At 57.4% G+C, this 57,671-nt stretch carries 34 protein-coding genes (1 of these 34 running past the window's edge); 7 read left to right on the forward strand and 27 right to left on the reverse strand.

Annotated elements, in window-relative coordinates; all coding sequences use genetic code 11:
• Positions 1-12: 12 nt before the first annotated feature.
• The 5 genes from rlmD to corA form a co-directional block, all read right to left on the reverse strand.
• The gene (rlmD, locus tag WKI47_RS14065; RefSeq protein ID WP_340227779.1) at positions 13-1,539 is read right to left on the reverse strand and encodes a 23S rRNA (uracil(1939)-C(5))-methyltransferase RlmD; all 1,527 of its coding nucleotides are present in this window, start codon (positions 1,537-1,539) and stop codon (positions 13-15) included.
• Between the two features lie 285 nt (positions 1,540-1,824).
• The gene (locus WKI47_RS14070) at positions 1,825-2,706 is read right to left on the reverse strand and encodes a diacylglycerol kinase (protein ID WP_340227780.1); all 882 of its coding nucleotides are present in this window, start codon (positions 2,704-2,706) and stop codon (positions 1,825-1,827) included.
• Between the two features lie 223 nt (positions 2,707-2,929).
• The gene (locus tag WKI47_RS14075) at positions 2,930-3,697 is read right to left on the reverse strand and encodes a sirohydrochlorin chelatase (protein ID WP_340227781.1); all 768 of its coding nucleotides are present in this window, start codon (positions 3,695-3,697) and stop codon (positions 2,930-2,932) included.
• 6 nt (positions 3,698-3,703) lie between these two features.
• Positions 3,704-3,994: a YerC/YecD family TrpR-related protein gene (locus WKI47_RS14080; RefSeq protein ID WP_037284734.1), complete on the reverse strand. Its 291-nt coding sequence runs from the start codon at positions 3,992-3,994 to the stop codon at positions 3,704-3,706.
• Between the two features lie 308 nt (positions 3,995-4,302).
• The gene (gene corA / locus WKI47_RS14085) at positions 4,303-5,259 is read right to left on the reverse strand and encodes a magnesium/cobalt transporter CorA (protein ID WP_340227782.1); all 957 of its coding nucleotides are present in this window, start codon (positions 5,257-5,259) and stop codon (positions 4,303-4,305) included.
• Between the two features lie 249 nt (positions 5,260-5,508).
• Between corA and WKI47_RS14090 the strand changes: the two genes are divergently transcribed.
• On the forward strand, positions 5,509-6,612 hold the full coding sequence (locus WKI47_RS14090; protein WP_340227783.1) for a LacI family DNA-binding transcriptional regulator: 1,104 nt from the start codon (positions 5,509-5,511) through the stop codon (positions 6,610-6,612).
• A gap of 568 nt (positions 6,613-7,180) precedes the next feature.
• On the opposite strand, the gene WKI47_RS14095 is transcribed toward WKI47_RS14090, so the two are convergent.
• The 5 genes from WKI47_RS14095 to WKI47_RS14115 form a co-directional block, all read right to left on the reverse strand.
• A complete protein-coding gene (locus WKI47_RS14095) occupies positions 7,181-8,410 on the reverse strand; it encodes an AGE family epimerase/isomerase (RefSeq protein ID WP_340227784.1) in 1,230 nt (409 codons plus the stop codon).
• A 213-nt stretch (positions 8,411-8,623) separates the two neighbouring features.
• Complete coding sequence (locus WKI47_RS14100; RefSeq protein WP_340227785.1) at positions 8,624-9,553, reverse strand: hypothetical protein; 930 nt, start codon at positions 9,551-9,553, stop codon at positions 8,624-8,626.
• Between the two features lie 203 nt (positions 9,554-9,756).
• The gene (locus tag WKI47_RS14105; protein WP_340227786.1) at positions 9,757-10,746 is read right to left on the reverse strand and encodes an inorganic phosphate transporter; all 990 of its coding nucleotides are present in this window, start codon (positions 10,744-10,746) and stop codon (positions 9,757-9,759) included.
• A 175-nt stretch (positions 10,747-10,921) separates the two neighbouring features.
• Entirely contained in the window at positions 10,922-11,536 is a 615-nt protein-coding gene (locus WKI47_RS14110) for a DUF47 domain-containing protein (protein ID WP_340227787.1), read from the reverse strand.
• A 1,054-nt stretch (positions 11,537-12,590) separates the two neighbouring features.
• Complete coding sequence (locus tag WKI47_RS14115; protein WP_340227788.1) at positions 12,591-13,406, reverse strand: alpha/beta hydrolase; 816 nt, start codon at positions 13,404-13,406, stop codon at positions 12,591-12,593.
• Between the two features lie 297 nt (positions 13,407-13,703).
• Here WKI47_RS14115 and WKI47_RS14120 point away from each other — a divergent pair, with 297 nt between their 5' ends.
• Positions 13,704-14,351, forward strand: coding sequence for a YukJ family protein (locus WKI47_RS14120; RefSeq protein WP_340227789.1), 648 nt, complete (start codon positions 13,704-13,706; stop codon positions 14,349-14,351).
• Between the two features lie 67 nt (positions 14,352-14,418).
• Positions 14,419-15,060: a DUF1129 family protein gene (locus WKI47_RS14125; RefSeq protein WP_340227790.1), complete on the forward strand. Its 642-nt coding sequence runs from the start codon at positions 14,419-14,421 to the stop codon at positions 15,058-15,060.
• A 100-nt stretch (positions 15,061-15,160) separates the two neighbouring features.
• Here the strand turns inward: WKI47_RS14125 and WKI47_RS14130 are convergent, their stop codons facing one another.
• The 13 genes from WKI47_RS14130 to WKI47_RS14190 form a co-directional block, all read right to left on the reverse strand.
• Positions 15,161-17,854, reverse strand: coding sequence for a GH36-type glycosyl hydrolase domain-containing protein (locus WKI47_RS14130; RefSeq protein WP_340227791.1), 2,694 nt, complete (start codon positions 17,852-17,854; stop codon positions 15,161-15,163).
• A 549-nt stretch (positions 17,855-18,403) separates the two neighbouring features.
• Positions 18,404-22,948 carry a glycoside hydrolase family 2 protein gene (locus WKI47_RS14135; RefSeq protein ID WP_340227793.1) on the reverse strand — a complete coding sequence of 1,515 codons (4,545 nt, stop codon included), beginning with the start codon at positions 22,946-22,948 and terminating at the stop codon, positions 18,404-18,406.
• 4 nt (positions 22,949-22,952) lie between these two features.
• Complete coding sequence (locus tag WKI47_RS14140) at positions 22,953-23,750, reverse strand: hypothetical protein (RefSeq protein WP_340227794.1); 798 nt, start codon at positions 23,748-23,750, stop codon at positions 22,953-22,955.
• Between the two features lie 12 nt (positions 23,751-23,762).
• Positions 23,763-26,039, reverse strand: coding sequence for a helix-turn-helix transcriptional regulator (locus tag WKI47_RS14145; protein WP_340227795.1), 2,277 nt, complete (start codon positions 26,037-26,039; stop codon positions 23,763-23,765).
• 102 nt (positions 26,040-26,141) lie between these two features.
• A complete protein-coding gene (locus WKI47_RS14150; RefSeq protein WP_340227796.1) occupies positions 26,142-30,497 on the reverse strand; it encodes an Ig-like domain-containing protein in 4,356 nt (1,451 codons plus the stop codon).
• A 121-nt stretch (positions 30,498-30,618) separates the two neighbouring features.
• Positions 30,619-32,559 carry a hypothetical protein gene (locus tag WKI47_RS14155; RefSeq protein ID WP_340227797.1) on the reverse strand — a complete coding sequence of 647 codons (1,941 nt, stop codon included), beginning with the start codon at positions 32,557-32,559 and terminating at the stop codon, positions 30,619-30,621.
• A 141-nt stretch (positions 32,560-32,700) separates the two neighbouring features.
• A complete protein-coding gene (locus WKI47_RS14160; RefSeq protein WP_340227798.1) occupies positions 32,701-34,392 on the reverse strand; it encodes an extracellular solute-binding protein in 1,692 nt (563 codons plus the stop codon).
• Between the two features lie 79 nt (positions 34,393-34,471).
• Positions 34,472-35,347: a carbohydrate ABC transporter permease gene (locus WKI47_RS14165; protein ID WP_340227799.1), complete on the reverse strand. Its 876-nt coding sequence runs from the start codon at positions 35,345-35,347 to the stop codon at positions 34,472-34,474.
• Between the two features lie 27 nt (positions 35,348-35,374).
• A complete protein-coding gene (locus WKI47_RS14170; protein WP_425355464.1) occupies positions 35,375-36,346 on the reverse strand; it encodes an ABC transporter permease in 972 nt (323 codons plus the stop codon).
• Between the two features lie 370 nt (positions 36,347-36,716).
• Positions 36,717-37,919: a GDSL-type esterase/lipase family protein gene (locus tag WKI47_RS14175; protein WP_340227800.1), complete on the reverse strand. Its 1,203-nt coding sequence runs from the start codon at positions 37,917-37,919 to the stop codon at positions 36,717-36,719.
• Positions 37,912-39,045 carry a glycoside hydrolase family 88/105 protein gene (locus WKI47_RS14180; RefSeq protein WP_340227801.1) on the reverse strand — a complete coding sequence of 378 codons (1,134 nt, stop codon included), beginning with the start codon at positions 39,043-39,045 and terminating at the stop codon, positions 37,912-37,914. The genes WKI47_RS14175 and WKI47_RS14180 overlap by 8 nt, the downstream gene beginning before the upstream one ends.
• Positions 39,046-39,360: 315 nt before the next feature.
• The gene (locus WKI47_RS14185) at positions 39,361-40,131 is read right to left on the reverse strand and encodes a DeoR/GlpR family DNA-binding transcription regulator (RefSeq protein WP_340227802.1); all 771 of its coding nucleotides are present in this window, start codon (positions 40,129-40,131) and stop codon (positions 39,361-39,363) included.
• A 182-nt stretch (positions 40,132-40,313) separates the two neighbouring features.
• Positions 40,314-46,505 carry a X2-like carbohydrate binding domain-containing protein gene (locus tag WKI47_RS14190; RefSeq protein WP_340227803.1) on the reverse strand — a complete coding sequence of 2,064 codons (6,192 nt, stop codon included), beginning with the start codon at positions 46,503-46,505 and terminating at the stop codon, positions 40,314-40,316.
• Between the two features lie 404 nt (positions 46,506-46,909).
• On the opposite strand from WKI47_RS14190, the gene WKI47_RS14195 reads away from it, so the two are divergent.
• From WKI47_RS14195 to fucU, 4 genes are all read left to right on the forward strand, one after another.
• On the forward strand, positions 46,910-48,688 hold the full coding sequence (locus tag WKI47_RS14195; protein ID WP_340227804.1) for an L-fucose isomerase: 1,779 nt from the start codon (positions 46,910-46,912) through the stop codon (positions 48,686-48,688).
• Positions 48,689-48,712: 24 nt separating this feature from the next.
• Positions 48,713-50,380: a rhamnulokinase family protein gene (locus WKI47_RS14200; protein ID WP_340227805.1), complete on the forward strand. Its 1,668-nt coding sequence runs from the start codon at positions 48,713-48,715 to the stop codon at positions 50,378-50,380.
• A 396-nt stretch (positions 50,381-50,776) separates the two neighbouring features.
• Positions 50,777-51,454 (forward strand): class II aldolase/adducin family protein, encoded by a 678-nt coding sequence (locus WKI47_RS14205; RefSeq protein ID WP_340227806.1) that lies wholly within the window; start codon positions 50,777-50,779, stop codon positions 51,452-51,454.
• A gap of 22 nt (positions 51,455-51,476) precedes the next feature.
• Entirely contained in the window at positions 51,477-51,899 is a 423-nt protein-coding gene (gene fucU / locus WKI47_RS14210) for an L-fucose mutarotase (RefSeq protein ID WP_340227807.1), read from the forward strand.
• Between the two features lie 388 nt (positions 51,900-52,287).
• Here fucU and WKI47_RS14215 read toward each other — a convergent pair whose 3' ends face one another.
• The 4 genes in view from WKI47_RS14215 to WKI47_RS14230 are tightly spaced (at most 44 nt apart) and all read right to left on the reverse strand, a layout consistent with a single transcriptional unit that may run on beyond the window.
• A complete protein-coding gene (locus WKI47_RS14215; protein ID WP_340227808.1) occupies positions 52,288-54,216 on the reverse strand; it encodes a hypothetical protein in 1,929 nt (642 codons plus the stop codon).
• A 5-nt stretch (positions 54,217-54,221) separates the two neighbouring features.
• A complete protein-coding gene (locus WKI47_RS14220; protein ID WP_340227809.1) occupies positions 54,222-55,166 on the reverse strand; it encodes a carbohydrate ABC transporter permease in 945 nt (314 codons plus the stop codon).
• A 42-nt stretch (positions 55,167-55,208) separates the two neighbouring features.
• Entirely contained in the window at positions 55,209-56,156 is a 948-nt protein-coding gene (locus WKI47_RS14225; RefSeq protein ID WP_340227810.1) for an ABC transporter permease, read from the reverse strand.
• A gap of 44 nt (positions 56,157-56,200) precedes the next feature.
• Positions 56,201-57,671, reverse strand: partial view of an extracellular solute-binding protein gene (locus tag WKI47_RS14230; RefSeq protein WP_340227811.1) — the 3' portion only. It continues 179 nt past the right edge of the window; only the last 1,471 of its 1,650 coding nucleotides appear in the window; its start codon lies off the right edge, out of view — the gene reads right to left on this strand; it ends in the stop codon at positions 56,201-56,203.

Raw genomic sequence — 57,671 nt, forward strand, 5'->3', positions numbered from 1 at the left:
CTCCTTATTAATTTACTTTTGAAGCAATGCCACAGCCTCCACATGCACCGTCTGCGGGAACATATCCACCGGCTGCACCTTCACCGTTTTAAACCCGCCGTCCTCCAACACCCGCAAATCGCGTGCCAGCGTAGCCGGGTTACACGACACATATACCACCCGTTCCGGCTTCATCTCCAGAATCGTCTCCAGCAAGCGAGGATCGCAGCCTTTGCGCGGCGGATCGACGACGATCACGTCCGGCGTGATGCCTTGCTCTTTCCAGCGCGGAATGACGTCTTCGGATGCGCCGACTTCGAACTCCGCGTTCTCGATCCCGTTCAGCTTCGCATTTTTGCGCGCATCTTCGATCGCTTCTTTCACGATCTCGACGCCGTAGACGCGCTTCGCTTTCTGCGCCAGGAACAGCGAGATCGTGCCGATGCCGCAATAGGCGTCAATGACCGTCTCGTTCCCCGTCAGTCCCGCGTATTCCAGCGTTTTACCGTACAACACTTCCGTCTGCGCCGGGTTGACCTGGTAAAAGGAACGGGCCGAGATCGCGAACTTCACGTCACCGATGTAATCGTGAATAACCTCGTCTCCCCACAGTACGGTCGTGACGTCGCCGAAGATCACGTTCGTTTGCCGCGTATTCACGTTCTGGCAGATGCTTTTCACGCCCGGAATGCGATTGCGAATCTCTTCGACCCAATCGTCGACTTTCGGCAAGCGATCGCCGTTCGTCACCAGCACGACCATCTTTTCTCCCGTCGCGAAAGCCACTTTCACCACGACATGCCGCAGCAATCCGCGTCCGCTTTCTTCGTCGTAGGCGCTGATGCCCAGTTCGCGGCCGATACTTTTCACCGTTTCCACCATCTCGTCGTTGGCTTCATGCTGGATGATGCACGTCTCCATATCGACGATGCGGTGACTGCCGCGCGCGTAGAATCCGCCGATCAGGCGGCCGTTCTCTTGTCCCATCGGCACCTGCGCTTTGTTGCGGTACCGCCACGGTTCGCTCATGCCGAGCGTTTGCGGAACGAGCACGCCGCCTTCTTCCGCATCGAAAGGACGCACGTCCAGCTTTCCGATCCGCTGCAAGCTGTCCGCGACCTGCTGCCGCTTCCAGTTCAATTGCGCCGCGTAATCCATATGCTGGATCTGGCAACCGCCGCAGCGATCGTAGATCTCGCATGGCGCTTCGACGCGGGCGGGACTGGCTTCGACCAACATCTGCATTTTCGCGTATCCGTATTGCTTTTTCGTTTTCAGCACTTTGGCCGAGATCTTTTCTCCGGGTAAGGCGCCGGGGACGAACAACGTGTAGCCGTCCGCGCGACCGACTCCTTCGCCGTCATGGTTCATGCCGATGATGTCGATCGTGACTTCATCGTTTTTGGACACCGGAAGGCCGGTAATCTCTACGGCTGCCGGTCTGGAAGATCCGCGTCCGCGCGATCCGTTTCGTCCGCCGTTACCGGAAGCCGCGCCAGGAGCCGAACTCCGTTTGCCGCCGTTTCTCGCCGATCCGCCACGGTTATTGTTGTTCTTCATTATATCTATTCACTTCTTTCGCTCATATTGATCGGTAATTGAGTAGATCAGGCAAGGTTCTGTTCGTCGTACATGTTGTAAAAACTACCACGTTAGCGCCTATGATCTCTTTTCCAGGCACGCAAAAAAGGAGGATTTCCGCCGCCAGACTGCTTGTCGCTGTCTATGCGCGGTCCTTCCTCCCGTATTGTAACACGTTCTTTCCGGCAGAAGCACGTATTTCCTCCATGCTTCCTGCCGAAAATCGTTTCATTCTATTATTGCATACCCACAGGCAAATAATTCTTACGTAAACACACGCAGATGATGCGGCAAAACCTCGAACACGCCCGGCAGCCGTCCGCCGAGTTCGCCGTCCAGATTGAGCAGCACGTTATTCGGCGAAGTCACTTCCAGCCGCGGCGTACGGAAGTACAGCACGTTGGGATCGTTGAAATGATCGCCGCGCTGCGCCATCGAGACGACGCGGATAAATTCGGCCAGATTGCATTTTTTCAAAGCGATCACGTCGAGTAATCCGTCGTCGATCCGCGCGTCCGGCATCAGCTTCTCGAAACCGCCGACCGAATTCGTGTTGCCGATCAGGAAGATCATGAATTCGCCTTCGATCGGCTCTTGGCCTTCGGCGGTGATTTTGAGCTGCATCGGCGACAGGTTGACCATCTTCTCGACGCCTTTGAAATAATAGGCAAGCTGGCCGATCATCGTTTTGAGGCGGCTCGGAACCTCATAGGTCAGTTCCGTCAACGAGCCGCCGCCCGCGATATTGATGAAATAGCGGTCGTTGGCGCGCCCGAGGTCGATCGGACGCGATTCGCCGCGCAGGACGAGGTCGCAATAGTCCTCCCATTGACGGGAAATGCCGAGCGCCCGCGACAGATCGTTGGTCGTGCCCAGCGGAAACACGCCCAACTCGGGACGGTGTTCCTGATCCGCCAGACCGTTGACTACTTCATAGATCGTACCGTCTCCGCCCGCGGCAATGACGATATCGTAGCCTCGCTGCGCCGCATCGGCAGCGGCGCGCGTCGCGTCGCCTTCGCCCGTCGTCGCGTGCACCGTCGTCTCGATTCCGCCTTCGTCGAGGCGCTGCAAAATATCCGGCAGCCGCCGCCGCATTTCCTCGCGCCCGGACGTCGGATTATAGATCAACCTCGCTCTTCTCATCTGTCAAACTCCACCTGTTCCTTATAAAGTTCTTGCCGCCCGCATCCCGCAACGCCTAACGGCTTGAGAAGCTGCGGCCGCCGATACATTTTGAAGCGAAGATCGCCTGGAAGGGACCTTCGCTTCGTCGTTGACCGTAATCCATTTTCTATAGCTCGGACCGTCCATGCACACGTCGATGTACACACAGCGGCGTGCTGTCGACGGCCCGCTTTTTTGAATCCTATTCCGTCTTCATCGCCGCCAGCAGCTCTTCGACCTGCCGCTCGATCCAGACCGGAAGCAGCGGGTGAGGCAGCAGCGCCTCACCCGTATACCCATAGGTTAACCCCTCAAGTTTGCGCGGAATCACCGTTTGCAGAAAATAGCCCGTACTTAAGAACAACGGAGCGATCAGCACCCGGCGTCCTTTTTCCAGCCAATCCCGAGCCTTAATCCGCACGTTGTCGGGATTGAGCAGCGCATAATCGCAGACAAGTCCGCTAACCTCGCCTACGCGCTTGGTAAGTGCTGTCGCTCCTGCTTCCCAACGCTGACGAAACCCGTCGTGAATACTGCCATGCCCGACGAGCAAAATCACTTCGCGCTCGGGATCGACGGAGACCGGAGATACTTTGTCCCAGACCATACGCGCAACGTCCGGGTCATCGCCCATCGGTCGCCCGACGTGCATCCGCGCGGCGATTCGGAAGCGCTCAAGATCCGTTTCCTTATCCGGCGCATCCTTGATGCCCAGCGCGTATTGAATCTCGTCGATATGCGTGCTTCCTTCCGACACGAACAGCATCACGGCCAAAATATCCGTGACGCCCTCCGCCTCAAGCGCGTCGATGCCGTGCTGGATCGACGCGTCCTCTACGTTGCCCAGAAACGATACCGCGACCGGCATATGTTCCTTAACCCGCACTTCGCCGGCCGCTTCCTCAACCGCCTGCACCCATTCCGGCTGCGGCGAACCATGGCTGATAATCAGCGCGCCCGCTTTTGTCATAGGCGCTTAACGTCCCAGACGTTCGAGCGACATTTTGTAGCCGTCGTTGCCGTAGTTCAGGCAGCGTTTCACACGCGAAATCGTCGCCGTGCTTGCGCCTGTCTCCGCTTCGATCTGGTTATACGTGCTGCCTTTGCCGAGCATACGCGCGACTTCCAGACGCTGCGAAAGCGACTGGATTTCATTGACCGTGCACAGATCGTCGAAGAATACGTAGCATTCCTCCAGATCCTTGAGCGTCAGAATGGCTTCGAATAATTGATCGACCGTTTTATCGTTTAACTTTTTCAGTTGCACTGAAAGATCATCCCCTAATGTGTACTGGTTATGCTGCCGTTTATAAACGCAAAGCGATCAATCGCCGGATTTCCCCGTGCGACAAAACGCTTTCGGTGCTACGATTCGTGTCCGAAGACCCGATATTTTCACTACTTTACCATTGTAGCGGTACAAGTTACGTTTTTCAAGCGTTAACGGTTTCACGCGACGCAGACCGAACGGACAGAAGCAAGCACCATTCCTTGATTTTCTGACGCAATCCTGACATGGTGTCCGTCACACGCATACTCTCTCCGCCATTTTTTGGATATTCGTCCTGCTACGTTTCACTTGAACCATCCTCTGCGCCAGAACCATCCGATCATGCCGCCTCCCAAAAACACCATCGCGCCCAATACAATAAAGTAGCCGTATTTGAAATGAAGCTCCGGCATATTGTCGAAGTTCATGCCGTAAATGCCCGCGATCAGCGTCAAAGGCATAAATACCGTCGTGATCACCGTCAGCGTCTTCATGATCCCGTTCATCCGGTTGGAGTTGAGCGAGATGTAACTGTCGCGCAGATCGGCCGTCATTTCGCGGTTGGATTCCAGCATCTCCGACAGCTTCAGCAGATGGTCGTACACGTCGGTAAAATACACCCGGTACTCGTTCGAATCGTCCACATGCTGCGAATTGATGATCCGGTACAGCAGGTCGCGCATCGGCACGATCGTATGATGCAGCTTGAGCAGCCGCGATCTTAAGTCGAATACCTGCGCGAGCAGCTTGTCGACCGATTCCCGGCGTCCTTTTTCCTCCAGATCCGCCAGCTCGTCTTCGATGCCGAACACGCACGGAAAATATTCGTCGACCAGCGCGTCCAGTACCAGATAAGCGGCGGCTACGGGGTTGGTCTTTTTTGTCGGGTCTTCCGCACGCGAGCAGATCCGGTCCCACGCTTCGTCCACTTCCTTCATCCGGTCAAAATGGAACGTCACGAAAAACGTGCGCCCGATAAACATATCCACTTCTCCCGCTTCCTTGCCGCCCTCCTCCAACGCATGGGTAATCAGGAATACGTATTTCTCGTGCGGGTCCATCTTCGGGCGCTGCACGTCGTTCAGACAATCTTCGATCTCCAGCGGGTGAAAATGAAAATAATCGCTGAGCAGTTCGGTTTCTTTCGCGGTCGGTGCCATGAAGTCTGCCCAAAACCAGCGAAACTTCGTCGGGTCCAGCTCGGTCAGCGGAATATCCAGTTGTACTTTATGGTCATGCGTTACCGCTAGCGTGCGTATCACGGCGGCCGCCTCCTTTTCCGATATCAGACTGCGCGTGTTGACGGTAGGGTCGTTAAGGATACTTTTCCCCCGAAAATCCAGCCGCGCAAAGCTCCTTTATCTTAATCCTTCGCCAAGCGGCTTGCAATCTGGCTGTCGTTCGGACTTCCGCACGCATACTCCCTAACAAATCCTGCTATAGACGGCAAAAAAGCGATTTTGTTATACTTTTGTTATCAAGGTAACTCAATCGAGCGGAGGACTCCCTTCATGGCGAAAAAAGTAACGATGCAGCATATTGCCGACCAGCTCGGTGTATCCAAATTCGTCGTCTCCAAAGCCCTTTCGGGCAAAGACGGCGTAAGCGAAGCGACTCGCGAACGGGTCATTCAGGCCGCTTCGCAGCTTGGCTATTTTACCCAACCTCGCGGCTACGGGCAAAATCGGAAGCAGCCGACGACGCCCGAAGTTTCTGCCCGTCAATCCGTGCTGGTGCTGATGCCCAATGTGCGATTTCAAACGGCAGGCTCGCTCTACTGGGGCCGTATATTAAACGGAGTCACCGAAGCACTGGAAAGTCACGGCCTCGGTGTCGTCATTATCTCCGAACAACGGGTAGACGCTGTCACGAGCATTTTGAACCCGGACGGTTTTCTCGGCTTGATCGGCATCGGACAGATCTCGACGCCTCTACTATTGGAAGTTCACCGCATCGGCCTGCCTATGGTGCTCATCGATCACGAAGATCCGCTAATTCCCGCTGACACGGTGTTCGCAGGGAACGTCGACGCCAGCGCCCGCCTAACCAGCCACCTGATCGGCAGCGGCCACCGCAAGCTCCATTTTCTCGGCAACACCGGCTTCTCCCGTAGCTTCCGCGACCGCTGGATCGGCTACCGGACCGCGATGGAAGAACACGGCTTGCCCGTACAAGACGTGGGCGATCCGTTGAACAGATTGGAAGGCATCGACGGAGCCGTCTACGAACCCGAACTTCGTCAATGGCTGACCAAACGCCAAAAGCAGGGCACGCTCCCAACCGCCTTCGTTTGCGCCAACGACGACGTCGCTCTAGTCGCGCTGCGCAATCTGGAACCTCTCGGCGTCCGCGTCCCCGAAGACGTATCCCTGGTCGGCTTCGACAACATCCACGAATCCGGCGGCGGCACCTCCCCGGAACTGACTACCGTGCACGTCCCCAAAGAAGCCATGGGCCGCCGCGCAACGCTACGTCTACTCGAACGCACCCAGGACCCTAAAGCTCCTTTGGAAAAAATCCTGATCGCTTCCGAACTGGTGATGCGCGCATCGGTGGTGGAAATGCGGACGGAAAACGAAGTTTTGAACGAGACGGAGCATAAAAGCCGACCGTAAGCGCCATAATGTGGCCGATTGATAATTTAAGTGCGCATAGGCAACTATTTCTTCGCAAAAGAGATCCTTTTTCGAAATAAGTGCTCGAATGCAATTAAATAGCTCGCTTTATCCGAAAAAGCCCCTTTTTCCTGCCAATAGTTGCATATGCGCACTTATTTCACGAAAATTCGATATTTCACCGAAAATAAGTGCATATCCGCACTTATTTTCCGCCGCTTCCCGTGTCGCTCCCCATACGCTAGCGCTTTACCTCCAGTTTCGGCCGCAAGCCACCTTTTCCTGATCTACATCTCAAAAAAGCTGTCCCAAAATCGATTTGGGACAGCCTTTTTTCTTGCTATTGCTATTGCTCGTGCTCTTGCCTTTCCTACCTCCCCCCAAAGAACCCCTGTTCAAGCGAAGCAGCGAGCGGAGGGCGGAGGGGAAAATTCAGCTCAAGACGCCTTTGAACTCGGAAAACGGCTCCTTGAATGACCATTCAAGAAGCCGTTTTCCGAGTGAGACAGCGTGTTGAGCGAATTTTCCCCGCAGCCCGTAGCGCCCTCGCCGCTCGATTAAAAAGGGGTTACTTCCCCAACCTCACCAACATCTCCAAACACGCCCGACTATTATGATACGGACACTTCCAAGCCCCGAGCTTCGGATTTTCCACATTCGGTACCCGATCGTTCGACACGCTCCAATACCATTCCCCGTTTTCCCGATCCACGATATGGTTGCGGATAAAGTCCCACGAACGTCCCGCCGCTTCGCGGTACGCCTCATCCCCGCTCAATTCGTACGCATTGTAGAATCCGACCATCGCTTCGGCCTGCGGCCACCAATCCTTCGCGTCGTCGACCAGCGCCCCGCCTTCCGCTTCGTTCCATAGACCGCCGTCCCGATCGACGCCGCGCTCCAACACCGCACGCGCCATTTGCAAAGCCACGCCGTGCACGCGTTTCGTCAATTCCCCGTTGCCCAGCACTTCCGCCGCCTCGTACAGCAGCCAACTGCCTTCGATATCATGCCCGTATGAGACATGCTCCGACTTGCTATCCCAAGCCTCGTCGAAAAACAGCAGGAAATGCCCGCTTTCCGAATCGACGATATGCTTCAACGTCGTCTCCAGCAGATCGTTCAGCGCGTTTTTCAACGTTTCCGACGGCCAGATCCGATACAGATTCGTATACCCTTCCAGCACATGCAGATGCGTATTCATGGACTTTTTCTCGTTCAGATCTTTACCGCTTAAGCTCAGATCCCCGGTCTCCGACCAGTCGCGCGCATGGGCTTCGATATACCCGCCATACTGCGGATCACGGCTATATTTTTCCAACAACCCGAAGATGCGGCGACACTCCTCCAGCAGTTCGGCACGCAATCCGTCCTCCGGTTCACCCGCCACTTCCAAAGCCAACGCGTATTCGCTCAGCGCATAAATGACGAAAGACTGCCCGTACACCTGCTTTTTCTTTTCCGATGGATTTCCGTCCGCCGACAACATCCAATAATAACCGCCGTTCTCAAGGTCCTCGAAGTTCGAGCGCAAATACCGATAAGCGCGCGCTGCCATATCGAGGTATTCGACCGTCTTGTATCGGCGATAAGCTGCGGCAAACGTCCATAAAATACGTGCGTTCAGCACCAGACTGCGATCCGCTTCCGCGTGCACGCTCAAGTCTGCCCCAATCTCGCCCACGAATCCGTTATCTCCCGGCGAAGGCGCGTTTTTCAGCCAAAAGGCCAGGATATTGTCGCGCAGTTCCTCTTCCAACTGTACCTTCCACTCTCGATCCGATCGAATTGCTGTCATTCAAATCCTCCGCTCTGATTTTGTTATGTTTAAGTTAGCTAAAAATAATAAATATTATGATATTGTTATAACCTTTTTCGTAAAACGATTCAAGGACGAATGCCGCTTTCTCCGTTTTATCCAACTCCTTAGTAACGGGTAGGGCAAAAATCGTTAGCCTTGCTTAAAAAAACGCCGATCTCCATCATTCGGATAGAGATCGGCGCTTCGTATTTATTGTCCCATAATCGTAGCCAGTGAAGCCGTGACTTCCGTGTAGAAAGACGACCCTTCTTCATTTTCCGGGATGACCAGATGGAAGGTGTAGGCACTGCCGTCTTGCGCTTCCCACACGATATAATCCTGAACGTCCTTCGCACTGCTGCCTTGCAGGAAAAGCGAAGCATTCATCATTGAGCTTTCAACCAACGTATCGGCGCTGAATTCTTCGACCGTTCCGCCAGCCTTCTCAAGCTTGGCCGTACCTTCGGTACGCAGTTCATCCAGATTGAAATCCGCAGGCAGTTTCTCGATTTCCGCGTAATAATCCGGATTTTCGGTTAGCGTTACTCGACCCGTTGCGGCATCTAAAGCATAGCCGTCAAGCACATACAGCGAATAGCCTTCTCCGGTTTGCAACTCTCCGGTTAGCGTCTGCGACTCTCCGTCTCCGACGGTAAAGGTTTCTGTAGCCGGACGATCCGTGGAAGCCGCATCGCTATCGCCGGATGCTCCTCCGTCCGCTCCCGATGTGGCCGCCTTTTCCAAAGACCGGATTTCCAGCTGTGGCACGTCGCTGCCTTCAACCGCGCGTTCCACATACTCAAACGAGATCGTATCCCCTTCATTCAAGCCTTCAAGCTGGGAGGATACGCCTTCCGCAAGCTGGAACGAAGTCGGGGTTCCGTCCACATTCACTTCAATCGTATGCGGATCGGCTTGTCCGTTGTATTCGCCGGTTGCCGAAATGACTTCTTCATCCGGTGTGTCCGGTTCAGCAGGTTCTGTCGTCTCGTCCGGCGTCGTCTCCACGGGCGGTTCTTGCGTCGTATTCGCCGTATCTCCCGGTTCGGGAGCCGGAGCATTGGCTTGTCCGCAGGCTGTCAGGGCAATGGTCAACAGCAGCGCGGAAGCCAGACTCATCATTTTAGCGGGTTTATTCATGTTTAACACCTCCAACCTTTTAGACGGACTGCGGCTGAGATAGGTTACACTTTTACGCAAATCCCCGATCATGATTCCGATACATAAGCCGTCGGTCCGTTCTTCGCTCCTTACCCCGCCCAAGCGCTCAAGAAACCAAAAAAAGCCCACCGGAGCATCCGGCAGACCTTAATTTTTATCGCTTTATGCAAGGAAAACATGCCCTAGAAAAGTAGCTTGAAGATCAGTCCGGACATAACCGCAACAATCGGAATCGTAATGAACCAAGCGATAACGATTCGACCAGCCATTCCCCATTTCACCGCACGGAAGCGCTTGGCAGCGCCTACGCCGAGGATCGAGGAAGTCGCAGCGTGCGTCGTACTGATTGGCAGATGCAGCATCGTTGCCGTGAAGATAACGGAAGCCGAAGATACGTCAGCGGCAAAACCGTTCATTGGCTCGATTTTGAAAATTTTCGTACCGAGCGTCTTGATGATCTTCCATCCGCCTACCGAAGTACCGAGCGCCATCGCCGTAGCGGCAGCCAGTTTGACCCATAACGGAGGTTCGAGCGTGCTCCATTGGCCGGCCGAGATCAGTGCGAACGTCATGATCCCCATCGCTTTTTGCGCATCGTTGGTGCCGTGCGCGAACGATTGAAGCGCCGCCGTCAAAATCTGCATCGAGCGGAAGCCTTTGTTCACCGTATGCGGGCTGCGTCGTCCGAGCGTCCATTTGAGGATCATCATGATAATGTAACCGACAGCAAACGCGATCAAAGGCGAGAAGATAAGGGCTTCGACGATTTCGAGGAATCCTTCCCAGTTGACGCTATCCGCGCCTGCACCGACGAAGACGGCACCGGCAAGCGCGCCGATCATCGCGTGCGAAGACGACGAAGGAATCCCGAACCACCAGGTTGCCAAATTCCAGATAATGGCCGCGATAAGCGTGGCAATAACGATCTCGATCCCGTTATCCAGCTTGGTGGGGTCCGCGATGCTTCCCCCGATCGTTTTGGCGACGCCCGTGAACGTGATCGCACCGAGGAAGTTCATGCCCGCCGCCATCAGAATCGCGGTACGGGGCTTCAGTGCGCGAGTGGATACGGACATCGCAATCGCATTGGCCGTATCGTGAAATCCGTTAATGAAGTCAAATGCGAGTGCAAGAAAAACGACCACCGCAAGGACGATAAAAGTTGTTTCCATAGTATTTTGACCGCACGAAGAAAGACGGCCTCGCTGCATCCGCAGTCTTTGCAAATGCCGTGCCGCTGTCTTTTTACGAAATCGCCGCCGATCGTTGGACAATGCCCCCGCGCGAAAGCTCTATTCCGGAAAAAGCGGTCTTGACCTCCTTTAGCCCTAAAATGGCAGGCTCCGCTTAGGAGTTGCTCATAATAATAGTTTCCAGAATATCGGCAACATCTTCGCAGTTGTCGGTCGTTGTCTCAAGACGCTCGTAGATTTCTTTGCGTTTGATCAATTCGATCGGGTCTTTTACGTTGGCAAACAGTTCCGTGATACACGTGCGCAGCAGTTGGTCGCCCTGATTCTCCAAATCGTTCAAACGAATCGTATACTCGCGGATCGCCAGCAATTTCTTCTGCGACAGCAGATGGATCGCTTTCTGAATCTCATAAGCCGACTCGCGCAGGATTTCGCCAAACTGAATCATATATTGGTCCGGCTGGCCCAGGTTGTACATGTAGAAACGCGAAGCTGTAGCTTCCAGTCCGTCCAATACATCGTCAAGCGTGGTAGCCAGCTTCAGGATATCGTCTCGTTCAAGCGGGGTGATAAACGTTTTGTTGAGTTCGGTAATAATCGTATGCGTAAACCCGTCACACTTGGTTTCATAATCTTTCATGTCTTTGACGAAAACGTTAACGTCCTTCAGATCCGCTACATGCTTGGAAAAGTAGTCCGCGGCTTGTACGATCGTGTCCGCCATGTCTTCGAGTGTTTGAAAGAAAATATCCTTCTTTTTTGCACGCATTTTAAAACCCCTTTTCAAATTTTCAAAACCAAAAATGGGCAAGGCTTTGAAGTCGCTTCTGCGACCTCCATCATTTTATCACAACGATGTAAGGGATTAAAGAAAACTTATGCCGATTTTCATGCTGTTTTTACATAAAAATCGACTCTTTTTAACAAAAATCGCACTTATCCTGGCATTCGGCCTTATTTTCGAGTTCCGGAACTCCTGTCGACCTGCTTCCACTTTACCGTCCGTTTATGAAATGAACCTTAAATCGAAGCGGAGTTGAAAAGAAAAACGAAAAAAAGTTGGAAAGCGGAAAATAGCGAGGACGAAGAAATGGAGAGCGGCAGACGGCGGGCAAACGTGGGACACGGTGGCGGGGGCGGCACAGGATCAGAAGCGAGTATGGCGTGGCGGGGACCGGTATGTAGGAGATGTGGAGGCATGGAGAAATTCGGAAGCGGGCGGAACCTGTGCAGAAGATCTACGGATGCGGGGATACGGATATGCGGGGAAAAGCGCGGACTCAGAAGAACGTTTGCGGGAGCGGAGCGAGAAATGCGGACAAGCGGATATATGCACGGAAGTACGCACGCCTGCCGACGTATGCGGCGAAGCGAAAAGATCGAACTTTACAGCGAAGCGAATAGGCTTGCTCGTTTCGCTCGAAAAGTCCGCTTTCCGCAAAAATAAGCGCAAATATCCATTTATTTTCCGTAGATCGTCGCCTTTTCGAAAAATAGATGCGGATATACAGTTAATTAGGCCGATGTCCGCATTTCCGTGCTCGATCCTTTCAAATAACTGGATATACGCATTTATTTTCATTTCGAGCAACGATGCGAAGCAATTAGTTGCAGTATAGCACTTAATTTGAAGCGGGAAGCTCAAACATAGCGTGCATAAGTCGGAAAGATCGCCGGATTGATGTCCGGTTCCGGCGATCCGGCGGGCGATAATCAACTCGTCCGCGTCGAATGTTCCTGCGTCGATAACAGCCTCAGCAATGCTGCACGATGTGTCAGATCGTCCAGTGTTGTCAATAGCCTTGGCAATGCTGCACGATGTGTCAGATCGTCCAGTGTTGCCAATCGATCTCGCTCTTATGCCGATCCTGAAGCCAGCGCTTCGTAATGTCGAGCAGTTGGCGACGGTGCGGGCCGGAAGAATAGGTGTGGTTGGCTTGGAAAATGATCTCTTTGTCGCAGCGGGCTTCCGCACGCGTCCAGAACAGCTTTTGATACAGGAACGCATAGTCGACCGGAATCACGTCATCCGACGTGCCGTGCACGACCAGCACGTCCCCGTAAAACTTCCCGGCTTCCTGGAACGGCTGGAAAGCGCCGAGCGATTCGAAAAAGACCGGCGTGAACGAATATCCGAGAAAGTCGGCGCTGCCGGTCCGAACCGATTCGTCGTAACGCTCGCGCCCCGTGATTTTCACGATGTCGTTAAACGGATACCCGACCGCCGACCACAACGCCAGACTTTTGACCCGGCGGTCGCGCACGGCGGTGAGCAAAGCGACCGCTCCGCCGAGGCTGTGCCCGATCAGCGTCACGCGGCTCGGATCGATATCTGCGCAAGTCATCGCGTAATCGAGCACGCTGCGCGTCTGCCGGATCATGGACTCGATGCCTTCTTCGCCGTATACGCCGTCGCTTTCCCCGCAGCCGATATAGTCGAAACGGACAACCAGTTGACCGTCGGCGGCCAGTTCGCGAGCCGTGGTCACGAACAGCCGATCCACGCCGATCCGACTGCCCACGAATCCGTGGCAAATGACCGTCAGCGGAAGACGCCCCTCCGAGTTTCCAGATGTCGGATAATGAATCGTAGCGGTCAATTCGTGTTTGTCGTGGCGGATCAGAATCTGGCGTTCCATAGCAGCAGCCTCCCTGGTTTTTAATCCCTAGTTAATTAGTATGAATTGTTCTTATCTTACGCCGCCAAGAACAGTTTGTCAATTCCGAGTTCGGCGCAGGGTTTTAAAAAAGCGTTAAGGATATTCCGCGGTTGGTAGACCCTGTTTCCGGATTGCGCTATGCTAAGGGATATATGCCAAATACGCTTGTTCAGCAAAAATCAGTCCTTTCCTTCTGCACGCCGAACGCAAGTAATCTTCGGTCGGGCGTCGATGCCGGAGGAAGAGCAAAGCATAAATGTTCGGGAGGAAAAGCTATTGAGCGCTTACCGTTACGGCGTGCTGAAAGCCCGGGCGATCCGTTACATCCACGGGTTCGGCAGCCAGCCGCATTTTCATATTTGCTTGCAAGACGCCAGAGGAACCCGTTACCGGGCGTCCATCAATATCAAATCCAAAGCCTATCCGTCCGAGCTGCTGTACCATATCGGGCCTTGCGCGCCGGAAGAAGCCGAAGTGTTGAAAAAACTGCCGGACGGCTTCACGCCGATCGAACAGAAGCTTCCCGTCACGGGGCTGGATTTTATCCGTCGGCCGCTTGTTCGCAAAAACGACCTGGTTCCGCTGCCCGCAAGCCTTCCCGGACCCGACAACGACCTGAACGAAAAGATTGTCGCTTTGATCGACAGCGCCGTATCGGCGGACGCGGATCTGTACGTGTTCGGCGACAGTTGGGGACCGGAAGCCGATAAGCCCGATTATTACTTCGCTTTCCTGCCGGGACGCGGCTTGCACAACATTCATATGAATCAAGGCAACGCACGTCCGTGGCACGGCGACAACGGCACGTTTCGGGACGGAGCGATCCTGGTCCATTTTGCCGACGAAGACCGTTGGATCGGGTTATTTCTGGCTTTTCAGTCGCAGTCCTGGGACACGAACGATGCCGGCCATGCGGCGGACTGAATGACTTTAGGCTCAAATCCGCCGCGTTTCCGCGCGGATCAGGCTACTTTTAAGGAGGAAACTTCGTTTGAGCATCAGAAAAAAAATTCGCGAGATCAATCAGATCCGCGACCAACTAAGCAAAAAAAACGGCGATTATTTCGACGAGGTCATCGTGCATGTCCGGTCGAGCCGCGTTGATGAAGAAAGCGGCGAAGACTGGCTGCTGGCGCGCGGCCAAGAACTGCTGAGCGCCCAGCAGAAAAGCAAAAGCGCGTCCAAACTGTTCGGCGACGATCCGGTTCTTTTTGCCGACGCCGCGCTTGAAACCCTGCCCCAACGAAAAGAAGCGCGCAGCGTCCCGCTGTACGTGCTTGCTCCGTGGGTCGCGCTGAGCTGGACGTTTTTGCTGCTCGGCCTGGCGGCATTGTTCATTCCGGAAGCCGAAGAAATCAATATGGGCATGCTGCTGATCGTGGTGCTGGGCGCGGTCGCGCTGGTCGAAGTGCTGATGCGGCTGACCCGGCGCGATCCCGAAGAAGGCGTGCCCGCTCCGCCGAAATTCAACCTGCGCGGTATCGGCGCTTCGCTGGCGGTGCTGATCGCGATCGGGATCGCCGGCCTGCTGCTTCAACGGATACTGCCAACCGTCACGATTCCGTATTGGATCACCCTCGCCCTGGCGGCGATCGGATTTACCGGGCAATTTTGGTTGCTGCGGAGACGGTGATTAAGCGAATGCCATGCAAAACAAAAGGACTGCTCCCTCAAGCCGATCGACGAATCGCGGCGGGCGGAGCAGTCCTTTTTCCTCTATATAAGACTTGCGGTTACAGCTTCACTTCCACTTTCACCGTCGGCTGTTCGTACACGGGCAGCACGTTGCCTTCGATAAGCTGTCCGTCGACGAGGATCGCTCGGACGCCGCGGCCTTCGCCGCTGTCGTTGCGCACGTCGATCTCGTAGCGGCAGCCCCGGAACATTCGGCATACGGTAAACCCTGCCCACTCGCGCGGGATGCACGGGTCGATCCGCAGCCCTTCCACCGTCGCGCGCACGCCCAAAATATGCTGCGTGGCGGCGACGTACATCCAGGCGGCGGTGCCGGTCAGCCACGATACGTTCGCTAAGCCGAATTTGTCGGAATCGGGACCGAACAGGTTCGACGCGTACACGTACGGTTCCGCGCGGTAACGTTCGAGTCCGGCCCGGTCCATCGCGACGCTCGGGATCAGTTGACGGTAATATTCATACGCCAGATCGCCCCGGCCCAGCATGCACTCCGCGATGATCGCCCAGGTGTTGGCATGGCAGAATACCGCTCCATTCTCGCCTGTGCCGGGATTGTAATTGGTTAGCGGGTCGGCGGGATCGGGAAAATCGGTAATCGGCGGATGCAGCTTTTTGATCCCCAGTTCCGTGTTGAGCAGATCGCGCACGCTGTTCATCGCCGTGACGCCTTTGTCCCCTTCCGCCATGCCCGACAGCACCGCCCACGTTTGCGCGTTCAGCCACAGCTTGGCCTGATCGTGCTCGTCCGTCCCCAGAAAACGCCCGTCGTCCATCACCGCGCGCCGGAACCATTTGCCGTCCCAGCCGCTTCCGTTCACTCGGCTTTTCTGCTCGTCGTACAGCTTGCGGTAACGCGCCGCATCCGCCGCGTGGCCCGCGAGTTCCGCCAGATCGGCCGTTTGCCGCAGCGCCGTTCCGAACTGCATCGCCGTCCAGATACTTTCGCCTTTGCCTTCGCGGCAAACGCGGAATAACTGGTCGTTCCAATCCGAACGCAGCATGAGCGGGAAGCCGTTTCGCCCCAGATGGTTTGCCGTATAGTCGATCGCCCGCCGCAAATGCTCGTACACGCTGCCTTCGCCGCCGTCGTAATACGCGATCTTTTCATGCAAAAAGTCGACGTTCCCGCTTTCCGCGATCAACGCCCATACCGCGAGCGCCGTCCACAGATGATCGTCCGAATGGATGCTCGTGACCGGGTCCCAACCTTCGTGCGGGAAAAAGTAATGGTTCACGTGACCGTCCCGGTACTGCTGACCGAGCAGCAAACGCAGCTTTTCTGTCGCGGCTTGGGTATCGTGCGGCACGACGGCCAAAATATCCTGCGCCGTATCGCGGAACCCGACGCCCCGGAACGTGCCGGTCGCATACAACGAAATATTGCGGGAAAACAGGAAATTGCGCTGCGCCTGATACGGATTCCACACGTTCAGCATCCGCTCCGCTTCGGCGTCCGGCAGCGTGCAGTTCCAGGCGCCGAGGTATCGGTCCCACTCCTTTTTCAACCCGGCAAAAGAACGCTCGACGAAGCCGGACTGCCGCGAACGTTCGACCGACAATCTCGCTGCCGCTTCAGTCGGGGCCGTGCCGAGAAACACGTTGATCTCCCGCGTCTCGCCCGGCGCAAGCGTCACGGTCATTTGCAGCGCGCCGCACGGATCGCCGCCGAGCAGCGTCGAGTTGCCGCAGCCGCCGCGCTCGATCGCTTGCGGGTTCGACTCGCTGCGGTAGCTGCCGACAAAAGCATCGCGGTCGCCGTCGTATCCGGTCAACGGCGTGTCCGACGCGAAGTAGACCAGCGGCGTCTCGTCCGGCTTCGGCTGGTTTTCGACGCCGTAGCGGTACAGCAGCATATCGTTCGCGTGATGCGTGACCGATACCTGATGCTTGTTGTAGCACTGCCATTGCAGCTCGCGCATAAACTCCATCATGCCGAACTCGGCGTAGGCGTAGACGTGCAGCTTTTTCTCCGCCGGGCCGTCGTTCGCGAGCGTCAGGTTCCAGATCAGCGAATTTTCTTCCGGCCCGACAAAATAAACCGTGCGCGCGAAAATCTCGTTTTTGGACGCTTCGAAACGGGTGTAACCCATGCCGTGCGCGCTTTTCCAGGTATCGGGACGGATCAACGACGGTTCGTTGGTCGGGCACCAGTACTCGGACGGATCGCCGTTATCGTCAACCTCCTGGATATAGAGATAAGGCCCGGAACGGTCGGTCGGCAGATGGAAAAAACGGTACCGCGTGATCCTCCAGATCTGCGGTGATTTGTAAAAAGCGACGCCGCCCCCGGCATGCGACAGCATCGTGTGAAACGTGCCGTTGGACAAATAATTCATCCACGGCGTCGGCAGGTCGCGGCGGTAAAACTCCACCTCGCGAGCCTCGTCGAGAAAAGCGTAAGCGCCGTCGGCCCGGGGGGACGGGGTGAGAGCGGCGGGGTCGGAAGCGGCGCGGGGGGTGACGGAGGAGGCGGTTTGCGCTGGAACGGGGTCCGAGACGAAGCAGCGGGCGGCGGAGGTGGCCGTCTGCCTAGGGGCGGGAACGGTACGGCGGGCGGCGCCAGATGAAGCTTGTGCAGAATCCGGATTAGAGCGGCGGGCTTCGGATAACGCCGCCTGCGCGGCAATCGAAGCGACAGATGGGCCGAGCGCGGACGCCGGGTTGCGCGCGGAAGCTTCGCCTTTCGAGTCTTTTGGGCGGTTTGAAGCGTTTCGGTCGGAAAAGGAATTCATGGCAAGCTTCGCTCCTTTGGATCGCGGCGCGGAAAGCAACGGCGTGTCCGACAACCGTGTCGGACACGCCGTTGCGAACCGATACAGAAACGGAAAAACCGATCGCGCCACGGTGTTATAGAGATTTTGTTGACTTTTTGTGCAGATTTTACGGATTTTTAGACGTACTTTGCGAAAATGTTGACGTAAGGTCAAAATTTTTATCTACTTTGGCCTTTTTCGCAGCCAATTCAGCAAATTTGTTGACGAAAAGTCAACAATGGATAAAAAAAGCTCCGATTATCCGAAAAATGTTAATATCGAGTCAACATTTTTCGAACAACGTCAACCTTCATGCGGCGGCTAGGCCAGAGCGAGAATGGTAAGAACGGCGGGTAGCGCGTTCAACTCGCTTTGACGTCGACGCAGCGGCCCAGCCCAGCATCCTAAGGACGGCAAATCGTGTTTGCCAACAGCTCCGGCGTGCATATGGCGTACGGAAGATCGTGTTTGTTCAGCAATCATTTTCGGCAGCCGTAGCACAAGCACGAAAAGTGATCGGATATTCGATTACTTCGGCGTTACCTCGTCGATCGTCATGTTGTAGCGCAAGTCGTTCATCGGCGTGCCGTCGGGGTGTTCGACGAACACGGCGAGCCGAATATCTTCCGCTCCGCCGCGAACGATCGCGATCAGGCGGTTGAGTCCGGGGCGAAGCTGCGAGCGGAACAACGGACTTTCGAGCGGTCGGCCGTTCAGCCAAAGCTCGACCGAAGCCGGATTGCCGGACGTGCGGAAACGAACAGAGCGCGGCGTGGAGTCGCGAAGTTGAACGGCAGGCAGTTCAACAAAAGCGCTCAAAAACCACAAACCGCCTGCCGAATCCGCGATGCGCATCGTGCCGTCTTGCGGATGGCGTTCTTTTTTCTTCATCCAGCCGTACAGTCCTTCGCCCAGATTGTTGAGCGAAAAGTCGGGATCGGTATAATACGCGCGCATCGCCTGCTCGTCCTGGTACGGCTCGCACGGCAGCGCCATCATGGATTCGATCGCGTGCTGGGCGTCGCTTTTGACACTGCTCCACAGATCGTCGTCGAACGCCGCGCCCAAATTGGCGAGCAAACGGGCGTAAAGCCGCACGTTCTTGTCCAATTCGGGACGAAGGATAATCTGCGAGCAGATTATCCTTCCCGCGCCGACAGGAAACTCGGCGACGAAAGTGCCGGGCGGCTGCGCGCGGTCGCGGTTCAGTTCCACCAGCGCCAAGCGGCTATGCTCGGCCGTGTGCTTGTGCACAAAATAATCTTTCCAGGCCGTGCCTTCCACGCTGACGCAGATCGGACGGCCGCCGTCGGCTTCGATCCGATGCAGCCCGAGCGGCAGATTTTCGACGTCGCGCGGCGAATGATGCACTTTGTCCAGACCGAACAGGTCGGCCGGGCTTAAGCCTGCGGCGAGCGGATACGCGTAATCCGCTTCAAGCTGGTAAGCTTCGCGGGCCGCGATTCCGACGCGGCGTCCGAGCAAGCGCGCCAGCGCTTCGCCGTGCTTCGGCAAGCACGGCAGCACGACTACCGCGCCGCCGGCTTCGGCGAAGGCGCGGGCGGCCTCCGGCACGCCGGACCGCAGCAGCTCGTCCGGCTCGATCAGCAGCAAGGCGGGATCAGGCGGCTGCGGCGGCGAAGCCGAAACGGCGTGCGCCGCCTCGCGGCTGCCGCGAAGCGGCCGATGCGGCAGGCGCAGCGCCGCAAGCAGGCGCGCGCCGGCGCCGTCCGGCGCGCCGAGGAAGCGCGCAGCGGCGCTTCCCGCAGCCGTGCCCTGCGGTCGCGCGTCCGCCAGCGCGGCGGACTCCGCGCGGTCCGCATGCGCCAGCAGCCGGCGCAGCAGTACGCATGCCTGCGGCACGCGCGCGAACCGGCTCGTCAGCCCGAGCTGGTTCGCGAGCAGGTAACCTCCGCCGCCGCGATATTCCAGCAGCGGCGTCCACAAATCGCCGCCGTCTCCGAAGTCGCCGGCGCTGCTTTCCAGCAGCAGGCGGTAATCGCCTGCCGCCGGCTTTTCGTAAGCCGCCGTGCACAGCGGCACCGGCCCTGCCTCGCGCAGTTCCGGTTCCCAGAACATGAGATCGTCGTCGCCGAATCCGTCCAAGATCGGATGGTCGTAACTCGCGGCATGCGCGCGGATAAAATCGCGGCGGCTCAGCGTCAGGAGACCGATCGAGAACGACTCCTGTTCCAGCAACAGCACGCGTCCTCCGCGCGCGGCGAACGTGCCGATCCCGCGTTCGATCGCCCCGTCTTCGTCGCGAATAGAACTGCCGACGACCAACAGTGCCGCCGCGTCTTGCTCTCCGATTCCGCTTGCCGAAATCCGGCGGCAGCCCGGAACCAGGCTTCGCAACAAAGCGTAATCGTCTTCTCCTCCGACATATAGGCAGGAGCTTCGCAAATTAAGCGGCGAGCTTTTGAGCACGGCGGAAAACAAACGGTACGTTTTCCGGACTTCATGCACGTTCCGCCCGTCGTGATACAGCACGGCCGTCAGCTCGATAGCTTCTTCTTTCAGCTCTGTCGCGTTCAGTTCTTTCGCGACGGCGCGTTCTTTCGAGTCTGTCGCGACGTATTCGGTTTTCGCATCTTCCGCGACCGATCCTACCGGCTCCGGCCGCCATTCGAACGCCGCGACTTTTTTCTCCGCCGGAAGCTGGCGGAATTCCAAGCGTTCCCGCCGCAGTTCGCGCCCTCCCTGCGCGACCGCGAATTCCACGGTCACGTCGCGTGCGACCAACGTGTCGTTATACACGTCGAAGCTGCGCACGATCGGCGCATCGTCGAAAAAGCAGCGGTCGTATTGCGCCGCGATCAGCGCCGCCGGACGGAACGCTTCGCGCATGACGGCGAACGCCGGATTCGGCCGGTAAAGCGGATACTCCGGCGGCAGCAGGCCGTTGTTCAGCGTCAGCGAATACGCCGGGATATACGCCGGTTTGACGCCCGGCGCTGTCGGATCGGCCCATTCCAGCAGAATATTCTGCTCCGGCATGGCGCGCATGAAATAATGCGCGAAGTTGAACGTCGAGATGCCGGATACGCCTTGCCGCCGCGCGTATTCGACGAACAGCCGCTCTTTTTCCGCCAATCCTTTGACCGCTTCGTTGGTGTGCCGGTAGGCTTTCAAACCCGCGTACACGCTGGCGTTCTGCGGACAGATATACCACCAGCTCCCGTGCTCGCCGAACGTCAGTGGAACGCTCCGGTCCCACTGGGCGATCGTGCCGTCGATATTGTAATGCCGGCTTTCCGCTTCGGTCAGCGCTTTGGGCAGCAGCCGGTTATCGCCTTCCGCGACGATCGGGCGGGTCGGATCAAGCCTGCGCATATTCTCCATCAAAGCCGGGATCTGCCGTTTGAACGCGTCGCGCCCGTCGACCCAACGCATCTCGTTCTCCACGCTCCACATCACGACCGACGGATGGTTGCGGTCCCGCCGCACCAGGCGCTGCACATGATCGAGAGCGTTGCGGATATAATCCGGGTGATCGGCGGCCATCGACTTGCCGGAACCGTAGATCGCCGTTTCTCCGATAATCAACATGCCCATTTCGTCCGCGATGCGCAAAAAATACTCGGGGTACGGTTCCGCGTGCAGCCGGATACAATTGACGCCGACTTCGCGGCACATCCCGTACCAGGCGCGCACGTAGGCTTCCGTTTGCTGCGTCGGTCCTTGAAAATGCCACGAATCCCCGCGCAGCGACAACGGAATCCCGTTCAGCATGAACGTCGGCCCGTCGATCCAAAATTCGCGGAATCCGAACGTTTCGACGATTCGATCGACCGCGATTCCGTCATGCAGCAGTTCCAGTTCCGCCGTATACAGCACCGGAGAATCCGGGCTCCACAGCTCCGCGTCGCGCCAATCCAGACGGAACCGCGCAGTCCCGATCGGCGGACGCCATTCGTTTTCGCATAAACGCGACTCTCGTTCTTCCTCGCTGCCGCCGCCCCGTTCGGTCCGAGAAAAGCCGTAAGAAGAAGCGTCGTTAGCACAGCAAGAGTAAAAGGTATCGGTCTTTATTTCGGCCTTTGTTTTGGAATCTATTCCGGAATCGACTCCAGATTTTATTACCGAGTACATTCCCGACGCTCTTCCAAACTCTATGACCGAATCTTTTTCCAACTCTGTACCCGAATCGATTCCCGAACCGATGCCCGATTCGTCCCCGAGCCGTGCTCCCAGCCCGATCTCCGCCGTCAGCACCGGAGCTTTGTCCGGCCGATCCGCCCGGCGCACGTTCAACCTGACCGACAGCGTATCGGCCGACGGCAATCCTGCGCTCTCGCCGACCGACAGCCGACCGGCCAATCTCAATTCTGCGCTGCCGCCGACCGACGCGTCGATCTCCAACCGATTTTCCCGTACGGACGTGCGCACCGACACCGATTCCACCGCCGCGTGCGGGATACTTTCCAACCAGACGTCCTGCCACAGCCCGCGCGCCAGATAGCCAAACCACGATCCGGTCAGCCCGGTCGATTTGACTGCGCCGGACGCGATCGCCGTTTTATCGAAATTCGCGCAAATCACCTGAAGCTCGCATGTCTCGCCGGGACGCACAAGCGAAGTCAGATCGAGCCGAAGCGGCAGATAACCGTCCCGCCAGACCGCGAGCTTTTGCCCGTTCACGTACACCGCCGCCTGCTGCATCACGCCGTCCAGCCGCAGTAGGATACGCCGATCTTCCCATTCTTGCGGCACGACGAAACTTCGGCGCAGCAGTCCCGCTTCCGCCCGATCCCACTCCGGCGGATAGCCGTACGGCGCGAACAATTCGAATCCGTACGCCTCGATCCGGCCGAACGTATACCCCGGACGCGACTCGTACGATCCCCTCCAGCTCGACGGCACGCTTACTTTGCGTTTTTCGTACGCGGCGGACTTCGGCAGCGACAGCTCCTGCGGGCGATCGTACAGCGGCATGAAGTCCCATTCTCCGTTCAGGCACAGCGCGTCGCGAAAAGCCTGCTTTCCCGACCTTTTTCGCAAACCTTTTTCCGTTCTTTTTTCCGCTCCCTGTTCCGTTTCCGGCATCGTCCGTTCCGTTTTCCGCTTCATATTTTCATTCCCTTTCTTCCTCCGCCGCCCGAAACTCCAGCACGCGGTTCAGGTTTAACCAGATTTCTTCGTCGCCGGAAGCGTCTGTCCACGGGATAAAATGCGTCCGCATGACCGCTCCCCAATCGTTCGGCGTGCGGCGCGTGTTCAACGACCCTTCGTACGGCGCCGCTTCGATCGTCGCAGGCCGCTCGGCATAGAAAAACAACCATTGTTCGTGCAGTGCGATGATGCCGTATTTGTCGCCGTCCCCCGGCTTTTCTTCCTGATATTGATAATGGTAAAACACGTAACTAGACACCTTCTCCGACCGAAGCCGCGCCAGACGCCCGCAACTTTCGGTCTTGAGCGTTCTTCGCCCGAATCCGGGGTCCGTATCGCGCCGATAATGGAAAATGTCGCTCATCGGCACGAAAATCCGGCGCTCCGGCTCGCCCGGCCACAGCGCAAGCACGGATTCAAGTCCGGGAAAAAGAAATTCGAAAAACGAAGCTTGAATATCGCCGTGTCGCGGTTGAATGTTCGCCAAAAGCGGTTCGCAATCCGACAGCTTTTTTGGACGATCGGATTCGGTTTGCGCTATCTTGCCTGCTTGCTCCCCGAATTCCGCTGGCACGCCAGCTTCCTTTTCCATATACAACAACCAATGCCCGCCGCTTTCGAACAAGCTGATTCGCGTCACGCCCGCTTGGTTCAGCGCCGCTACGATTTTCGGATTTTGTTCAACCTCGCCGTACGCCCGGAAAAAAGCTTTCGCCGCTTCGGCGTCGTCGCTCCAGGCCCGGTACATGCTTCTTTTCATCTTCTACTCCTTTCAGCCTCCCCGTTTGCGGATCGAAGCGTCGGTTTGCCGTTCTTTACGGTATTCGCCGGGCGTCGCGTTTTCGAGCTTTTTGAACACGCGGATAAACGACATCGGATACAGGTACCCGACCTTTTCCGCGATGTCCTGCACCGATTCGTCGGTCTCGACCAACAGCCGCTTGGCTTCTTCCATCCGCAGCCGGGTCAGGTAATCGACGAACTTTTCGCCCAATTCTTCTTTGAAAATGCGGCTGATCGTTTTGGCGTTACCGTCGAACGCTTCGCTGATCTGCGTCAACGAAAAGTCGGGATCGCCGTAATGCTCCGCCACGTATTCGCGCATCCGGTTCGCCAGATCGTAATGCTCGCGGTTCATGCGGCTTTCGCGCAACCGATGTTCCGCTTCGCGCAGCGAATCGAGCAACGGGCCTCTCAATTCGCCGATCCATTCGAAATCCGCCGTCGACGACGGAACGCCGCGCAGCCCGCAGTCCGCCCAGATCTCCTGCATCGGCTGCGGTAGCTCGTGCATCTCTCGCCCGAACTGCGCTTGCAGCAGCTTCAGCAGCCGCACCACGTCTTCTTTGGAACAGCCGTCCGCCGACATCAGCGCGAAAAACCGTTCCACCAATCCTTCCCACTCGCCGCTGCCGAGCCGGAACGCCAAAGCGGCTTCACGCACCGTTTGCACGAGCGCGTCCATCCCGCCGCTGCCCGCGCCTCCTTCTCCCGCCCGGCCGAACACATACGCGCCTCCCGGCCCTTCCGCCACTTTGCGGTCCAGCGCGGCTAGCGCTTTGCGGTACGAAGCGGCGATGGCCGTCAGATCTTCCGCCGCTCCGCCGAAACCGAATGTCGCGGTAAACTTGGCGTTCTGCTTCACCCAGCCGCACGCCTGTTGCGCCATCGCCGCCAAGCGTACGGGATCGGCGTCGCGCCCGGAATCCGGACGCGGCCGGTACAGCAGTCCCAACCGATCCGGCCCGATCCACTCCGTCCACAGCGGTTCGCCGCATTCGTCCGCGATCTCTTGAATGACGCTGTGCAGCATGAACTTGAACAGCGCCAGATCGCGCGGGGTATGCTCCGCCGACAACGAAGCGTACGCATCGATCTCGGCCACCCCGACCAGACTGCCCGCGAATTCCCCGTTCATGCCGAGACTGGACGTTTCCCGCACCCATTCTTCCGGCGGCATATCGCGGCTGCCTTCCAGCAGTTCTTTGAACAGGTGGGCGCGGCGGTACGGCAATCCTTCCGCCTGCTGCCGTTCGTAATCGTTGGCTTGCTCGATCAGCTTTTCCAGCGACCGTTCGATAAAAGCAAATTCGTCGTCGCTGCGTCCCGGCGCCGAAATGCCGCGTTCCCGATGCTGCTCCGCCAGTGCCGCGATCCGGTTCATGACCTGACCGAGCGGGCGGTAATGGCGGTGGCTGATATACGTCATGGCGGCGATGCCTCCGATGATCGCGGCGAAGCCGAGCAGCGCCCACAGATTGGAAAAAGCGGACAATAGCGAAAACGCGCCGACTCCCGCCAGCCGAATTTCCACGTTCCAGCCGGTATACGGCGACACCAACGCGATTTTTTCGCGCCCGCTTTCGTCGGAACAGCTTTGCTCCGATCCTCCGATGATGCCGCCGACCGCGTCTTTGATACAGACGTCCACGTTTTCGCGGCCCATCTCCCCGATCATCGACTGAATCGATTCTTTGCGCACGTTGACGACGATCACGCCCTGCTCCCCGGAAAAATAAGGCACCTGCTTGCTCAGCGACACGACGGCTCTCGGATCGCGGTCGCCCGGAAAAAGCATCATCTGCCGCAATCCGCTCCATGCCGGAGCGTCCGGCTCGGCCAGCGTTTTTTCGATAAAAGCCCGGTCTCCGAACGCCGGCAGCGACGAGGAAAACGACTGCATCAGCACTTTGTCGTCCGCCCGGCGGTATACGTAGACGGAATCGATCATCGGCAAGGGAGACATGAAATCAAGCAGCGCTTCGGTCACCCCGTAATCGCGGTAAGGCGTGGACGACCGGGATTCCCGGAAAAAAGCGTCGACCCGGTCGTTCAGCAGCAGTCCTTTGATCGTCGGCGTCTCGATGCCGCGCAGCGACGTGTCCAATACCTGGACGACGTTTTGCGCGTAAATCTCGTTGGCCCGAAGCGTCTGCTTGCGCACGGTGTCGCCCAGCGTCATAAAAAACACGATCACCAGGCACGAGACGACCGCGAACAGGATCGGCAAATACGACAGGATCAACCGGTACAGCCACTTTTTGTGCATGTTCTCCCTCCTTCCGATTTCTTTTTCGCGAGAGCGGCGCCTGCACGGACGAAGCGGCGCAGCGAATAAGTTTCCGCTGCGCCGACCGCCTGGATTCCGGGATTACTCCGACAATTCCATGATCCGCTGGCGGGAGATAAAGCCCAGATACCCCGCGCCGCCAATCGCTTCCGTCGATGTGTCCAGATAATTGAACACTTCCTGCCCGTCCGACTTGAGAATGATGCGCACGCCGCCGCTTTCCTGGAACAGCCCCGTTTCGATCTCGTGCTGCTGGCCGAACGTGAGCATGGTGTTCGGCACGCCGAAGCCCGCAGGCCCCGCAACGTCCGGGTTTTGGCTGACCGTGCCGTACAGGATAGTGCGTTTGCCTTTGTTGAAACGATGCAGCTCGATCTTGTCGTGGTTTAGGATCGCCAGATACATCGTGCCGGTATTGTAATTTTGCGAAATGTCCTGGCTGCCCAGCATCATCGCGTACCAGTTGGCTGAATCCGCCGCGTCGTCGATCTTCAGATCGAACAGCAGCTTCTCGTTCTGGAATTTGCGTTCCGCGTACGCCGTATAACCGGCCGGGGCGCGCAGCGCGAGCACGCCGTTTTCCAGTTCGCTCAAGCCATTGGCGGGCGTGTTGACGTACCAGCCTTCCGGATCTTCGATCGCCGATTGCAGCGAGACGGAATCGGCGCTTTGTTCGTTCCAGACGCGGATTTCGTATTCGGTGACGATAGGCGTTCCGTCCGGGTCGTCGCCGGTCAGCGTCAACGTCGCCGTGCCGACTGCGTGCGCAGTCAGTTCTCCCGCGGCATTCACGGTAAAGATCGAAGCGTCGGAGCTTGCGTACGTCACCGCGCCCGCCGTTTCCCGATCGCCGAAGCGCGTTACGCCGTGCGGCTCCAGTTCAAGCGTCGAACCTTCGCGCACATGCGCGATGCCGCCCGGCTGACCGTCCAGCGAAAAACCGACCCACTCGTCGCCCACCTGAATCTCGACGTTCAGCAAGCGCTGCACGCTGCCTTCGACGATCGAGATCTCGACGACCGCCGTTCCTTGCGCGACGCCCGTTACGGCGCCTTGCGCGTCCACCGTCGCGACCGACGGGTTCAGGCTGCGGTAACGGATATCCGCATTCGCGCCGCTCAACGTCTCGTCTTTGCCGCCCTGCTTGACCGGAGTCAATGTGCCGGTATCGCCCGCTTCCAATTCAAGTCCGGCAGCGCTCCAGCGGCCGATGTCCGTATCGTTCAGCGACGCGTACGCGGTTTCCAGACCCGCTTCGGCGATAATCGCCTGCGCGGCTTGCGGCCAGTTCGCGTCCGGCACGACCGTATTGTTTTGGAAAACGACGCCGGTGCCGTTATTGGTGTAGGTGCTTGTCGTCGTATAGTTGTTCACGTACTCGACGTCGTGGATCGACGGCACGTACGCCATCGCCCAGCGCATCGGAGACGTCCACGGCGGCGAGTCTTTCAAGTCGATCACGTTTCCGTCGAATTTCCAGTACGCCGAGCCTTCGTCCGTATACAGCGCCGCGTTGGCGTCGAGCTGGTTGCGGATATAGTTGCCGCGCACGAGATTTTTGTCGGCCGCCGTCGCCCCCGTGGTGCCCAGCGTGTAGATCGCGCCGCCGTCCCGCAGGCCCATACACATCAGGTCGTAGATCAGATTGCTTTCGATCTTGACGTTGCGCGTGACCGGATCGAAATCTTTGGCCCAGCCGTAGCCCATATGCACGCCGCTGTACGGCAGATTGTACATTTCGTTATGGCTGATCTCCATATCGAGCGGATACCCGGCCGAGACGGCCGCCGCCGATTTGTAATCGACGCCGATATCGTGGATCACGTTGTTGAGCACATCGTCGTTTTTCATGCTCAGCCGGTGGTCGTCGGGATTGAACACGTTCCGATTGGACGAATTCGGTTGGCCGACGTTGACCGCGCCGCCCGACAGATCGTAGAAACGGTTGCCTTCGATCAGGCTGTTTTGCACGCCGTTTTGCAGCCGCAGACCCGTGATGCCGAGTTTGGCGAACGTCGTGCCGGTAAAGTTGACCGTGTTCGCCAGCTCCACTTCGATCGCGGCGGGCGGCAGTTCGTCCGGCGTGCCGCTATAACGCAGATGGTTGTTTTGCGCATCGGAATGCCCGGCGTCGGTGCTCGGGTGCATCCAGGTCGTATACATGAACGACAGATCTTCGAAATTCAGGTTGCGCACCGGGGCATCGGCCGATAGCCCCGTCACGGTCACAAGCTGCTCCAGCTCCGGCGCGACCACTTCCGCGTTGCTCAGGTCTTCGCCCGGCCGCGGCATGTAATACATGACATTGCTGTCGCGGTCATGGTACCATTCGCCCGGCTGGTCCAGCAGTTCCAGCGCGTTTTCGTAGTAGACCGGAAGGGTCGCCGACGTCTGGCCCCGGTTTTTGACGTTTGCCCAACCCGGATTGCGCAGGGTGAAGGTCGCCAGTCCGTTCGATTGCGTGACCGATTGCACGCGCACCCTGGAATTGGTCCAGACGTCTTCGAATACCAGTTCCAATTCGTCCGCGTCGCTCCACGACGCGATCTGCGTATCGCGCGACGTATATCCGGCATCCGTCTTGTTCGGACGGTCCAGTCCGCCTTCGCTGCGCGCCCGCACCGCTCTTACGCCGTTCACGAACAGTTGGCGCGTCTCCAGCCCGGCGGGCGCGTTCGCACGGTAAATGCCGCTGCCCGGCTGCGTTTCCGTCCAGCCGGAAATCTCGCGGCCGCCGCTGAGCACGGTATCTTCGCCGCCCGCGCCGCGATAGATCACGAAGTGGCCGTTGCTGCCGGAGTCTTCCGGCGCGAAGCTGAGCGTATCGGCCAGCGCGTAAGTGCCCGCGCCCAGATTCACCAAGATATCGCCCGTCATGTCGTCGTTGAGCGACCGGACTTCCTGCTGCGCCCGCCCGATCGTGGCGAACGGCGCCGCCTGGCTACCTGCGCCGCTGTCGCTGCCTTGCGGCGACACGAACAATTGCGTCATGACCGTGCGCGCGGTGACGGTGACCGAAATCGTTCCTTCGGCCGTGCCGTTCGCCGAAGCGGCGGTGATCGTGACCGATCCGGGCGATACCCCGGTCACTTCGCCGTAACGGTCGACGGTCGCGACCGATTCGTTCGACGAACTCCAATCCAGTTCGGCTTCCGTCGTGTCGTCCGGCTGGATCGTCGCATCCAGCAACGCGCGCGAGCCGACCGGAACCGGACCGTCAAGCGGCTGGATCGCGACGCCGGTCGCCGGAATATCGGCGACGACGACCGTGGTCTGGGCGGCCGGAATATTCTCGTCCGGCTGCGCGGAGATGATCGCCGTACCCGGCGATAGGCCCGTCACCCGGCCGTTCGCGTCGACCGTGGCGACCGATACATCGCTGGACGAGAACGCCGCGTTGCGGTCCGTCGCGTCGGTCGGAAGAAAGTCCAGCTTCAGATCGAGCATCCGTCCGATCGCCAGATCGTACTGGCTTTCGGCGAAAGCCGCCGAAGCGGCGGCGACGTAATCAGCGGCCACAAAATCGTCGAAGCTGGCCGATCCGGCATGTTCGCGATAGACCCCCAGGTAAAAGCTGGCCATCGGGCCAGGAATTTTCATCGGTTCTTTGGTCAGCAGGCGGCGGCCGTCGACTTCCAGATCGAACGTATTCGCCGCGCTGTTCATCGCGAGGCGCACGTCGTACCAAGTACCGGCCGCGATCGGCATCAGTTTGGTCCAGCCGGATACGCCTTGCTTCATATAACTGATCTCGCCGCCGTAAACGGCGAATTGGATCAGCGATCCGGTCTGCCCGGCCCCGGCCGGCGTCGGCAGATAGATTACGGCGTTCGTCTGATCGACGCTGAAGCTGTACGACAGCGAGCTGCGGTCCGTCGTGATCGCGGCATTGCGCCGGAAGTTATGGCCGCTCGCGATCGGAGCGGCCTGCGCGACCCGCAGCACGTTGCCGCCGCGTTCGGCCGATTGCGTGATTTTGGCCGTCACGCCCGTGGGCGGCGTGCCGATCGTCCAACCGGAAGGCGGCGAACCGACGGTGCCGGATTCGAAATCGTCGGCGACCACGGCGGCCGACGAGACCAGGCTTTGCGCCGGGTCTTCGGAATCGGCGGAGACGGAAGATTGCTCGTCGGTCGGCGCCAGCGTTTCGTCCGGCGAAGAAGCTTCCGGATCGGACGCCGGAGCCTCGGGAGACGGCTCGACCGGCTGTTCGCCCGGCGACGGTTGCTCGACCGGCAGCGTCTCCCCGGACGCAGGCTGTTCGGACGGCGGCGTTTCGGTCGGCTTTCCTTCGGGTGGCGCTTCTTCGGACGCCAAGATACCGCTTGAAGCGGCGGCATGCACGTTCCCGATCCCGCTTCCCCCCAACGTTCCGCCTACCGTCAACACCGCAATGATAACGCATACATTTAATCGTTTCCAGACTTTTCCGTCCATGATTCATCTCCTTCCGCGCTCAGGCGGGATTGAATGGCAGAATAGGCAAACGCGATCTGTTGTCGGTATTCGTTCAATCGGTATTCGTTCAATCTGTCGATAAGCATCAGTCTTCGGGCTGTTATGTACATCCCGAACGGTGCGGATCAAGTTCCAGCCGCACCTGCTCGCTCCCTTGTTCCAGCAGCCGCACGCGCCGAATCCGTTCTTGCGCTTCGCGCGGCACTTCGCGGTCGTCCAGCACTTCGTCTTCGATCGAGATTCGCGAGAGGCGCGCCTCGATCGCGGCTTCGTCGCCCACGTCGTCCAGACAGACTACGACCCAGCCGGCTTCGATCCGGGAAACTCGCGGCAAATCGGGTTCGCCCGATGCTCCGGCATGCAACATCTGGCGCAGCCTTAGCCGCTCCCCGTCGCGCGCGGCGAGCAACGCGCCGGGACGGCACTTCGCGTCGTGCCGGGTTTGCAGCGGCGATACGGCGATCGCCGCTCCGTCGTAACGCAGCACGTGCCATAGGCGACCGTCCGCGCCCGGAATTTCGGCCGCTTGCCCGGCGAATCCAGGCACGAGCCATTCGTCGGCGATTTCCGCTATGGGCTGGTTCACCTGTTCCAACACCCGCAGCGCCAACAGCGCATATTCGCGCTGCGCGGCGAACGTGCGCACTTGAGGATACGGCGATCGGCGGAACAGCGCCGGCATGAGATAAGCCGTTTTGTAACTTTCCGCCGGATGCGTACGGACGGTCTCCCCGTCGTCGACGTACCAGCGGGCATACGAGACTTGTCCGGTTTCGGCCGCCGCCGACAGCGGAAAACATTGCCAGCCCAATCCCCACGTCTCGTGCTGATAGCTGCCCGGCATAACCGGAAATTCATTCAGGCTACCCAGCCGCGTCCGGCGGCCGATCCAGCTATACGCGGCGGCAGCGTCGAAAACCCGTTCTTCGCGGACGCGGGGCCAAGCTTGCGAACCGCCGTCACCGTCGACGCCACTGTTTTCGCCATGCCTGTTGCTTGTATCGTCCGCAACGCTTTCGCTTCGCGAAGCACGTCCGTCGTTGCCGCTCGCCGCTTCGACCGTACTGTTTGCGTTTTGTAGGTCTTGTCCGTTTTGCTTGAAGGCCTTACTCCCGCTTGCTTGAAACGCCGGATCGAACAGCAGCAGCGTGGACAGATCGTTCACGTGAAACGAAGTTTCCTCCAGCTCGTCCGTCCCTGTCACGCCCGCGATCAACCAAGCCAAGCTGGGCCGCAGTACTTCGCCGCCGAAGTTATAGCTGCGGATCGTCGGCACCAACTCGCGGCCGTCGTGGAACCGCAAAATATCGAGCAGCGATCTCCGATGCAGCGCTAACTTTTCCGCAAGCGCCGGCCGAAGCGGACGCAGCAGCGGTTCCGCGATCGCTAACGCGTTCAGCATGACCCCCTGATACACCAGACTCATGTTTTCGCCCCAACCCCAGCCCCGCCGCGACGTGTACGACTCCCAGCGTTCGAAATAATCCGCCGCCGCTTCCAGCCGTTCGCCGTCGCCCAGCAGATGCGCGATCGCCAGCAGCATCGCGCCGTCGCTCATCGTTTTGTTCGGGTAGTACAGCTCCGGCTCGCGGCATTCGCGTTCAAACCAGAACGCGGCGCGGCGCAGCATGCCGTCCATGATCGCGACATGCTCGTCCGGCATGGCGTCCGGCGCCCGAAGCCGCAGCGACACCAGCGGCATAAGGATAAAAAACGCCGCGTTCGTATCCTGCACCTCCGCTTCTTCCGCGTACCAGCGAAATGCGCCGTACCGGTCGTTCGCCGAATTGCGAAGCTGAAGTTCCGCCAACGCTTGCAGCGTCTGAGTCCCCGCTTCGCGTTCGCGCGGGCCGTCTGCGTTCGCCAGTCGTCCCAACGCGTAATACCCCGCCGATACCCGACCTTCGTGGCAGTACGGCAAATGCGCGATCTGGCGCGTATGCCCCGGCCGATCGTAACGCGCCAGCCCGTTTTCGATAACCAGGCTGTCCGATGCTTCCGAGTGAATCCGGCGCATGACATCTTTCGTCCATGCTTGCAAAGCCTCTCCTCCTCCCTTGCGTTACGCACTTTACGGCGAGTATCTTTGACGCCAGGCCGCGCCCGCAAGCCTTCACCGAAACGGTTCCCGCCTTTTTCCGACCTTCTGGACTTACGAACTTGCACACTTCCGAACCTTCGTCTATTCGTCCTGTTTCATCTGCTCGCCCATTTCGTAAATATCGTCCATCAAGATCGCGTCGTCTTTATGCTCCGCGTACCAGTTCGCGTAAAACTCGTCGACCTGCGCGCCGCCCGCTTTGTCCCAGATTGCTTGCGCGTCCGCAATGAATTGGTCGACCGCCGCTGGTCCGCCTCCGCCAACGATGGTCTGCATCGCCATATCCAGAATCGTTTTGTTGGCGTTGGTGTTGAGCGTGGCGAGATTTTGCGGGAGCAGCGGCAGATAGGCGCGCTGGGTGATGCCGACCATCGGGCGGGACGGGTCCATGTACGCTTTTACCGCTTCGTCGTAGATTTTGATGTAATCCTGTTCGGCTGGCGTCGGATCGACTTTGTTTTTAAGCCCGTAATTTTTGCCGATCAGCGGGGTCAACATGCTCATGTCGCGGTTGTATTCCAGTTCCGTTTTGTTTTTTTCCGGATCGATCGCTTTGGCGCGCCCGTCCGGCGTCAGCTCGTAGTTCACGCCTTCGATGCCATTCTGGATCGTGTTGGTGTATTCGTCGCTCACCATGAAGTCGATCATGCTCATGACCGCTTCCGGGTCTTTGGCCGCCGCGTTCACCATGCCCGTCATCTGCACCGGACTGCTGAGCGTCGGGCTGTAGCTGCCGAATTCCGTCGTCGGAAGCGCGATCGCGATCACTTCGGCGTCCGGCACGTTTTGCTTGAGCGCTTCGTACGAACCTACGTCCGCGCCGTTGCTGCCGTAGATGCCGAGCTTGCCGGATATCCAGGTTTGTTTTTGCTTTTCGCCGTTTTTGTCGGTCACGAAGTCTTTGTCGGCCACGCCCGCGTCGTATAATTGCTGCTGGAACGCGATCGAAGCCCGGATACGGTCCCAATCGTGTACGACCTGATCGTTTTCCAGCACCCACGGAATCTGGTCTTCGCCGAACAGCGTGAAGCCCGTGCCGTACATGTTGTTCAAAATGATGCCCGCCACGAAGCTGAGTCCCGTTCCTTCCGTATTGGCCTGGCCGTCGCCGTCCGGGTCTTGCTGCGTGAACGCTTCGGCGACCGCGAGAAACTCTTCCGGCGTGGTCGGCACGTCCAGCCCCAGCTTGTCGAGCCAGTCTTTGCGGATCAGCAGGTAATGCTGCGGTGCTAACGCCATCGCGCGGCCGACCAGATACGTTTTGCCGTCTTCCATCATGCCCGCTTTTTTCAGCGCCGGATATTTGTCCAGCATCGCTTTGTATTCGGTGCTGTGCTGCGCGATCAGGTCGTCGAGCGGCAACAGTTGCTTTTGGTTGTAGAGTTGGCCTTGATAAGCGGTATCGTATTCGAAAATAAGATCGGGCGCCTGGCGGGAAGCGAACAGCACGTTGAACTTTTGCAGCGATTCGAAGCGCGGCACGGTCACGTATTTCACGTTCACCGGACCGTTTTCGTTGACCCATTTGGTCCAACGGTTGTTATCCATCGTGCCTTCGGACGACGGCACCGTGCCGCGATCGTACAGCGATACGGTGATCGAACCGCGCGATTCGCCGGACGCCGACGTTCCCGCGCCTCCTTCGGCGTTCGTCGCGTTGCCGCCGCCGTTACAGCCCGCCGTCGTCAAAGCGAACGTCACGGCCAAAGCGGCATATACGGCTTTGCGGGCTTGAGCGGCGGAGCGAACGGCAGACAGTCTTTTTCTCGTCATGCGGAAATAACCCCCTTCGAATTTGAATACGCGTGAGATCCGGAAAAAGAAAACGCGCAACCTGTTACTTTGTCGTCGGTCACCCTTTGATCGCGCCGAGCGTCACCCCTTTCACGAAATATTTTTGCAGCAGCGGGTAGAGGGCGAGCATCGGCAGGATCATGACCATGATGCCCGCGGCTTTGATCCCTTCCGGGGTGATATTGGTGACCTGCTGCGTATCCATCGTGTTGATCTCCTGAAGCACCGATTGGCTGCGCACCATCTGCTGGATCAGCACGGTGAGGTTAAGCTTTTCGGGGCTGTTGATATAGATCATCACGTTGAAAAACGAATTCCAGTAATACACCGCGTAAAAGAGTCCGATCGTGGCGAGCACCGGCAGCGACAACGGCAGCACGATCCGCAGCAGCAGCCGCCATTCGCCCGAACCGTCGATTCGCGCCGCTTCCACCAATTCTTCCGGGATATTTTCGAAAAAAGAACGCATGATCATCATGTTGTACGTACTGACGAGCGCGGGCAGCCACAGCGAACCGTAGTTGTTGACCAGCCCGAGCGAACTGACCACGAGATACGTCGGGATCAGGCCGCCCGTGAACAGCATCGTGAACACGATCGCGAGGGAGATCCAGCGGCGTCCGTAAAATTCCCGGCGGGCCAGCGGATAAGCGGCGCAGACCGTCACGACCATGCTCAGCGCCACGCCGACGAGCGTAATCAGCACGCTGTTGCCGAGCGAGCGCAAAATGGGCGTGCCTTCGAACAGCAGCTTATACGACTCGAACGTGATTTCTTGCGGCCAGAGCGAGACGAAGCCCGACAGAACGGCGTTTTTACCGCTCAGCGAGAGCGACGCCAGATGCAGCAGCGGCAGCAGGCACAAGGTGCCGGCCAGCGTCAGCAACACGTAATTGAATACGTAAAACGTACGCTCGCCTTTGGTGAATTTCATTCCGACTCCTCCTTTCGGGATAAACGCTTACCAGAGTCCTTTGCCGAAACGGCGGGCGACCGCGTTGGTGAGCAGCACCAGCACGAACGCCACGAGCGATTCGAACAGTCCGAGCGCCGCCGTCAAGCTGAACTGCCCGCCTTGCAGGCCGATCGCGTAAATATAGGTGCTGATGACTTCGGAAATGCCGGACACGATCGAGTTTTGCAGCACGTACACCTGATCGAAGCCGACTTCCATGACCCGTCCCATCGCCAGAATCAGCATGATGACGATCGTCGGCGCGATGCCGGGCAGCGTGATATGGCGGATCTGCTTCCATTTGCCCGCTCCGTCGATCGACGCCGCTTCGTACAGGCTCGGGTCGATCGAAGTGAGCGCGGCCAGATAGATGATCGCGCTGAAGCCGGCGTCTTTCCAGATGCCCGACCCGAGGAAGATCGCGACCCACGAAGCTTCATGAAACAAAAAAGCGAACGATTGCCCGGTCAGCCGTTCCAACAGCACGTTGACGATGCCGGTTTGGGCGAAAAGGGTGACGACCAGGCCGCCGACGATGACCCAGGAGAAAAAGTGCGGCAGGTACACGAGCGTTTGCACCGTTTTTTGGAACCATTTGCGGCGTACCTCGTTTAGCATAATCGCCAGCATGATCGGAAAAGGAAACGCGATCACCACGCTCAGCACGCTCAGCAGCAATGTATTGCGGATGATTTGCAGCGATTGCGACTGCGTAAACAACATTTGAAAATTGTCGAATCCGACCCATTGGCTGCCCCAGATGCCTTCGTAAAACGTGTAGTTTTTGAACGCGATCACCAGCCCCGCCATCGGGGCGTATTTGAACACGAGATAAAAAGCGATGACCGGCAAAAACATCAGCCATAGCGGCATATTCGTTTTGAAGCGTTGGGTGTGCCAGAAGCGTCGTGCTTCGCCTGTCGATCGCGCCTGCTCCTGCTCCCGAAGCCGGACGTTTTTCGCGGGATTGGCTTTCATGGTAGACCTCCTTTTGCGATCGGCGAGAACGATTCCCCGCCGTTAAGTAAGCGTTATCATTTTGCGTTGAACGAAGCGGCGAAAAGATCGTTTCTGCCTGTTACGATACCTCCGGCCGGAACGCGCGGCAATATCCAGTTTTCGTGTTTATCGGGTGAAAACCGCGCCGTTGCGGGATTTTTTCGAGATCAGGCTCCGTATTTTTTCGCTTCCGAAACAATGGGCGCGATTTTGGGAAAACGGAGCGGCGCTATGCGCGAAACGAAAATCGCGGGCGCCCGATGCCGGTTCGAGGAAGATGCGGCGTCCGGAAAAGCAGGCATTTTTTCCGCTGCGGCGCCCGGACCGGACAAGCGCGGAACGCGCGCCGTCAACGCTGCCGGAACGAGCGGAAAAACGTATCTCGTTCGAGCGTGCCGGCGATCTGCCGGGCCAACTGTTCGCCCATGCGGATATGGCCGTCGTCGGACGGATGCACCAGATCGCAAGACAGCCCGTCCGCTTCGTGCAAAATAGAGTCTCCTTCGAGCAGGTGCAGCCTGAACGAATCCGAGCGCTTGCGGGCTTCTTCGCGCAAAATTTCATTGAACATCCCGTCTTTCGCCGAAGCGGTCGGCGATTCGCCGCCCAGCGTCGCGAAATTCGGATAGATCGTCGTTACGAAGATCGGCTTGCCCGGATGGGCTTCGCACAGCGTATCCAGCGCGTAACGAATCGCGGCGCGAAATTCGCCGCCGTCCATCCGGTCCCGCATATTGACGCCCAGCTCCAAAAAAAGGATGTCCCAATCGCCGCGCCGGGCGATCCAGTCGATCAATTCCCGCTCGCACAGGCACGAGCCGCTCATGCCCAGATTGAACAGGTCCGCTCCCAGACGCCGCGCCGTCTGCGCGATATACGCCGAGTGGCTTTGTTCGCCGCCGTGCGTAATCGAGGAGCCGTAGGCGAGCAGCCTCGCCTGCGGCACTTCGTCCGCCCGCGGCGGCCGCACGTCTTCGCCGAACGCGTCCAGGCCGTAAAACACGGCCTCGCCCCGGGCGAAGCACACGCGCCAGACGTCCGGCGCGAACCCCGACGCCGACAGCTTCGCCCCGTCGGCGTGCCACAAACGCGGCGGCGCGTGCAGCCGCAGCACGGCCGCGCTTCCGGCGGCCAGCCGGTGCTCGGAATGGAACATTCCGCCGCGGTACACCGTCACCGCGCCTTCCTGCGCCGGCAGGCCGAGCGTCACGTCCACGGTGTCCGAGGACGTGACAAAGCGCAGCTCGCAGCCGGTGCTTTCGGCTGCGATCACGCGCCCGCGCGCGTTAAGCCGGCCGCGCACGGCGGCCGGAATGCGGCGAATGTATACGCCGCCCGCGGGCGCCGGCTCCAGTTCAGCCGCGCCGTGGAACGCAAGGCGGTCCGACATAAACGGCGCAACGCCGACGCCAGACAACGCGGCGCTTTCGTTCGCGAACGTCGCATTGCTTTCTTTTTCCGCGCAACCGTCAAGCCCGCTGCGCTTTTTCCCGTCCGCGTCATGCCGTTGCTTCGGCCGCGGCGCCGTTTCGTTCGTTCGCGTTTTATCCATGACGGTCTGCTCCTTCTCCCTGTCCGCTCGCGAATCCGCTGTTCGGCTCGCCTGCTCCGATACCGTTTTTCAATGCTTCGACCAACAGCAGCAGCGTCATCGACTGGCCGTACGGCATCGGACAGATCGGAATATCGCGGTACTCCCGAAGCGTGCGCCCCATCCCGGTGCCGTACGACACGCCGTGCACGACGCCGTCGCCGTCGATTTGCGTCAGCACGTAATCCAGCGCCCGCAGCGCCGCGTCCCGATCGGATTCATTCAGATACCCGCGCCGGTACCCTTTGAGCAACCCGTACGCGAAAGCGGCGGTCGCCGACGTTTCCAAATACGATTCCGGTTCGTTCAACAATGTATGCCACGCCCCCTCCGCCGATTGCAATTCCAGAAGCTTGTTCGCTTGGCGGCGCAGCGACGACAGCAAAAATCCCCGCACCCCTTCCGGCAGCTTGATCATGTCCAGATAATCGACCAGCCCCGCCGTATACCAGCAATTGCCGCGCGCCCACAACGCTTTCGCGAAATGATGCCCGCCTTCGTGGAACGTCCATCCGTGGAAAAACAACCCTGTCGACGGATCGGTCAAATATTTCAAATGCACAAGGAATTGGCGCACGCTTTCCTGAATGCAGATTTCGTCGCGCAGCAGCACGCCCATCCGCGCCACGAACAACACGGTCATATACAGCGTATCGTCCCACAATTGCCCTTCGTTGGCGCTGCCCGTCACTTCATGCTGAAGCCCGCCTTCTTCCGTTCGCGGCATCTCGTTCAGCACGTAATCCAGCCATTCGCGGCACAAGTCTAGATAATCCGGGCGTCCCGTTTCTTCGGCTAGATAAGTCAACGTCAACATCGGGCACATCGTGTTGACGTTTTTGTCCGGCAATCCTTCCGCGATGCGCGCGTCGAACCAATCCGTCAAAAAGTCCAACAACCGCCGATCGCCCGTTTCCCGGTAATACCCGTGCAGCGCGAACAGTCCGACGCCTTGCGGCCATTCCCAATTTTCCATGGAAATGATGCCGATCGGCGCCGTTTCCGCGATCGACCCGCTCATATCCCGGATCCGTTGGATGACGCGTTCGATCGTTTGTTCCAGATGTTCCCGAGTAAGCGTTATCATAAAATCGCTCCTTTCCGTTTTGCGCTGCTCTGTTCCCTGCGAGTGTAGACGGCGTGCGGCGGAGACGTAAATAGACAAGAATCGGGTTTACCTGTGGTTAGACAGCCGGGGGTATGCAGTATGCGGGTCGTGGCGCGTCATGCCGCACGTTTCGGGAAAAGCAGCTTTTCCTTTAGAAATAGACGAACGAAAAACGCGCGGCGACTTCTCGGTTGAGAAATCGCCGCGCGCTTTTTCCAAATTGAACGATCCGCTACCCGGTGCCGTCCGTGACATTAGCGAATCGAATTTTTGACGTTGTACGGGGCTACGCGTTTACGACGGTTCCCCGCACACCAGCGTCACGCCCCGTTTGCGCAAAAATTCCATCCATTCGTCCGTCGGCTGCCGATCCGTGACCACGAAGTCGATATCGCCGAAATCGAACAGCCGGATAAAAGCCAACCGGTCGAACTTCGAATGGTCGGCGAGCAGGATCGTTTTGTTCGCCTGGCGGCGCATTAGCAGTTTGAGTTCGCTTTCCGCTTCGTTGGAATCGCAGATGCCTCCGTGCATGGACAATGCTTTGCAACCGAGCAGAGCTACGTCCGCGTTGTAACGCTCGATCGTGCGCGCGGCGTCCGGTCCGACGAACGAACTGGTCGATGCGCCCAGCGTACCGCCCGTGCCGATCAGCCGATGCCCGGATTGTTGAAACGCCGACAGCGCGACCAGCGAATTCGTGATCAGCGTCAGATTGTCCCGGCGTTCGGCCAGCATGCGCAGCGCCTCGAACGCGGTCGAACTGGTATCGGCCATCAGGCTGTCGCCGTCGTGGATCAGGCCGAGCGCGTAGCCCGCGATGATCCGTTTGGCTTCCAGATTGAGATCGTGCCGGCTCGCGTACGACGGATCGCGATTGGTCGGCGCGCTGAGTACCGCTCCGCCGTAATTTTTTTGCGCGACGCCTTCTTTTTCCAACTTGTCGAGATCCCGCCGCACCGTTTCTTCCGATACGCCGAACTGCTGCGCCAGCGCGGATACCTGCACTTTTTTGTTCCGGTATAACTCGTTGACGATCCATTCCCTTCGCTGTTCGGCTTTCATTTGCGCATCCGCTCCCTATAATCGCGACAGGCCGAAGCCTGTGACGAGCTGACTGTTCTTTTTACTATATCCGTCTTTATTTGCAACAGGCAAGAGAAAGAAACATCTTTTAAGCGTCGAAAAGCCTTCCGGTCCGCGGACATCCACGCACCGGAAGGCTTCGTCGAAACGCATGAAACGGATCAGATCAGACCGGACACTTTCAACAGACGCTCGATCACCGCCGCGACTTCGGCACGCGTCATATTCATTTTCGGAGCCAGATGCAGGTTGCTTCTGCCCGTCACGATATTCGCTTGGATCACGGACGAGACGTCGCTTTGCGCCCATGCCGCCACCTGATCCACGTCGGCGTACCCGCCGATAACGGCTGCCGAATCCGTCGCCGGAAGCTTGTCGGTCAAGCCGGTAATGCGCATTGCTTTGGCGATGATCGCCATAGCTTGTTCACGGGTAATCTTGTCGTTCGGACGGAACGTTCCGTCCGCATATCCTTGAATCAATCCGTAATTTGCGGCTGTGCGGACAGCGGAAGCGTACCAGTCCGAAGATTGGATATCGCTGAACGAAGTGCTGCCGCTATCCAGTCTCAGGCCCAGCCCGCGTACCACGATAGCCGCGAATTCCGCGCGCGTGATATTTTGGTCGGGGCTGAACAAGTCGTCGCCCGTTCCGTTAATGACAAGGCGCGAACCCATATCGTTGACAGCTTCTTTTGCCCAGTGATTCGCTACGTCCTTGAACTCCAACGGATGCCAGACCACCGAATACGCGCTGTTGGTCAAGCTGTTGATCGTCGCGAAATAATTGCCGTTCGTTTCGGTCACGCGCGTCGGCACGTGCCGCACCGATCCGTCCGGTTCCACGACCACTCCGGTCGTGATTTTGCTTGGATCGATTCCCGCAGGAAGCGCGATCGTCCGTTCGACGTAGGCATTGAATGAAGTAACGGGAATCGTGCGGTCGCCGTAGACAGCTTGCACCGTAAAGTCCAGCGGATCGGCCGAGAGCGTGAATCCGTCCCGGGCGGCCGAGTTTTTCACGATCTGCATCATGCTGTCGGTCAACGTGCTCACTTCGATCTGAACCTTGATATCGCCGAGCGAGACCGCTTGACCGAGTTGACGGGAGATCGAGTCGATTTGAATCTGATTAGACGGCAGCGTGTAGGTCGCTTGATCGGTTTTGAGTTCGATCACGGCCTGTTTTTGCTCCATGTTTTTGACCATTTGCCCCGTCAGCTCGCCGACGACCGTATTGGACGTATTGCCGACCAACGGAATGGTAATCAGAGCGCCGTTGCCTTCGGCAGTCAATTTTTGTTGCAACAGCGACGCGTCGACGGAAATGGTCGTGGTAGTTCTTCCGCTTGTCGTCTCGGTATTGGACATGCCGATCTTCTCGGTGCGGCCGTTAATCAGAATATCGACTCCGCTTGAGGTCGATACGGGCTGGGTCGTCGCGGGCGTCGGCGTGCCGGTCGAAGTCGAACCGCCGGAAGTTACCGGATTCGTCGAACCGCTGCCGCCGGAAACGGCTCTAGGCGTTACGGCATTGGATACCGCCGAGACTTCGCTTGTTCCCGCCGCATTGACGGCTCTGACCGTGAACGCATAACTGCTGCCGTTCGCAAGTCCGGTTACGACGATCGGGCTGGTCGTTCCGGTCGCCGCGACTTGCCCTGCATTATTGACCACTTCGTAACGCAGGATCGGGCTGCCTCCGGTATCGAGCGGAGCGGTGAACGACACGCTGGCTTGTCCGTCGCCCGCGGTTGCCGCAACGTTGGTCGGAGCTTGCGGAGCCGCTGTCGGCACGGCGCTTCGCTCGTTGGAAGCGGAACTGATTCCGTTGTTGAATACGGCTTTCACAACGAAGTAATAAGTCGTGCCGTTGTTGAGATTTTTCGCTTCGTAACTTCGGAGCGACGCATTTACCGTATCCGGTTTGGTATCGTAGTCGCCCGGTTTAAGCGTCTGATACACTTGGTAGCCGACCGCGCCGTCGACCGGATTCCATTGCAGGAGTGCTGTCCGGTTGCCTGCGGTAACGGCTGTCAGCACAGGCGCTTCGAACGAAACCGGAGCCGTGCTGTCGCTGACGGCGATCGCCAAATTCTGCGCCGCCCCCGCGCTGAAGTTAAAGGTCAGGTTCGTCGTGCCGACCGGCTGTTGCGCCAGATACGACTTGCTGATTGTGACCGTTCCGTCTTGTATCGTATAGTCGGTGCCGAGATTCACCGTCGAGCCGCCGTTGGTGATGCTGAGCAACGTGTTTCCTTTCAGCGTCAGCATGACCGATACGTCGGTTTGAGCCGACGGGTTTTTATCGAAAGAAGCCGTCGTGGTGCTCAACTGGCTGTCAGTCGGCAGCGGCGGTGTAGTGTCGCTGACCGTGACCGCCAAGTTTTGCGGCGTTCCGGCGTTGAAGTTAAACGTCAGGTTTGTCGTGCCGACTGGTTGTTGGGCCAAGTACGACTTGCTGATCGTGACTGTGTTGCCGCTAACGGTGTAGTCTGTTCCGGCCGTCAGCGTTACGCCGTTGTTTGTCAGGCTGGTGAACGTGTTGCCGTTTAGCGTGAGTGTTACTTCTAAGTCGGTTTGAGCATTCGATCTCTTATCGAAATTAGCCGTCGTTGTGCTCAACTGGCTATCGGTCGGAGCGGGCAGCGTAGTGTCGCTCACCGTGACCGCCAAGTTTTGCGGCGCTCCGGCACTGAAGTCGAACGTCAGGTTCGTCGTGCCGACCGGCTGCTGCGCCAGGTATGACTTGCTGATCGTGACTGTGTTGCCGCTCACGATGTAGTCTGTTCCGGCGTTTAACGTCACGCCGTTGTTCGCGAGGCTGATGAACGTATTGCCGTTCAGCGTAAGCGTTACGGCTACGTCGGTTTGAGCATTCGATCTCTTATCGAAAGAAGCCGTTGTGGTACTTAACTGGCTATCATTGGGAGCAGACGGCGTAGTATCGCTGATCGTGACTGCCAAGTTTTGCGGCGTTCCGGCGCTAAAGTTAAATGTCAGGTTCGTCGTGCCGACTGGCTGTTGCGCCAGATACGACTTGCTGATCGTCACCGTGTTACCGCTCACAGTGTAATCCGTTCCGGAAGTCAGCGTTACGCCGTTATTGGCGAGGCTGCTGAACGTGTTGCCGTTCAATGTCAGCGTCACCGTCACGTCCGCTTGAGCTGAGGTCTTTTTATCGAAATTAGCCGTCGTTGTGCTCAACTGGCTATCGGTCGGCAGCGGCGGTGTAGTGTCGCTGACCGTAACCGCCAAGTTTTGCGGCGTTCCGGCGTTGAAGTTAAACGTCAGGTTCGTCGTGCCGACTGGTTGTTGGGCCAAGTACGACTTGCTGATCGTGACCGTGTTGCCGCTCAAGGTATAATCCGTTCCGGCGTTTAACGTCACGCCGTTGTTCGTCAGGCTGCTGAACGTATTTCCGTTCAGCGTCAACGTCACGGCTACGTCCGCTTGAGCCGATGTGTTTTTATCGAAAGAAGCCGTTGTGGTGCTTAACTGGCTATCGTTCGGGGCGGGCGGCGTGCTGTCGCTGACCGTCACCGCCAAGTTTTGCGGCGCTCCGGCGCTGAAATTAAACGTCAGGTTTGTCGTGCCGACTGGCTGTTGGGCCAGGTATGACTTGCTGATCGTGACCGTGTTGCCGCTCAAGGTATAATCCGTTCCGGCGTTTAACGTCACGCCGTTGTTCGTCAGGCTGCTGAACGTATTTCCGTTCAGCGTCAACGTCACGGCTACGTCCGCTTGAGCCGATGTCTTTTTATCGAAAGAAGCCGTCGTTTGACTCAACTGGCTATCGTTCGGAGCGGGCGGCGTGCTGTCGCCGACCGTCACCGCCAAGTTTTGCGGCGCTCCGGCGCTGAAGTTAAACGTCAGGTTTGTCGTACCGACCGGCCGTTGCGCCAGGTACGACTTGCTGATCGTCACTGTGTTGCCGCTCAGAGTGTAATCCGTTCCGGAAGTCAGCGTTACGCCGTTATTGACGAGGCTGCTGAACGTGTTGCCGTTCAATGTTAGCGTCACCGTCACGTCCGCTTGAGCTGAGGTCTTTTTATCAAAAGAAGCCGTCGTTGCGCTCAATTGACTATCATTCGGTGTAGTGTCGCTGACCGTAACCGCCAGATTTTGAGACGATCCGGCACTGAAGTTGAATGTCAGGTTCGTCGTGCCGACCGGCTGCTGCGCCAGATACGACTTGCTGATTGTCACCGTATTGCCGCTCAGAGTGTAATCCGTTCCCGCTGTCAGCGTCACACCGTTGTTCGCGATGCTGGTGAACGTGTTGCCGTTCAGCGTCAACGTCACCGTCACGTCCGCCTGAGCGGAGGTCTTTTTATCGAAATTGGCGGTTCCCGGACTGATCGACGAAGACTGTATGCTTGCTCCGCCGACCAGCACCAGTTTATTGACTCCCGACACTACGATCTTGCCGTTTACGTTGACGACGGCCAAAGCAAACGCTGCCGGAGGGATAGCCGCGACGGAATTCCAAGTGCTGCCTTCATCTCCCGATGTGTACAACGTTGCGATATAGTCGTTATCTGCTCCGAGGTTGTATAAGTAACTGTCTTTCACGGCCAGCGTCGAAGACTCGAACAAACTGCTGCCACCGGTTCCGGAAGCGGTGGACCAACTGCTCAGGTCGGTTGAAGTCCGCGAAAATTGCATGTAGTTATCGGCATCGTAACCGGTCATTACATACTTGCTGCCGTCGTAACCGATACTCATGAGCGTATCGGTTTGCAACGGATAGCCGCCGGAACGTTCCGTCCAGTTGGCTCCGTCTGTCGATGTGAGCACAGCGGCTGCCGTCGGCCTTCCGGTATTTGGATCAAACGCATTTCCCAATGCGACAAATTGATTGTTCGCATACGTAATCGCACTGATCGTATTCAACGAAGTAACCGGAAGAGACGCCGAAGTCCAAGTGATGCCGTCAGCCGACGTTTCGATAACCGCCTGATTCGAACCCCCTTGACCGATCGCGACGAACATTCCGTTGGCGTAGATGACATCGGTCAGCTGTTCGTTTCCGGACAGACTGGAATAAATATTCCATGTCGTGCCGTTATTCGATACCGCGACTTTCGTAGCCGAGTGATAATTTTCGGTGACGGCTACGTATTTTCCGTTGCCGTAAGCTACAGATTTGAACGATCCGACGTCTCCCGCGAACGTATGCGGCGTCCAAACGCTCAAGTCGGTCGAAGTCCAGATCGCTCCGTTGCTTCCCCACACGCCCGCCGCCACATACTTCGATCCGTCGTAAAGCATGTCCCGGAACGTTCCTCCCCACTTGTACGCCCAGTTTGATCCGGTGTTGGAAATACTTATCCCTTCATTGCCGAACAAAAAATATTTGCCGTTGATGAACTCGGAGTTTGAAGCGAGGAACTCTCGTTCGTATAGCTGCTTGGTCCAAGTTGCGGCATCCGGCGATGTATAGACCGTCCCGTAAAAGCCGTTTTCGTAACCGAATAAATAGTAAAGTGTTCCGTCGTAAAACCCTGTAAACATTTGTTTGGAACTATCATTAAAATTTTGTTTTGAAGGCGAAGAAGCTCCGAGAAGCGTAAACGTCGACAAATCCGTCGAGGTCCAGATGTATCCGCTAATATCAATAGCAAAGTAACGATCATTCAACCATTGAAAGAAATTCATCCCTATGGCGCCAAAACCCCGTTCATTTTTAGGAATCGCGCTGGTCCAAGTCGTTCCGTTCGTGGAGGAGTACACTTTGCCTTGGTCGCTCGCGAACGCCAAGCGCGTGCCGTTATTCCCGACAGTCGCCTGCATTAGATAGTCGCTGCTGCCAACTCCGGTAGGAGTAACCGCCGTCCAGTCGATTCCGTTCGTGGAAGTCAAATATTTACCGGTAGAAGTCACGTAAAAAGCTCCGTTGCCGTTAAACGTTAAATAATCGACAGTCCTCAAAAAGTCGCTGGTGCCCGAAGAACGTTGGCTCCAGTTGTCTCCGTCCGGCGATGTCAAAATCACTCCGTTCGTTCCGACCGCCACGAACAATCCGTTTGCGTATTCGACTCCGTTGAAGCTAAAATTTTTCGAATCGCTTACGCCCGTGTACGTGCTGTCCGTTTGTCTTTTGACCGTCTGCCAATGATCGGCATCGCTGGATTTGATAAGCGCGCCTTGGGCGCCGACCGCCACGTACACCTGATTGCCGTAAGCCGCGTCGTACATTGAGGATGTTGGCAAGTCTTCCAGACTTTTTACCGTGAACGATTCGGAAACGGAATCCGCATAACCGCGAGGCACGGCGATTTGAGCCAAAAGCATAAAAATAAGCAAAACAATCCACGTGCGCGAAAAAAGTACCGCTTTCTTTTTCTTCATTGTTGTCTACCCCTCCGCTGTTCGAAATCAAGCCTGAATACCTTGTCTGTTTTCTAGTTCTTTCATCGGTTTTACGCGGCAAACTTTTAGAGTGATTTTTCGATAAAACCAAATATAATTTTTGTATAAATCAAATTATCCAATCCCACAAAAAACAGAAGTTAAAATCAAATACAATCAACAAAACCACATTTCAAACGTTTTTATTGTGGTATTTTTGTTGACTTTAAAAGTTTGTCCTTTTAAGATGATAAAGAAGAGAGTCAAGTCGTTGTGTATTTGGAACCTGTCGCGCGTAAGGAAAGGTATCAGCTTGATCGAATTTTTGAAAGCGTATACTTTTCACATGAGCCTAGCCGTTCGGATTGAAGATTACTATTTCCCAAATCCCAAGGAGGAACATCATGTCATCCACCGTTATCAAGCAGTATCCCAAGATCGGAATTCGCCCGACCATCGACGGCAGACGCCGGGGCGTGCGCGAATCGCTGGAAGAACAAACGATGGGCATGGCGCGGCGCACGGCCGCATTTTTGCAGGATAATCTGCGTTATCCCGACGGCTCGCCCGTGGAATGCGTCATTGCGGACAGCACGATCGGCGGGGTAGCGGAAGCTTCGGCGGCGGCGGCCAAGTTCAAGCGCGAAAACGTCGGCGTGTCCATCACCGTGACCCCGTGCTGGTGTTACGGCTCGGAAACGATGGACATGGACGCTTCGATCCCGCACGCGGTCTGGGGCTTCAACGGCACGGAGCGTCCGGGCGCGGTGTACCTGGCGGCGGTGCTGTCGGCTTACGCGCAAAAAGGCATTCCGGCGTTCGGCATCTACGGCGAAGACGTGCAGGATTCGGGCAGCGAAGAGATTCCGGCGGACGTGCAGACCAAGCTGCTGCGTTTTGCCAAATCCGCTCTCGCCGCCGCGCTGATTCGGGGAAAAGCGTATCTGTCCATGGGCTCCGTCTCGATGGGCATCGCGGGTTCGATCGTGGACGAGACGCTGTTCCAGCATTATCTGGGGATGCGCAACGAATACGTCGATATGTCGGAGTTTATCCGCCGGATCGAGGAAGGCATTTACGACAAGGACGAGTATGAAAAAGCGCTGGCTTGGACGAAGGCGAACTGCAAGCTCGGTCCCAACAACAACCCGGAACATTTGATTATTAGCGAAGACGAGCAGAATAAGCAGTGGGAATTCGTGGTCAAAATGACGTTGATCGCGCGCGACCTGATGGTCGGAAATCCGCGGCTCAAAGAACTGGGGTTCGAAGAAGAGTCCAACGGTCACTTTGCGATCGCGGGCGGATTCCAGGGACAACGGCAGTGGACGGACCATTTCCCGAACGGCGACTTTATGGAAACGATCCTCAATTCGTCGTTCGATTGGAACGGACGCCGCGCGCCGTATATCGTAGCGACGGAAAACGACAGCCTCAACGGCGTCGTCATGCTGTTCAACCATCTGCTGACCGGCACGGCGCAGATTTTCGCGGACGTGCGCACGTTCTGGAGCCCGTCGGCGGTCGAGCGCGTCACCGGACATAAGCTGGTCGGCGCGGCGGAAGGCGGACTGCTGCATCTGATCAACTCCGGTTCGGCGGCGCTTGACGGAACCGGCGAGCAGCAAATCGGCGGCCAGCCCGCGATCAAGCCGTTCTGGGACGTGACGGACGAAGAAGTGAAGGCGAGTCTGGAAAAAACGTTGTTCCGCCCGGCTTCGCAGGAATATTTCCGCGGCGGCGGCTTTTCGACGGACTATCTGACGCGCGGCGGCATGCCGGTTACGATGGCGCGGCTGAATCTGGTCAAAGGTCTCGGTCCGGTGCTGCAACTGGCGGAAGGCTACACGGTCGATCTGCCGGAAGACGTGCACCGCACGCTGGACGAGAGGACCGACCCGACGTGGCCGACGACGTGGTTCGCGCCGAAGCTGACGGGCAAAGGCGCGTTCGCCAGCGTTTACGACGTGATGAACAATTGGGGAGCCAACCACGGCGCGATCAGTTACGGCCATATCGGCGCCGATCTGATCACGCTCGCGTCTATGTTGCGGATTCCGGTCAGCATGCACAACGTGGAGGAAAAAGACGTGTTCCGGCCGCGCGTCTGGTCGCTGTTCGGCACGGATAATCTGGAAGCGGCGGATTACGCGGCGTGCCGGAACTTCGGCCCGCTGTATTGAATCCTCTCTAGCGGGTAGCGCCCTATGGATAAACGCAATCACACACATGCGGAATCGGAAAACTCTTCTATTAAAAGAGTGCTGGCCGTCGATCTGGGCGCAAGCTCGGGTCGGGTCATGCTCGCAAGCTTCGACGGCTTTCGGTTGGAGCTGCGCGAGGCGCATCGCTTCGACAATGTGCCGATCGAGGAACAGGGCGGTTTGTATTGGGATGTCGAAGGGTTGTTAAAAGAGATCAAAAAAGGAATATCGATCGCCGCAGCCGAGGTTGTAAGCGAAGGTCGGCTCGTCGATCGAACCGAGGGCGACACCGGGCTTCAAAGTAAAACAGCGGAAAAGCAAAATCTTCTCGGCATCGGCGTCGATACGTGGGGCGTCGATTACGGATGGATCGGGCAAGGCGGCGAGTTGCTGCGCAAAGCGCATCATTACCGCGATACCCGGATGAACAAGCATGCCACGGCGCTGGAACGCCTTATTCCGCGAAGCGAGCAATTCCAACGGACAGGGAACCAACCGGATATCATCAACACCGTTTATCAATGGTTTGCCGACCTGCAAGAAACGCCGGAGTTACGCGAGCGTGCTTCAGGCATTCTAATGATGCCGGACTTGTTCCATTATGAACTGTCCGGGGTGAAAGCCTCGGAACGAACAATTTGGAGTACCAGCGGGTTGTTGACGGCGGGCGGAAACGAAGCGGACACTGCCATATTGGAGAAGCTGGATATTACGTCGGAGCTGATCGCCCCGATCGTACCCGCCGGAACCGTACTCGGCGAATTGCGCCCGGATCTGCAAGCCGAGCTGCGCTGCGGACCCATGCAAGTCATCGCCGGGGCCTCGCACGATACCGCTTCGGCGGTGGCGGCGGTTCCTTACCGAGACAGTGCTTTTACGAGGCCTCAAAAAGATCAGCCGTCCAAACAGGGGGAGTCGAAAAAGGCGGATATACCCTCGTCGGCGGACAGCCCGCGCGAGTACGACGAACCGGCTTTTGATTGGAACGGTTCTGCTGAAAGCGCCGCTTTTATAAGCTGCGGCACTTGGTCGATCGCGGGTATCGAGACGCCTCGGCCGGTGTTGACGCAAGCCGCTTTCGAGCGCGGCTTTACGAACGAAGCTTGTTACGGCGGCGGTAACCGCCTGCTCAAAAATATCACGGGCCTGTGGCTGCTCCAAGAATGCCGCAGGCACTGGAACGCCGCAGGCGGGCACTTCAGCCACGCGGACCTCGTGTCGCTGGCGGAATCCGCAGGCCCTGCGGATTCGCGGATCGACCCGAACGATCCGCGCTTTGCCGCTCCGGGCGATATGCCGGAGCGGGTCCGGCAATACTGCCGGGACACCGGGCAGCCGGTTCCCGGCAGCCCCGGCGAGATCGCGCGCCTCGTGCTGGAAAGCCTGGCCGACGCTTACGGCCAAGCGATCGACGAACTGGAGATCGTCTCCGGCCGCGCCATCGCCGCGGTCCATCTCGTCGGAGGCGGCAGCCGCAACGCGCTGCTCTGCCGCCTGACGGCGGAGCGCATCGGCCGCGTCGTCGTCGCCGGCCCTGTAGAAGCCAGCGCGGCAGGCAGCGCGCTGATCCAACTTGCCGCATTGGGCGAGCTGGATTTTACTCAGCGAGCGGAGATTATCGAGCGTTCGTTCACTTTACAACGCTTCGAACCGCACGCCCGCACGAACTGAACACGAGCGCCAAAGTCAAAACGCAAGCGTTAAGGGCGCTATACGTGTTGCGATGCCGAGCCTATGAATTGTCCATCGTCCATCGTCCATCGTCCGATTCTGCCCGCATCCTATATCGCAAAGCAAAATTCTGCAACAAATGTTGACCATACGCACACATTTTTGCTCAAATCATGGCGTTCACAACAAATTTATGACGTAACGTCAACAGTTTCGTTCATTTCGGGCATTTATTCGAATTTTACGCCCAAATTGTTGACCAAACGCTCACATTTTACGATTTCCAGTCTTTTTTCGCGCAAAATGTTGACCAAATGAGCAGATTTTCCATTTCTACGGTGCTGTGCTTGACTCTGCTCGACCCGACCCGATTCAATCGAAAAGGAGCATCCACCCATGACCGATCCTTATACCGTCGTCGACCCCGCCGAACGCGAGCGCCTGCTGCGCCTGCAAATTTGCGATATCGGCCGCAATCTGTTCAACAAAGACTTTATCGCCGCCAACGACGGCAATATTTCCGCCCGCTTGTCGGACACGGAAATTCTGGCTTCCCCGACCGGCGTCAGCAAAGGTTATCTGGAGCCGCATATGCTGGTAAAAGTCAATCTGGACGGCGAGATCGTCGAAGCGTCCGAAGGCTACCGCCCTTCTACCGAAGTCAAAATGCATCTGCGCGTCTACCGCGAACTGCCGGAAATGAAAGGCGTCGTGCACGCTCACCCGCCTTACGCCACCGCGTTCGCGATCAAAGGCGAAGCGCTCGACAAAATGATGATGCCGGAATCCGTTATCGCGATGGGCGATATTCCGCTGGCCGTATACGGTACCCCGTCGACGGAAGAAATCCCGGATTCGATCATGCCTTTTCTCGGCAAAAAAACAGCCGTTCTGCTCGAAAGCCACGGCGCGCTGACTTGGGGCAAAAGCGTGATGGACGCCTACATGAACATGGAGCGCCTCGAATACACGGCTAAGCTAACTTTCCTGACGCGTATGATCGGCGGCGAACGCGAGCTGCCCAAGCACCGAATCGACGAGTTGGTCGCGCTACGTTCGTTTTACGGATTTTAGGACTGAAGGAGACCATGCCGATATGCTAAAAAAAATCCCCAAAATCCTGTCTCCCGACTTGGTACATGCTTTGATGAAAATGGGTCACGGCGACGAAATCGTGCTCGCCGATGCCAATTTCCCCGGACACTCGCTGCATTCTAACGTGATCCGCTGCGACGGCATCGGTATCCCGCCGCTGCTGGACGCGATCCTGGAACTGCTGCCGCTCGACCCGTACGCCGAACATCAAGCCGCGCTGATGAGCGTCGTACCCGGCGACCCTGTCGTGCCCACGGTCTGGGACACGTACCGCGGGATCGTCGCAAGCCATGACGCTTCGGCCACGCTGGCGTTCGAAGAACGTTTCGCCTTTTACGGACGTGCCAAAAGCGCCTACGCCGTCGTGATGACCGGCGAAGAAGCGCTATACGGGAATATCATTTTGAAAAAAGGCGTAGTCTGATTAAACCCATTCGATACCAGTACCTTGACCGATCATAAGGTTAGGTTACGCTCCTCGAAAACTCGCTTGAAGCATATGTGTTTGCGGTAACGTAGACCTTATATTTAATTCGGTCAAAGGACTGGAAGCCCATGATCATCCGACTGCGCGTTGATCCGTTCTTCGATCCGAACCGGATACGTTTGTCATTGCCGAACCCGATTCGTCCCGGAGACGAAACAGGGTTCGGCTTTGTTTCGCTGCGTTTTCCGAACCATACGCTCGCTTTGGAGCGTATGCGCAAATTTAATCACGTACATTTTTTCTTCATTTTACCGTTTCTTTTCCTTCACTATGCCACTCTTCATGCTTCACATTGCCGTTTTTCGCGCTTCCTGCTTCACGCTTCTCACTGCGCTCCGAACGTATCCATATCCAGCTCCAGCGCTATCTCCTCTCCGGCCGCTCGCAGCGTGAACAACGTATACACGCCGTTTCGGTTCGCGCTTTCGGATTGTCCGACCGGAACCGCGTTCGCGCTCACGCGGTAGACGTTCTTGCCGAGGCGGACGTCGGCAAGCCGCGCCAGAGTATAATCGTTCCCCCGTTTTGTCTCGCATTCTCTTTCCTGCGCCTTTTGCCGTTCCGGCTCTTCATCCGTCTTCGGCGCAACGACCTCGCAAACCGTATAGTCCCCGCCGTTCTCGGCCAATAACGGAACCCGGTAATACGCTTCAGGCTTTGCCCCGTTTGCCCTGCAGCCGATCGTCACGATCCGGCACGCAATCTCCAACCCCCGCTTGGAGAGCGTATGCTTCTCTTCGATCCCGAAGATCCCTTTTTGCGTTAACGCCGGTCCCGAGTACCCGATCCGCAGCACGACCTCCGACGCCTCCGCCCGCTCGAACTCGACTTCGCTCTCCAGTCCGTCATCCCGCAGCTCCGCCAAAAAAACAAGTTTACCGTCGGGCGTCATCCATCCTGGCCCGATACAGGCATCCGAAGAACCTGCTTTTCCCGGCAAATGATAAGCGGCATTTGCGGCGAACGGCGCCGACAATGCAAGCTCGGCAGGCCGTCCAGCCCGGTGGTAACGCCCAAGCCCGGTCGCGTCGTATCCGGCGCTGCCGCAAAGATCGATCTGGATCGAACGGCCGGCCGCATTGGCGAAGACGGCATGAAAAGAATCCGACGTTCGCAACACGTATCCGCCGGCTTCCGCGGGGCAAACCGATTCTTCGATCCCGTCATCCGCAGCCAGCCAAGCCATATAGGCGAAACTGCCCAGGCTGACGATATATTTGGCGTAATGCCCGTAAGGCTCCGCGCCGTATTCCGATAGCGGATCGTAGTTGTTTTTCAGATGCCGGGGAAGTCCGCCGCCTTCGGGACGCACCCAGCGTAAAATGGATCGAACCGCCAGCTTGGCGCTGCGTTTGAACGCACCCGCTGCTTTGAGATTGCCCAGTTTCGCGTAACGTACCGCTTCATATTCGCAAACCGCCGCGTGCAGCGCTTCGTTGAAATTGAACTGACTGCTTCGCCCGCCGTACGGAACCTGACCCGCCGCCGACTGCATAAAGAGCGACATCAACCCTCCCTGCCGGATATTCCGGTCCAATGCTTCGCGGAACTCTCCGCCGTAGCCCGATCCGAGCAGCAATCCGATATGGGCCCGAACCGTCAGATCGTACAGCATCGGACTGCCGGGGTCCCGGTACATGCCGTTCTCGTCAAAACGCTCCAGCTGCGTCGGCCAATGCCGGGCAAAATAATCGGCGCTATCGGTCAACCCTTCCGCTTCGCGCAAATATTCGCCCGTCATATTATAAATGTTGATATTATGCAGCGCTTCTTTGCCGGATACGCGACCGAGCACGGACGCGTAATGGCGTTCCGGCTCGATTTGTCCAAGCTTGTTTTTCCACCCTGCACATTTTTCGGGCGGTACCCGGGGTCGCATCGCACGCAGCGCCAGCATCAGCTCTTTCACGGCAAAATCGGTTTCCGGCCCGGCATATCCGTTATCCCCGCGTTTCGGCAGATCGCCGCATGTCCGGTCCATCAGGTCTTCCCACATCCCCAGTTCTCCCCGTTTTCGTCCCGCAGCGATCAGCCCGCCCAGGCACGACAATACGCGGGAACGAACCTGAAGGCCGTCTTTTTCCGTGTCCGCGCCTGCCGTTTGCCCGCGCCGCCAGCCGTCCAACGCATGCTCCATCAAGTCGAGATAGATACTTCGATCCGTTCCGGTCGGTTCAAAGTCCGCAGGATTCTCCAGATCGTCCAGCTTGCGCAGCAGGTTCTCCGGGCATGTCTTTTGCGTTCGTTTGTTCATCCGGTTCATCCTTTCAACGATCCGATCATGACGCCTTTGACGAAATACTTTTGAATAAACGGATACACGCACAGAATCGGCAGCGTCGCCACGACGATCAACGCGTACTTGAGCACGGCCGCTGCCTGCACGTTCGCCTGTTGCAGCTCGGGGTCCATAATCATGCTGACGTCCACCTGATTCATAATCAGAATTTCCCGCAAAATGACCTGTAGCGGATAAAGCGAACGGTCATTCAGATACATCAGGGCATTGAAATACGCATTCCAGTGGCCGACGGCGGAAAATAACGTGATGACCGCGATAACCGCTTTGGACAACGGCAGCACGAAAGAGAAAAAGAAGCGTATATCGCTGCACCCGTCCATGCTTGTCGCCTCGACCAGTTCGCCGGGAATCGAAGATTGGATAAACGTCCGGGCGATGATCATGTTGTACACGGACAAAGCGCCCGGAAGCACCATCGCCCACATCGTATCGATCAGGTGCAAATTACGCATCAGCATGTAAAAAGGAATCAACCCGCCGCTGAAAAACATGGTGAACGTGAACAAAATCATAAAAAAGTTACGGCCTCTAAGCCCGGGTCTCGACAGCGCGTACGCACATGTCATCACGACGGTAACATTGATAAACGTCCCGAGGATCGTATACAAAAACGTGTTGCCGTACGAACGCAGAATATCTTTGTTTTTGAACACGGCCTGGTAACCTTCCAAACTGATATCGACCGGCCATAGTAGCACCTGTCCCGAGGAGACGGCCGTGCCTGACGAAAACGAAGCCGATAGCACATAAATTAACGGATACGCGACAGCGATCAGGATACTGGTTAAAATGATGCCGGAAAACACGTAATAAACTTTGTCCGAAGCCGGATGGGTGGAGAACTTGACCTTTTTGGCTCCGGGTTCGGCTTTTGACGTTCGTTTGGCCCGAGCTGTGCCCATATCGTTCCTCCTTGCTTTCTTTGTTGAGAAAAGGGAGCGCCTTTACCACAAGCTCGCGTTCCCCATCCGTCTGGCGGCGAAATTGACGATAATCAACAGCACGAAATTGATCACGGAATTGAACAGGCCGATTGCCGTCGCGAAAGAAAAGTCGCCTGCGCCGATGGTCAACCCGACCTTGTACACATACGTCGAAATCACTTCGCTGCTGGAAAGATTCAGATCGTTTTGCATCAGAAAGACTTTTTCGAAGCCGATATCCATCAGATTCCCGACCGCCAAAATCAGCATGATCGTGGCGGTGGGCAAAATAGACGGGAAATCGATATGCCGCACCCGCTGAAGCCTGGAAGCGCCGTCGATCTGAGCCGCTTCGTGCAAATGCTCGTCGACCGACGACAGCGCGGCGATATAGATGATGCTGCTCCAGCCGATGCCTTGCCAGATTCCCGACCATACGTACAAATGCGGAAACAGATCGGGATTCGCGAACGCGTCGGGCATCACGTTTCCGGTAAAAAAGGTATACAGCGAACCGAAAGCGCCCGTTCTCGGATTGAAGATTTGCACCAGCATGCCGACGATCACGACGGTGGAAATGAAATGCGGCATATACGAGACCGACTGCACGATCTTTTTGAATTTTTGCCCGATAAACGAATTCAGCAACAGCGCGAACAAAATCGGCAGTGGAAACGAAATGACCAGGCTGTACAGCGAAAGCAGCAGCGTATTGCGAATGATCGTCCAGAATGGATACGATTCGAAAAACCGGCGGAAATTGTCCAGTCCGACCCATTCGCTGCCCCAGATGCCTTTGGTGAAGTCGTATTCTTTGAACGCGATTTGTACGCCGGCCATCGGAACGTACGCGAATATAACGATATAAACGACGGCAGGCAGCAGGAACAAATACATCTGCCAACCGGATCTGATGCTTTTTTTCGAACCGTTTTTCGCCCGGCCCGGCGGCAAAGGTTGGGATGTCATCGGCATCCTCCCGTTCCGGTCCTTGCGGACCTGTTAAGTCACGCTCATTGAGCCTGCGATCGGTCGTAAGCCGCTTGAGCCACTTCCAGATAAGCATCCAGCCCTATCTTATTCAGTTCCTCCAGATAAGAATCCCATTGCGACATCGGACGGTTGCCGGTGATAAACGCGACGGCGCTTTCGTTGACGTAGTTATCGATCGCCGTTTTGCTATCCGCGATTTGCTTCAATTCTTCCGGCGTATAGCTCAGTTTGGAGATCGATTCTTCGGGAAACGCCGTTACGTATCCGTCCGCGTAAGCGGGCTGCCAGTTGGGCGCGGCCGCGGCATCGTCTTTTTTCATATTGGAAGCCGAATTGTTCGTCTCTAAGGAGCGGTAAGCCGGATTCGCGTCGTTCCAATTTTTGTTTTGCGGATTGTTCCAGATACCCGGATTCAGATCCGCCAACTGGGTCGGAATGCCTTCCGTTTCTTCGAACGGGCCGAGATATTGCGCGGTGATCGACGGATCTTCGCTCCAGTCCACGTCTTTTTCGCCGTAACGGCTGACTTTGGACATTTCCGGATCAAGCAAGTAATCGCCGACTTTGAAAGCCAGTTCGGGGTCGGCCGCGTCTTTCGTAATAAACCAGAGCGGCGTCGGCATCGACGGGCTGTAGGGCGTTGCGGAGAATCCGTCAGGGCCCTTGACCGGCGCAAGCAGCGTCATATGATTCTCCAGCTCCGCTCCGAACGCGCTGTAGCTTCCGGCCGGAACGACGCCCGCCATGCCGCCCTGCACGTTGATGAGCGCCTTCATCTGCGTCTCGTCCTGAGTGAACGACAACGGGGATAGCAGCCCTTCGGCGACCAATCGGTTCATGTATTCCAGTCCTTCTTTCCATTCCGGCTGCGTGAACGAAGGGAATATTTTGCCGTCCTGCACGTCCAGGTACCCTTTCGCCGGATCGGCATACAAGAACGCGTTCATCAAAAACACGCGCACGTTCTGCGACCAGCCGTTCGTGGAGCCGACCATGCCGATTTCGTCTTTTTTGCCGTTGCCGTTAGGGTCCTGTTCCGCGAATGCTTTCAATACGCTATACAGTTCTTCTGTCGTTCGCGGCGTTTCCAGATTCAGTTTGTCCAGCCAATCGGCATTGATCCACGCCCGGTTGGAGCCTTCGTTCCATTCGTATACGTTGTGGCGCGGCAGCGAGTAGACGCTTCCGTCCGCCAGCTTCATCGCGTTGTACACGAAGTCTTTGTCCGGGATCGCGTTGAAGTTGGGCGCAAGCTCGGCGTTGTTCAGATAATCGTCCTGTTTGATGAATACGCCTTTGGCCGCGTAATCGTAGATCGTCGACTCGTTCAAATACACATTGATCACGTCGGGAAGCTTCGAGCCGGACGATACCATCAAAGACAGCTTGGTGATCGCTTCCTCGGCCTGGCTCGGCAGTTCCATGAATTGCAGGTCCACGTTCATCGCTTCTTCGATCCGCTTGGTATAATGGTTGGTTTCGTAATCTTCG

Source organism: Saccharibacillus sacchari, from assembly GCF_037722395.1.
GTDB classification, from domain to species: domain Bacteria; phylum Bacillota; class Bacilli; order Paenibacillales; family Paenibacillaceae; genus Saccharibacillus; species Saccharibacillus sacchari_A.

Bases quoted from the DNA above. Each gene is read 5' to 3' on its own strand.
- WKI47_RS14135 (WP_340227793.1), bottom strand. From the start codon at position 22,948: ATGAAGCGGAAAACGGAACGGACGATGCCGGAAACGGAACAGGGAGCG.
- WKI47_RS14140 (WP_340227794.1), bottom strand. From the start codon at position 23,750: ATGAAAAGAAGCATGTACCGGGCCTGGAGCGACGACGCCGAAGCGGCG.
- WKI47_RS14145 (WP_340227795.1), bottom strand. From the start codon at position 26,039: ATGCACAAAAAGTGGCTGTACCGGTTGATCCTGTCGTATTTGCCGATC.
- WKI47_RS14100 (WP_340227785.1), bottom strand. From the start codon at position 9,553: ATGAATAAACCCGCTAAAATGATGAGTCTGGCTTCCGCGCTGCTGTTG.
- WKI47_RS14160 (WP_340227798.1), bottom strand. From the start codon at position 34,392: ATGACGAGAAAAAGACTGTCTGCCGTTCGCTCCGCCGCTCAAGCCCGC.
- WKI47_RS14220 (WP_340227809.1), bottom strand. From the start codon at position 55,166: ATGGGCACAGCTCGGGCCAAACGAACGTCAAAAGCCGAACCCGGAGCC.
- WKI47_RS14075 (WP_340227781.1), bottom strand. From the start codon at position 3,697: ATGACAAAAGCGGGCGCGCTGATTATCAGCCATGGTTCGCCGCAGCCG.
- WKI47_RS14190 (WP_340227803.1), bottom strand. From the start codon at position 46,505: ATGAAGAAAAAGAAAGCGGTACTTTTTTCGCGCACGTGGATTGTTTTG.
- WKI47_RS14150 (WP_340227796.1), bottom strand. From the start codon at position 30,497: ATGGACGGAAAAGTCTGGAAACGATTAAATGTATGCGTTATCATTGCG.
- WKI47_RS14200 (WP_340227805.1), top strand. From the start codon at position 48,713: ATGGATAAACGCAATCACACACATGCGGAATCGGAAAACTCTTCTATT.
- rlmD (WP_340227779.1), bottom strand. From the start codon at position 1,539: ATGAAGAACAACAATAACCGTGGCGGATCGGCGAGAAACGGCGGCAAA.
- WKI47_RS14165 (WP_340227799.1), bottom strand. From the start codon at position 35,347: ATGAAATTCACCAAAGGCGAGCGTACGTTTTACGTATTCAATTACGTG.
- WKI47_RS14185 (WP_340227802.1), bottom strand. From the start codon at position 40,131: ATGAAAGCCGAACAGCGAAGGGAATGGATCGTCAACGAGTTATACCGG.
- WKI47_RS14215 (WP_340227808.1), bottom strand. From the start codon at position 54,216: ATGAACAAACGAACGCAAAAGACATGCCCGGAGAACCTGCTGCGCAAG.
- WKI47_RS14090 (WP_340227783.1), top strand. From the start codon at position 5,509: ATGGCGAAAAAAGTAACGATGCAGCATATTGCCGACCAGCTCGGTGTA.
- WKI47_RS14110 (WP_340227787.1), bottom strand. From the start codon at position 11,536: ATGCGTGCAAAAAAGAAGGATATTTTCTTTCAAACACTCGAAGACATG.
- WKI47_RS14170 (WP_425355464.1), bottom strand. From the start codon at position 36,346: ATGAAAGCCAATCCCGCGAAAAACGTCCGGCTTCGGGAGCAGGAGCAG.
- WKI47_RS14115 (WP_340227788.1), bottom strand. From the start codon at position 13,406: ATGGAACGCCAGATTCTGATCCGCCACGACAAACACGAATTGACCGCT.
- WKI47_RS14180 (WP_340227801.1), bottom strand. From the start codon at position 39,045: ATGATAACGCTTACTCGGGAACATCTGGAACAAACGATCGAACGCGTC.
- WKI47_RS14105 (WP_340227786.1), bottom strand. From the start codon at position 10,746: ATGGAAACAACTTTTATCGTCCTTGCGGTGGTCGTTTTTCTTGCACTC.
- WKI47_RS14225 (WP_340227810.1), bottom strand. From the start codon at position 56,156: ATGACATCCCAACCTTTGCCGCCGGGCCGGGCGAAAAACGGTTCGAAA.
- WKI47_RS14070 (WP_340227780.1), bottom strand. From the start codon at position 2,706: ATGAGAAGAGCGAGGTTGATCTATAATCCGACGTCCGGGCGCGAGGAA.
- WKI47_RS14175 (WP_340227800.1), bottom strand. From the start codon at position 37,919: ATGGATAAAACGCGAACGAACGAAACGGCGCCGCGGCCGAAGCAACGG.
- WKI47_RS14130 (WP_340227791.1), bottom strand. From the start codon at position 17,854: ATGAATTCCTTTTCCGACCGAAACGCTTCAAACCGCCCAAAAGACTCG.
- WKI47_RS14095 (WP_340227784.1), bottom strand. From the start codon at position 8,410: ATGACAGCAATTCGATCGGATCGAGAGTGGAAGGTACAGTTGGAAGAG.
- WKI47_RS14205 (WP_340227806.1), top strand. From the start codon at position 50,777: ATGACCGATCCTTATACCGTCGTCGACCCCGCCGAACGCGAGCGCCTG.
- fucU (WP_340227807.1), top strand. From the start codon at position 51,477: ATGCTAAAAAAAATCCCCAAAATCCTGTCTCCCGACTTGGTACATGCT.
- WKI47_RS14195 (WP_340227804.1), top strand. From the start codon at position 46,910: ATGTCATCCACCGTTATCAAGCAGTATCCCAAGATCGGAATTCGCCCG.